At 64.3% G+C, this 57037-nt stretch carries 51 protein-coding genes and 1 pseudogene; 23 read left to right on the top strand and 29 right to left on the bottom strand.

Going from position 1 to position 57037, the window contains the following annotated elements:
- Positions 1–26: 26 nt before the first annotated feature.
- The 3 genes from katE to R3F72_RS05385 form a co-directional block, all read right to left on the bottom strand.
- Positions 27–2177, bottom strand: a complete 2151-nt coding sequence (gene katE / locus R3F72_RS05395) for a catalase HPII (protein ID WP_332779099.1) — start codon at positions 2175–2177, stop codon at positions 27–29.
- Between the two features lie 351 nt (positions 2178–2528).
- Positions 2529–3689, bottom strand: a complete 1161-nt coding sequence (locus R3F72_RS05390) for an App1 family protein (RefSeq protein WP_306298798.1) — start codon at positions 3687–3689, stop codon at positions 2529–2531.
- Positions 3690–3839: 150 nt separating this feature from the next.
- On the bottom strand, positions 3840–4403 hold the full coding sequence (locus tag R3F72_RS05385) for a type 1 glutamine amidotransferase domain-containing protein (RefSeq protein WP_087719143.1): 564 nt from the start codon (positions 4401–4403) through the stop codon (positions 3840–3842).
- 484 nt (positions 4404–4887) lie between these two features.
- On the opposite strand from R3F72_RS05385, the gene rmuC reads away from it, so the two are divergent.
- Entirely contained in the window at positions 4888–6426 is a 1539-nt protein-coding gene (gene rmuC, locus R3F72_RS05380) for a DNA recombination protein RmuC (protein WP_332779098.1), read from the top strand.
- 61 nt (positions 6427–6487) lie between these two features.
- On the opposite strand, the gene R3F72_RS05375 is transcribed toward rmuC, so the two are convergent.
- The 4 genes and pseudogenes from R3F72_RS05375 to R3F72_RS05360 form a co-directional block, all read right to left on the bottom strand.
- Positions 6488–7963, bottom strand: coding sequence for a chemotaxis protein CheW (locus tag R3F72_RS05375; protein WP_332779097.1), 1476 nt, complete (start codon positions 7961–7963; stop codon positions 6488–6490).
- Between the two features lie 95 nt (positions 7964–8058).
- Positions 8059–9261: pseudogene (locus R3F72_RS05370) on the bottom strand (methyl-accepting chemotaxis protein); the annotation flags it as partial.
- Positions 9262–9551: 290 nt separating this feature from the next.
- Positions 9552–10025: a Dps family protein gene (locus tag R3F72_RS05365; RefSeq protein ID WP_087719139.1), complete on the bottom strand. Its 474-nt coding sequence runs from the start codon at positions 10023–10025 to the stop codon at positions 9552–9554.
- 182 nt (positions 10026–10207) lie between these two features.
- On the bottom strand, positions 10208–11344 hold the full coding sequence (locus R3F72_RS05360) for a glycerate kinase (RefSeq protein ID WP_332779095.1): 1137 nt from the start codon (positions 11342–11344) through the stop codon (positions 10208–10210).
- A gap of 292 nt (positions 11345–11636) precedes the next feature.
- Between R3F72_RS05360 and R3F72_RS05355 the strand changes: the two genes are divergently transcribed.
- The 5 genes from R3F72_RS05355 to R3F72_RS05335 all read left to right on the top strand — a co-directional run bounded on the left by R3F72_RS05355 (position 11637) and on the right by R3F72_RS05335 (position 15449).
- Entirely contained in the window at positions 11637–12668 is a 1032-nt protein-coding gene (locus R3F72_RS05355; RefSeq protein ID WP_332779094.1) for a sodium:calcium antiporter, read from the top strand.
- Between the two features lie 66 nt (positions 12669–12734).
- Positions 12735–13319, top strand: coding sequence for a hypothetical protein (locus R3F72_RS05350; protein ID WP_332779093.1), 585 nt, complete (start codon positions 12735–12737; stop codon positions 13317–13319).
- The gene (locus tag R3F72_RS05345) at positions 13316–13762 is read left to right on the top strand and encodes a hypothetical protein (RefSeq protein WP_332779092.1); all 447 of its coding nucleotides are present in this window, start codon (positions 13316–13318) and stop codon (positions 13760–13762) included. Before R3F72_RS05350 ends, R3F72_RS05345 begins: the two co-directional genes overlap by 4 nt.
- A gap of 5 nt (positions 13763–13767) precedes the next feature.
- Positions 13768–14445 carry a DUF1007 family protein gene (locus R3F72_RS05340; protein WP_332779116.1) on the top strand — a complete coding sequence of 226 codons (678 nt, stop codon included), beginning with the start codon at positions 13768–13770 and terminating at the stop codon, positions 14443–14445.
- Positions 14433–15449 carry a nickel/cobalt transporter gene (locus R3F72_RS05335; protein WP_332779091.1) on the top strand — a complete coding sequence of 339 codons (1017 nt, stop codon included), beginning with the start codon at positions 14433–14435 and terminating at the stop codon, positions 15447–15449. Before R3F72_RS05340 ends, R3F72_RS05335 begins: the two co-directional genes overlap by 13 nt.
- A 101-nt stretch (positions 15450–15550) precedes the next feature.
- On the opposite strand, the gene R3F72_RS05330 is transcribed toward R3F72_RS05335, so the two are convergent.
- Positions 15551–15976: an HIT domain-containing protein gene (locus R3F72_RS05330; protein WP_303854107.1), complete on the bottom strand. Its 426-nt coding sequence runs from the start codon at positions 15974–15976 to the stop codon at positions 15551–15553.
- A gap of 186 nt (positions 15977–16162) precedes the next feature.
- Between R3F72_RS05330 and R3F72_RS05325 the strand changes: the two genes are divergently transcribed.
- From R3F72_RS05325 to R3F72_RS05300, 6 genes are all read left to right on the top strand, one after another.
- On the top strand, positions 16163–16291 hold the full coding sequence (locus tag R3F72_RS05325) for an entericidin A/B family lipoprotein (protein ID WP_083387449.1): 129 nt from the start codon (positions 16163–16165) through the stop codon (positions 16289–16291).
- 201 nt (positions 16292–16492) lie between these two features.
- Positions 16493–16624 (top strand): entericidin A/B family lipoprotein, encoded by a 132-nt coding sequence (locus R3F72_RS05320; RefSeq protein WP_071232719.1) that lies wholly within the window; start codon positions 16493–16495, stop codon positions 16622–16624.
- A gap of 192 nt (positions 16625–16816) precedes the next feature.
- Positions 16817–17608, top strand: a complete 792-nt coding sequence (locus tag R3F72_RS05315; protein WP_332779090.1) for a formate dehydrogenase accessory sulfurtransferase FdhD — start codon at positions 16817–16819, stop codon at positions 17606–17608.
- Between the two features lie 407 nt (positions 17609–18015).
- Positions 18016–20397 (top strand): FdhF/YdeP family oxidoreductase, encoded by a 2382-nt coding sequence (locus R3F72_RS05310; protein ID WP_332779089.1) that lies wholly within the window; start codon positions 18016–18018, stop codon positions 20395–20397.
- Positions 20390–20677, top strand: coding sequence for a MarR family transcriptional regulator (locus R3F72_RS05305; RefSeq protein WP_332779088.1), 288 nt, complete (start codon positions 20390–20392; stop codon positions 20675–20677). Before R3F72_RS05310 ends, R3F72_RS05305 begins: the two co-directional genes overlap by 8 nt.
- An 83-nt stretch (positions 20678–20760) precedes the next feature.
- A complete protein-coding gene (locus R3F72_RS05300) occupies positions 20761–21522 on the top strand; it encodes an SDR family NAD(P)-dependent oxidoreductase (RefSeq protein ID WP_332779087.1) in 762 nt (253 codons plus the stop codon).
- Between the two features lie 54 nt (positions 21523–21576).
- Here the strand turns inward: R3F72_RS05300 and R3F72_RS05295 are convergent, their stop codons facing one another.
- From R3F72_RS05295 to osmF, 4 genes are all read right to left on the bottom strand, one after another.
- The gene (locus R3F72_RS05295) at positions 21577–22344 is read right to left on the bottom strand and encodes an ABC transporter permease (RefSeq protein WP_332779086.1); all 768 of its coding nucleotides are present in this window, start codon (positions 22342–22344) and stop codon (positions 21577–21579) included.
- Positions 22341–23408 carry an ABC transporter ATP-binding protein gene (locus R3F72_RS05290; RefSeq protein ID WP_332779085.1) on the bottom strand — a complete coding sequence of 356 codons (1068 nt, stop codon included), beginning with the start codon at positions 23406–23408 and terminating at the stop codon, positions 22341–22343. Before R3F72_RS05290 ends, R3F72_RS05295 begins: the two co-directional genes overlap by 4 nt.
- Before the next feature lie 146 nt (positions 23409–23554).
- On the bottom strand, positions 23555–24757 hold the full coding sequence (locus R3F72_RS05285) for an ABC transporter permease (RefSeq protein WP_303854120.1): 1203 nt from the start codon (positions 24755–24757) through the stop codon (positions 23555–23557).
- A gap of 8 nt (positions 24758–24765) precedes the next feature.
- On the bottom strand, positions 24766–25707 hold the full coding sequence (gene osmF, locus R3F72_RS05280; protein WP_303854122.1) for a glycine betaine ABC transporter substrate-binding protein OsmF: 942 nt from the start codon (positions 25705–25707) through the stop codon (positions 24766–24768).
- A gap of 251 nt (positions 25708–25958) precedes the next feature.
- Here osmF and R3F72_RS05275 point away from each other — a divergent pair, with 251 nt between their 5' ends.
- The gene (locus R3F72_RS05275; RefSeq protein ID WP_087719126.1) at positions 25959–26276 is read left to right on the top strand and encodes an I78 family peptidase inhibitor; all 318 of its coding nucleotides are present in this window, start codon (positions 25959–25961) and stop codon (positions 26274–26276) included.
- Between the two features lie 135 nt (positions 26277–26411).
- Positions 26412–27467, top strand: a complete 1056-nt coding sequence (locus tag R3F72_RS05270; protein WP_332779084.1) for a hypothetical protein — start codon at positions 26412–26414, stop codon at positions 27465–27467.
- Between the two features lie 39 nt (positions 27468–27506).
- Here the strand turns inward: R3F72_RS05270 and R3F72_RS05265 are convergent, their stop codons facing one another.
- The 7 genes from R3F72_RS05265 to R3F72_RS05235 all read right to left on the bottom strand — a co-directional run bounded on the left by R3F72_RS05265 (position 27507) and on the right by R3F72_RS05235 (position 34966).
- On the bottom strand, positions 27507–28574 hold the full coding sequence (locus R3F72_RS05265) for an ion transporter (protein WP_303854128.1): 1068 nt from the start codon (positions 28572–28574) through the stop codon (positions 27507–27509).
- Between the two features lie 113 nt (positions 28575–28687).
- On the bottom strand, positions 28688–29176 hold the full coding sequence (locus R3F72_RS05260; protein ID WP_332779083.1) for an acyl-CoA thioesterase: 489 nt from the start codon (positions 29174–29176) through the stop codon (positions 28688–28690).
- 181 nt (positions 29177–29357) lie between these two features.
- A complete protein-coding gene (locus R3F72_RS05255; RefSeq protein ID WP_332779082.1) occupies positions 29358–30671 on the bottom strand; it encodes a short-chain fatty acid transporter in 1314 nt (437 codons plus the stop codon).
- A 74-nt stretch (positions 30672–30745) separates the two neighbouring features.
- A complete protein-coding gene (locus R3F72_RS05250; protein ID WP_332779115.1) occupies positions 30746–32053 on the bottom strand; it encodes an MATE family efflux transporter in 1308 nt (435 codons plus the stop codon).
- Between the two features lie 186 nt (positions 32054–32239).
- Positions 32240–32488 (bottom strand): YfhL family 4Fe-4S dicluster ferredoxin, encoded by a 249-nt coding sequence (locus R3F72_RS05245; RefSeq protein ID WP_303854132.1) that lies wholly within the window; start codon positions 32486–32488, stop codon positions 32240–32242.
- 10 nt (positions 32489–32498) lie between these two features.
- Positions 32499–32999 (bottom strand): pantetheine-phosphate adenylyltransferase, encoded by a 501-nt coding sequence (gene coaD / locus R3F72_RS05240; protein ID WP_087719118.1) that lies wholly within the window; start codon positions 32997–32999, stop codon positions 32499–32501.
- A gap of 89 nt (positions 33000–33088) precedes the next feature.
- A complete protein-coding gene (locus tag R3F72_RS05235; RefSeq protein ID WP_087719117.1) occupies positions 33089–34966 on the bottom strand; it encodes a beta-ketoacyl synthase in 1878 nt (625 codons plus the stop codon).
- Between the two features lie 483 nt (positions 34967–35449).
- On the opposite strand from R3F72_RS05235, the gene trmB reads away from it, so the two are divergent.
- From trmB to R3F72_RS05210, 5 genes are all read left to right on the top strand, one after another.
- Entirely contained in the window at positions 35450–36226 is a 777-nt protein-coding gene (trmB, locus tag R3F72_RS05230; RefSeq protein ID WP_332779081.1) for a tRNA (guanine(46)-N(7))-methyltransferase TrmB, read from the top strand.
- A gap of 12 nt (positions 36227–36238) precedes the next feature.
- The gene (locus R3F72_RS05225) at positions 36239–36568 is read left to right on the top strand and encodes a DMT family transporter (protein WP_303854135.1); all 330 of its coding nucleotides are present in this window, start codon (positions 36239–36241) and stop codon (positions 36566–36568) included.
- 160 nt (positions 36569–36728) lie between these two features.
- Positions 36729–38177 (top strand): D-alanyl-D-alanine carboxypeptidase/D-alanyl-D-alanine endopeptidase, encoded by a 1449-nt coding sequence (dacB, locus tag R3F72_RS05220; RefSeq protein WP_303854136.1) that lies wholly within the window; start codon positions 36729–36731, stop codon positions 38175–38177.
- Between the two features lie 65 nt (positions 38178–38242).
- Positions 38243–38734, top strand: a complete 492-nt coding sequence (locus R3F72_RS05215) for an META domain-containing protein (RefSeq protein WP_332779080.1) — start codon at positions 38243–38245, stop codon at positions 38732–38734.
- A 99-nt stretch (positions 38735–38833) separates the two neighbouring features.
- Positions 38834–39358, top strand: coding sequence for a GNAT family N-acetyltransferase (locus tag R3F72_RS05210; protein WP_303854139.1), 525 nt, complete (start codon positions 38834–38836; stop codon positions 39356–39358).
- Here R3F72_RS05210 and R3F72_RS05205 read toward each other — a convergent pair whose 3' ends face one another.
- Positions 39359–39805, bottom strand: a complete 447-nt coding sequence (locus R3F72_RS05205) for a hypothetical protein (protein ID WP_303854141.1) — start codon at positions 39803–39805, stop codon at positions 39359–39361.
- 131 nt (positions 39806–39936) lie between these two features.
- Here R3F72_RS05205 and R3F72_RS05200 point away from each other — a divergent pair, with 131 nt between their 5' ends.
- Positions 39937–40677, top strand: a complete 741-nt coding sequence (locus tag R3F72_RS05200) for a TSUP family transporter (RefSeq protein WP_332779079.1) — start codon at positions 39937–39939, stop codon at positions 40675–40677.
- A 16-nt stretch (positions 40678–40693) separates the two neighbouring features.
- Here the strand turns inward: R3F72_RS05200 and R3F72_RS05195 are convergent, their stop codons facing one another.
- Entirely contained in the window at positions 40694–41629 is a 936-nt protein-coding gene (locus tag R3F72_RS05195; protein ID WP_332779078.1) for an AraC family transcriptional regulator, read from the bottom strand.
- Between the two features lie 196 nt (positions 41630–41825).
- Between R3F72_RS05195 and R3F72_RS05190 the strand changes: the two genes are divergently transcribed.
- Complete coding sequence (locus R3F72_RS05190) at positions 41826–42896, top strand: NAD(P)-dependent alcohol dehydrogenase (RefSeq protein WP_332779077.1); 1071 nt, start codon at positions 41826–41828, stop codon at positions 42894–42896.
- A gap of 145 nt (positions 42897–43041) precedes the next feature.
- On the opposite strand, the gene R3F72_RS05185 is transcribed toward R3F72_RS05190, so the two are convergent.
- On the bottom strand, positions 43042–43854 hold the full coding sequence (locus tag R3F72_RS05185) for an acyl-CoA thioesterase domain-containing protein (protein ID WP_332779076.1): 813 nt from the start codon (positions 43852–43854) through the stop codon (positions 43042–43044).
- Between the two features lie 115 nt (positions 43855–43969).
- Here R3F72_RS05185 and tadA point away from each other — a divergent pair, with 115 nt between their 5' ends.
- Positions 43970–44455, top strand: coding sequence for a tRNA adenosine(34) deaminase TadA (tadA, locus tag R3F72_RS05180; protein ID WP_332779114.1), 486 nt, complete (start codon positions 43970–43972; stop codon positions 44453–44455).
- Here the strand turns inward: tadA and R3F72_RS05175 are convergent.
- Together R3F72_RS05175 and mltF are read right to left on the bottom strand one after the other, a co-directional pair.
- Entirely contained in the window at positions 44419–46452 is a 2034-nt protein-coding gene (locus R3F72_RS05175) for a sensor domain-containing diguanylate cyclase (protein WP_332779075.1), read from the bottom strand. The genes tadA and R3F72_RS05175 overlap by 37 nt on opposite strands.
- Before the next feature lie 76 nt (positions 46453–46528).
- Positions 46529–47977 (bottom strand): membrane-bound lytic murein transglycosylase MltF, encoded by a 1449-nt coding sequence (gene mltF / locus R3F72_RS05170; RefSeq protein WP_332779074.1) that lies wholly within the window; start codon positions 47975–47977, stop codon positions 46529–46531.
- Positions 47978–48253: 276 nt separating this feature from the next.
- Between mltF and purL the strand changes: the two genes are divergently transcribed.
- Complete coding sequence (gene purL / locus R3F72_RS05165; RefSeq protein ID WP_332779073.1) at positions 48254–52192, top strand: phosphoribosylformylglycinamidine synthase; 3939 nt, start codon at positions 48254–48256, stop codon at positions 52190–52192.
- 478 nt (positions 52193–52670) lie between these two features.
- Here purL and R3F72_RS05160 read toward each other — a convergent pair whose 3' ends face one another.
- The 5 genes from R3F72_RS05160 to R3F72_RS05140 form a co-directional block, all read right to left on the bottom strand.
- Entirely contained in the window at positions 52671–54194 is a 1524-nt protein-coding gene (locus R3F72_RS05160) for an HAL/PAL/TAL family ammonia-lyase (protein ID WP_332779072.1), read from the bottom strand.
- A 106-nt stretch (positions 54195–54300) separates the two neighbouring features.
- Positions 54301–54615: a putative quinol monooxygenase gene (locus R3F72_RS05155; RefSeq protein WP_087719100.1), complete on the bottom strand. Its 315-nt coding sequence runs from the start codon at positions 54613–54615 to the stop codon at positions 54301–54303.
- A gap of 69 nt (positions 54616–54684) precedes the next feature.
- Entirely contained in the window at positions 54685–55116 is a 432-nt protein-coding gene (locus R3F72_RS05150; protein ID WP_332779071.1) for a hypothetical protein, read from the bottom strand.
- Positions 55117–55219: 103 nt separating this feature from the next.
- Positions 55220–55987, bottom strand: a complete 768-nt coding sequence (locus R3F72_RS05145) for a DeoR/GlpR family DNA-binding transcription regulator (RefSeq protein ID WP_332779070.1) — start codon at positions 55985–55987, stop codon at positions 55220–55222.
- 123 nt (positions 55988–56110) lie between these two features.
- Positions 56111–57016: an NAD(P)-dependent oxidoreductase gene (locus R3F72_RS05140; protein WP_087719097.1), complete on the bottom strand. Its 906-nt coding sequence runs from the start codon at positions 57014–57016 to the stop codon at positions 56111–56113.
- Positions 57017–57037: the final 21 nt, after the last annotated feature.

Genomic DNA, 57037 nt, shown 5'->3' with positions numbered 1-57037 from the left:
CATGACGTACTAGACCCTAAAGAGCGCTAAGCCGGCATATCGTTGGCCCTGGCATCGCGTGACCAGACGCGGTGCTGCCCCATGGCCTGAGTGAAGGGGGTGAATACGTCGTCCACGCTGACGCCGAGGAAGATGCCGTCTTCCTGGGAGGGCACGTTGGCCGCGGACAACAGCTCCTTGCCCTCACCGATGGCCGCAATCGCCTTGAGGTGCTTGTAGGCTTCCTGAACGTAGTAGCGCCCCTGTCCGGATTGCGACAGCGTCCGGACGCTTTCCGCCCCGCCGACGACGATGACCGAATCCAGGGTCACCGAGGGCTGGCCGTTGAGCATGGCATCGGGCGTGACCGTCTGGCCGTTTGCGGCCTTCACCGGCGCCATGCTGGGGGCGATCACCATGCCTTCGGCACCTTCGGCCTCGAGCCTGGTCTTGATCGCCTCCACCTGATCGCTGTCGACACCGTCGGCGACCAGAATCGCTACCTTGCGATACTGGATATTGCCCGGAAGACGCGTCATCAGGCTCAGCGCCGGGGATTCCTGCTGCGAACTCCGGCCCAGTTCATCGGCCGGCGCCGGCTTGCTGGAAGGCGCCTCGATGCCGTGGTTCTCGCCGACCCGGCGTGCCAGCTCCAGATCGATGTTGGGCAGAATCTCCTTGATCACCCGCTCGCGGATCCATGGGCGCTGCACCTTGGATAGCTCGAAGGTGTAGGCAGCGATGATGTGTTCCTTCTCGACATCGGTCTGGCTGTTCCAGAACAGTGTCGCCTGGGAGTAGTGGTCGCCGAACGATGCGCTGCGCGCGCGAACCTTGTTGGCGTCGATTCGCTCGTTGACTGTCTCGAACCCGCCGTTTTCCGCCGCGGGCGGCGTCTCCTTGGGCCAGCCGCCGTCGATCGAATTGGGCTCGTAGGAGGCCTGTCCCTTGTTGATCGTCTGGCGGTGCATGGAGTCGCGCTGGTTATTGTGGAACGGGCATACCGGCTGGTTGATCGGGATCTCGTGGAAGTTGGGCCCGCCCAGGCGCAGCATCTGCGTATCGAGATAGGAGAACAGCCGGCCCTGCAGCAGCGGGTCGTTGGTGAAGTCGATCCCCGGCACGATATGGGCCGGGTTGAAGGCCACCTGCTCGGTCTCGGCGAAGTAGTTGTCCGGGTTGCGGTTGAGCACCATCTTGCCGATAGGGGTGACCGGCACCTGCTCCTCGGGAATGAGCTTGGTCGGGTCGAGAATATCGAAGTCGAACTTGTGCTCGTCCTCTTCCTCCACGACCTGAATCCCGAACTCGAATTCCAGAAAGTTGCCGTTCTCGATATCGTCCCACATGTTGCGACGATTGAAGTCCGGATCCCGGCCCCACAGCTTCTGCGCTTCGTCCCAGATCAGCGAACAGGTGCCGGCCAGCGGCTTCCAGTGGAACTTGACGAAGCGCGACTTGCCCAGCCTGTCGACCAGTCGGAAGGTATGCACGCCGAAGCCTTCCATGTTGCGGTAATGACGCGGGAAGGCGCGGTCGGACATGGTCCACAACACCATATGTGAGCTTTCCGGCATCAGCGAGACGAAATCCCAGAAGGTGTCGTGGGCCGACTGCCCCTGAGGAATCTCGTTATGCGGTTCGGGCTTCACCGCGTGCACGAAGTCGGGAAACTTGATCGCGTCCTGGATGAAGAAGACCGGCATGTCGTTGCCGACCAGATCCCAGTTGCCTTCGTCGGTGTAGAACTTGGTGGCGAAGCCGCGCACGTCACGAACGGTATCGTTGGAACCGCGGGCCCCCTGGACGGTGGAAAAGCGCACGAATACCGGCGTTTTCTTGTCGGGATCCTGAAACAGCCCGGCCTTGGAGTACCGGGCGGCTTCCGCGTAAGGCTGGAAATAGCCGTGCGCCGCCGCGCCGCGGGCGTGGACGATACGCTCGGGAATGCGCTCGTTGTCGAAATGGTTGAGCTTCTCGCGGAAGACGAAATCTTCCATCAGCGTCGGGCCACGCTCGCCCGCCTTCAGCGAATTGTGGTTGTCGGCGATCCGGGTGCCGTGATTGGTGCGCAGATCGTGCCCCTCGGCATCGCTGCGGTACTTTTCCAGATTCTCCGACTTGCTCTGCTCTGTGGTCTTGACGTCCGTGTCGTTGGGGCCGCCACGGTTGGAGGACGTGTGAGGGTTGTTGGACATCCGTATCTCCTGGTTCGAATAGACGGCAGAGAGTTCCGAGATATCGTCATCCGTGATCGACAGCCAACCGGAGCACCTGCCGTTGGTGTGAAACTCCTCTTACAACTAGAAGCCGCCTCCGAGGATGGCAAGCAGGGATTCGGCTGCCGTTAACCTGTATCAATCGCTGCCGCGAATCAGGCTCTGGAGATTCGATGCCTTTGCCCGGCGATAACCGATGGCAAGAACGAAGGCAAAGGATGACGGGAAAAGCGTGGTGGAAGAGAAGGCGCGCAAGGCAGGGGCAGCTGGAAAGGGCAGTTGAACTAGGGTTGACGAGGGAAGGCGGGCGGCAGGCGCCGCCGACCGAGACTACTGTTGGTGCTGGTGCGTATCCTTGCGTACCGCCTCGCAGCCTTCCTCCGAAATGTACCCCTTCGAGAGCGCATGCTCCGCCATGCTCACGCTGTCATGGGCGAGAATCAGTTCGCAACCGGCGTGGCGGACCTCGTTGGCCAGCGCCTCGATGGCCGCGTCGCGCGCCGGATCGTTGTCCACCTTGCGGATATAGATGGCGCGCACGCGTTCCGGGTGTTCCTTGACGATCTCGGTGTAGACCTCCGGGTCCCGCTGGCCGCTGTCGCCGATGAGGATGAACGGCAACGTGTCGTAGAGCGACAGCATGTTGCGGATCACGTCGGACTTGTGGTCCTCGGCCTTGCGTGGCCACGGGCGCTTCAACGTCATGCCCCATTCGCGCAGGAACAGGATCGGCCCTACCGGAATACGGTTCATGTTGAAGAACATCTCGAGAACTTCGTAGATGCTCCACGGACCGCGTGACACATAGAGCATGGGGCGGTGACGATTGCCCTCGGCGCCACCGTAGAGCGCCCGATACAGCGCGGCGACACCGGGAAAGGCCGTGCGTCGATCCGCTTTCTCCATGAACAGGCGATACAGCATCTTCAGCTTGTTGGCGACGCCGGTGTACATCACCGTGTCGTCGATATCGCTGATCACGATCAGGTCGGTGCTCGCCGGCGGAATGTAGATTTCGGTCTCGGTGCTGATGGCGTCGTCCTCGGAGAGCACCTGCAACTTGACCGAGTGCCAGATCGCCTCGGCAGGAAGCGTGTGGGTAATGTCGATATGGGCATGGAAATAGCCGTCGCGGTCGGTGGTGACGGTGGCCTGGGTCGCGCCAATCCGGATGTCGACGCGGGCGTCGCGGACGCCGTGCCTTACCAGGCGACGCGCGACATCGACCAGATCGCGGGCAATGCCGCCTTTTTCCCAGCTTCTCAGTCGTCCGGGCTGGCGAAAGACGCGGCCCATGATGAAGGCTTCCGAGTGGGAGCCGTAACCGCGATACGGATGCACGACGACCCCGCCTTGGCCCTTGTCGCCGCGCATCGGGCGGATGAAGAGACGAACCAGTTTCTTGGCGAAATGAACCAGTTTCGTCACGAAGAGCCGAGGCAGGGAGCCCGAGGTGGCGGTATCGGCGGAAGTATCGCGAAATTGAGGCACGATGACGGAGGATCCTAGGTTTGATTAACGGTGAGTATGGGAACTCGCGCGCTATCCTGCAAAGTCTGGTCGCGCTTCGGCCGGCATGACGACAGCCAAAAAAAAGCGCCCACCGATCGGTGGGCGCTCGTTTGGCGTCGCGAAGGGCGATCAGGCATGCTGCTCGCTGTGACGCCCTTCGGCCAGCTCTTCGATCAGCTTGCCGTTGAAGTCGTCGAGATCCTTCGGCGTGCGGCTGGTGACAAAGCCGCTGTCGACCACCACTGATTCGTCGACCCAGTTGGCGCCGGCATTCTTGAGATCCTGCGCAATGGACGGCACGGACGTCAGTTTGCGGCCATCGACGACGCCTGCATTGATCAGAATCCACGGCGCATGACAGATCGCGGCAACCGGCTTGCCGGCTTCGAAGAAGCTCCTGACGAAGCCAAGCGCTTTTTCGTTCGTGCGCAGTTCATCCGGGTTGAACACGCCGCCTGGCAGGACCAGCGCATGGTAGTCGGCGGGGTTGGCGTCCGCCAGACTCTTGTCCGCTTCGTAGGTTTCGCCCCAGTCCGTTTCGGCCCAGGCACGGATGCCCTTGCCGTCCGGGGTGATGACATGTGTCTCGACGCCTTGGCCTTGTAGTGCGGCACGCGGAGAGGAGAGTTCGGCTTCCTCGAAACCGTCGGCGGCGAGAATTGCGACACGTTTACCATTGAGTTGCTGAGCCATCGTGACCTCCTAGTCTTGATAAATCGGCTTGATGTTTCGGTAGATGACAAGCCCATGGGCCGTCCCGGTCCATGTCTCGGCTTGTCCTTAGGGTCTGTTGCCGTTTCAGCGCGATCCGCGTTGCTGCGCCAAATGGTGCCAAGCCAGGCGCGGGATGCAGAGAAGGGTGGTTCCCTTTTCCAATCCCGCAACGCCGCATGGCGCCATTTGCCGCGCAACCCGAAGGGCCGGGCCAGTTTTTGCACGGTGCTGCGTTATTCGTCGTTCATTTGGAACAACCAAATCACGCTCCTCACGCCTTGCCCCGCACAAAAACTGGCTCCGGCGCGGCCGTGCATGAAACGGCAACAGACCCTTGAAGTTTGGGATAGTCTGGGCAGAGTTCAAGGAAAACCGGGTGCTTTCGATGTCATCGCTTGCGCTGAGGCAATAACTCACGGATGGTGGCGCCGCGATGGAGCCGAGGTCAGAGGAAGGCAAAGCGATGAGTGTAGCGGGTGGGTGGCTGTCGGGCGGTGGGCTTGTCTTGCTGCTCGGGTTCGTGGCGTTGTTCGTGACGTTAGGGCTCGGCGTCGGCCTGGTGTGGCAGCAGCGGCGCTACGCACGCGAGCGGGACATGCTTCGATCCCGATTGCAGGCCAGCGAGACCCAGTGCCTGCGACTGGAGCAGGAGCTGGCCCAGAGCGACGGACAGCAGGACGACCTGCGCGAGCGCCAGGCCGAGCTGCAGCAGCAGTTGGCCGCCCGCGAACATCAGCTCGAGGCGCTCAACGAGCGCTTGGCCACGCTGCGAGAGCAGTATGGTCGACTGGAAACCCGGCACGAGCAGCAGCAGAACCAGCACGCGGAACAGCTCCAGTTGCTGGAGCAGGCGAAGACCCGGCTCGGGCACGAGTTCGAATCGCTTGCCGGGCGCATTTTCGACGAGCGCCAGCGCGCCTACAGCGCCCAGAGTCGGGACAGTCTCGAAGCGTTGCTGAAGCCGTTTCGCGAGCAGGTCAGCGGCTTCCGCCAGCGTCTCGAGGAGATCCACGGCCAGGAAGTGCGCGAGCGGACCACGCTCAAGGTGCAGATCGACCAGCTGGCCACGCTCAATCGTCAGATCACCGAAGAGGCCGCCAATCTCACCCGCGCGCTCAAGGGTGACAAGAAGATGCAGGGCAACTGGGGCGAGATGATGCTCGAGTCGGTGCTGGAGCGCTCTGGCTTGCGGCGGGATATCGAATACCGCCGTGAAGTGTCCATCGATGGCGATCTGGGGCGTCAGCGCCCGGATGCGGTCATCTACCTGCCGGACGACAAGCACCTGATCGTCGATGCCAAGGTCTCGCTCAACGCCTATGTGCGCTACGTCAACGCCGAAGACGAGGTCGAGCGAGAGCAGGCGTTGCGGGCGCATGCGCAGGCGGTGAGAAGCCATATCGAGGCGCTCTCCGGGCGTGACTATCCGCAGCTGCCCGGGCTGCGTTCGCCCGATTTCGTGTTCCTGTTCATGCCGGTGGAGCCGGCCTTCGCCGTCGCCTTTCAGCATGACGAGACACTGTTCCAGGACGCCTTTTCACGCGACATCGTAGTGGTCACGCCGACCACGCTGCTGGCCAGCCTGCGCACGGTATCGAGCCTGTGGAATCTGGAGCGGCAGAACGAGAACGCCAGGCACATCGCCGAGCGCGCCGGCAAGCTGCTCGACAAGTTTCAGGGTTTCGTCTCGAGTCTGGAGGACGTGGGTCGGCATCTGGGGCGGGCCCAGGGCAGTTACGATCAGGCGATGGGTCGGCTTTCGACCGGGCAGGGGAGCCTGGTCGGCCAGGCGCTGGCGCTCAACCGGCTGGGCGTGCGCATGAAACGCGACCTGCCTTCGCACCTGACCCGCGATGCCGAGGAGGACGAGCCTGCCGAATCCAGGGCCGTCGGGTCGCCCGGCAGCATCGGAACGTCCAAGGTCAGCGATGAGGATCGGCGCGCTGAGCCCGATGGCGACGATCCCCCCGACTTCCGCGAATCGGACGACACCAGAGGCTGACCGGGATGTCGATGGGATTCGGCAACGCATCCGCGGCGTTCCGTTCGTCTCAGCATTCGCCTCAGACGGTCGAGCCAGCCTCGCTGAGCCGTTTGGCCAGGGTCTGCAGACATAAAAGCGCCATCACCTGACGCTTGTCGCCTTCGCCGACCGAGATCAGCCGTTTGGCCGCCTTGACGGGGGAGGGCTCGGGCGACGCGCCGTCGATGGCATCGCCGCGCCAGCGAATGGTAAAGCTCTCCCTGGGCGCTTCGACGTACTCGATTCTGCGGAGGTAGTCGACGAGGAACCCGACGAGACCGTCACCCGTCTCGACGACCAGGACGTGATTCGCGGGATGGGAGGAGTCGATTCCCAGCAGCGCGCGCAGATCCACCAGCGAGACGCTGCGATCCTGTCGACGCCAGGCGCCGAGAAAGGGGCCGGCCGGATGCGAACTCTTCTGATAGTCCGTCGGTGCCGAGTCGACGGCTTCGAGCTGGTCGAGCGTCGTGACGTAATCGCCGCCGCAGCGGAAATGGACGAAGGCGAATCGCTGCCACTCGCGCTGTTCCCGCGCTTGCCTGGCCTCCGTATCGAGCCGGGTATGGAGACGCGCCAGCGCGTTGACGTTGAGGTTGCCGAACAGCTCGTGGTGATCGATCGCCAGGGCGTCCTTGCCCTCGTCCGCGGCGGGCACCAGTGCGCTGACGGCGGGGGCGTAGCCCGCACTCGGGGAGACCGGTAGAGGCGCCGGCTGGTCGCTGCCCGTCAGCGTCGCGACGCGATCGACGGCGAGGGCGACACGACCGTGATCGCTATCGAGAACGGCGAGATGAGATGGTGGTGTCTGGCGGGCCGGCTGGCCGATCAGCGCTCGGGGATCGAACAGCGGCAGGGTGGCGCCACGCAGGGTGACATTGCCGAGATAGGCCGGCAGATCGATCATGGGGGAGTCGATGGGGCCGCAGGTGGCGACTTCCCGTACCGCGCCCACATCCAGCGCCAGTCGCGTGTCGTCACAATCGACGACGAGCCAGCGCCGGTCGCTGTGGGTGTTCTCCTTCACGGTGGCGGCATTCGTCCTCTGCCGGTCGGCTTCGACGTGTACCGAGACCATGCCCTCGAGGGCGAACAGCGCTTCGAGGTCGAGCACGTAGATGGCGCTGTCGAAGTCGGGATGCTCGAGCAACTGCGGCGTCAGGGCGTCGGCATCGCCCGCCGCGTTCTTTAGCGTATGGAGCTGCTCGGGATCGACGCTCACCAGGTCCCTGATGTGCGAAATCCGCATCCCGAAGCGGCCGCCGCGATATTCGATGATCGCCATGAGCTCGCCGGCTTCCCGCGGGCCCGTGCTCGGGTCCAGTTCGAGCAGCCTGCCCAGGTCGATCGCCGGCACCGGCGAGCCCCGCCACAGCAACGTACCCAGCGACCAGCGTGGCGCCAGCGGGCGGGGAGAAAGAGGCGTCTCGAGACGTACCACCTCGATCAGGTGCGCGGCATCCAGCGCGATGTCACTGTCGTTGAGGCGCAGTATTCCCAGTACGCGTTGGGTCATGATGTCTTGTCGTTACCCGCTCCGCGCTGGGTGGCTTGGGCCAGGTCGCGGATCAGTTCGTCGACATGTTTGGCGGTTTCCAGCTGTTCGCCTGCCGAGCTGGCGATCTTCTCGACCGAGGCGGTGGTCTGCCCGACGCCGTCGACGATGCGTCCGAAGGAGTCGGCGGCGCGCTGGGAGACGGTATTGCCACTCTCGATACGCTTGAGAGATTCCCCCAGCAGGCGGTTGATCTGGCGGGTGGCATCGGCGGATTTCTCGGCCAGCTTGCGCACTTCGTCGGCCACCACGGAGAACCCGAGGCCGTGTTCGCCGGCACGAACCGCTTCGATCGCCGCGTTGAAGGCCAGCAGATTGGTCTGCGAGGCGATTTCGCCGATGACCTGGACGATGTCGTTGATGTCTTCCGAGGATTTCTGGATAGCGGTCATCGCGGTGCGGGAGTCGTCCAGCGAGCGGGTGCCGTGTTCGGCTTCCTGCTGTGTGGCGCGCGCCAGTTCTCGCGTCAGCTGCGTGTTCTCGGCGATCGAGGCGATGGAGGCGTTGAGCTGTTGCAGCGAAACGCTCATTGCCTCGGTCAATGTCTGGATATGCTCTTCCAGCTCGACCTGATCGGTAATGTCGGTGGCGAACTTGACCACCTTGTAAGGGGCGCCATCGGCATTGAAGATCGGATTGTAGGTAGCCTGGATCCAGACGCGGCGGCCATGGTTGCCGAACCGCATGAAACGCCCGCTGAAGAATTCGCCGCGCCCCAGTGACTGCCAGAAGTCGCGGTATTCGCGACTGGTGACATAATCTGGTTCGCAGAACATGCGGTGATGATGGCCGATGATGTCGTCGGCCTGGTAGCCCATGGTATCGAGGAAGTTGCGATTGGCGGACAGGATATTGCCCTTGAGATCGAACTCGATCACTGCCAGGGCGCGATCCATGGCGTTGACCTTGCCTTCGTACTCGGCCGCCAGATGCTTCTCCGCGGAGATGTCCGTCGCCATCTTGATGACCCGATACGGCTTGCCGTCCGCATCGTGAACCGGATTGTAGGTGGCCTGGAGCCAGACCTCCTTGCCGCTCTGGGTCAGGCGGCGGTATTCGCCTGCCATCAGCTCACCCTGGGCGAGCTGCTGCCAGAACGTGCGGTACTCCGGCGTGGATATCTCGGCGGGGTCGCAGAAGATGCGGTGGTGCTGTCCGACGATCTCGTCGAGCGTATAACCCATCAGATCGAGGAAGTTGGCGTTGGCGCTGACGACCCTTCCCTGCAGATCGAACTCGATGATGGCCTGGGAGCGGTTAATGGCTTTCCACAGCGCATCCAGTTGTTGGCTCTGTGTGTCGAGGGTGACGGAGGGATAATCAAAATCGACCGACATGCTGGATGACTCCAAGACGTGCGAAATCACGCGCGAGCCTGCGGGCAGACAATAAAGGCCCATGCGCTGGTGGGTTAATGCCGCGTTACAATGGTGTACTAAAGTTTACTTAAATGTCGAGGGGTACAAGAATTAGAGACAGAAAAGCCGCCCGCAGGCGGCTTTTCTGTCGGCAGGCTTCGCCCTGTTTTCCAATAGGTTACGCTGAATACTCAGCCCAGATAGGCGTTGAGCATCCACACGGTCTTTTCCTGCTCGCGAATGTAATCGCTGGCCAGAGAGGCGGTGCCTTCATCGTCGGCATCGCTGGCCTGGGAGAGCAGCTCGCGCTGGAGCTCGATCAGAACCTGAAAGCCTTTCACCAGGCCCTGAACGCACTGCTTGCCGTCGGAAACCTGCTTGTCTTCCTGAATCTGGGAAATCTTGGCGTAGTCACTGTAGGCGTGCAGCGGCTGGTAACCCAGCGTCAGGATGCGCTCGGCCACTTCGTCGACCTTGGTCAGCAGGTCGGTGTAGATCTCTTCGAATTTGGCATGGAGCTCGAAGAACTGCTCACCCTTGACGTTCCAGTGATAGCCGCGAGTGTTCATGTAGAACACCTGATAGTTGGCCAGCAGGGCGTTGAGCTTTTCCGCAAGCTGGGACGCACTGGAAGCGTGTAGACCAATGGCATTGGTATCGGACATGAGATCTCTCCTTGAAGGTGCTGATAGTCAGTCTAGTCGGGCGCTGCATCGAGGCCCACTCAAGCGTCGGTATAGGACGGATAGTGTCGTTCTATCATGTTGTGACGTGCTGCGCTGTCTTGAAGATATCAGGGCAGCACGAGAGGAAAGCAAGGGTTTGGGGCGAGCGAAATGTCGCACCCCTAGCGAGGAGCGACCTGCCAGAGCCGGGCCAGTGTCCGCGCGCGGTCGCTCAGCAGTTCGCCGCAGCGTGATAGCGCCTCGTCCAAAGTGATCGGGCCGTCCGCCAGGGCGAACGCCGCCGTAATGCCGTGATCGAAGGCGGCCTGCCACTGGTCTCCCAGGCGCCCGACCAGCGCGACGGTGGGAACGCCGAAGCGTTCGGCACGGCGAGCGATGCCGATCGGTGTCTTGCCCGATAGGCTCTGGCCGTCTAGCTGGCCTTCGCCGGTGATCACCCAGTCGGCATCGGCGAGCAGCGTATCGAATTTCACCTGCTCCATGACCAGCTCGATGCCGGGACGCAGCGTGGCGCCGAGGAAGGCGCGCGCGGCGAAGCCCATGCCGCCGGCGGCACCGGCACCGGGCAGTTCGCGGAAATCCTCCCCCAGGGCGTGCGCCGCATGATCGGCGAAGTGGGAAAGCGCGCTGTCGAGCCGTTCGACGTCGGCGCTGGTAGCGCCTTTCTGCGGGCCGAAGATGGCACTGGCGCCCCGTGGGCCGAGCAGCGGATTGTCGACGTCGACGGCGGTCCTCACCTCCAGCGAGGCCAGGCGAGAATCGAGCCCGTCGAGGTCGAGCGTCGCCAGGTCGGCCAGCGCGGCGCCGCCCGGCGGAAGGGGCCGGCCTTCGCTGTCGAGCAGGCGGGCGCCGAGGGCCACCAGCATGCCGGCGCCGGCATCGTTGGTGGCACTGCCGCCCAGCGTCAGTACCAGCGAGCGGGCGCCGGCATCCAGCGCCGCCTCGATCAGTTGGCCGACACCGAAGGTGGTGCTGTGGAGCGCGGTGCGCTCCTCGCGTTCGAGCTGCTGCAGGCCGCTGGCTTCGGCCAGTTCGACGAACGCGGTGAGGGTGGCCTGGTGCCAGCCCCAGGCTGCCGTGGCCTCGCGCCCCAGCGCGTCCTGCACGTTCGCCGTGCGCCGCTCGGCACCGGTGGCCGCCAGCAGCGCATCCAGCGTGCCTTCACCGCCATCGCCCATCGGGCATTCATGCAAGGTGGCATCGGGCAGCTCCCGCTTCAGGCCGGCGGCAATGGCGGCGGCGGCGTCGCGGGCGGAGAGCGCATCCTTGAAGCTGTCGGGGGCGATGACGATGTTCATGGAATCCTCTATGACCATGGCAAATAAATAACATTCTTCGCCTATGACAGCGAGAAAGTCGTCCTTAAACGAGGATAGCCGAATCAAAGAATGAAACGCTCGGGTGAATCTCACAAAAAACTGCGCGACAGCAGTAGATCGGCATGAGGAGGTACCCATAAAGCGCAAGGACGTATTCGTCACAGCTGAGTCATCGCTAGCCGGTTGAGGCGTGAACGACTAGCGTTGGATGGGGCGGCTGCTGTTGGTCGTCAGTTGCCTTTTCATACCGTGCCCCGCTAAAGGAATAGCCGTGCCCCTCGACTTCCTCACCCTGTCTTTACCGCTGGCGATAGGGATCTTCATCGCCTGTGCATTGATCATCGGCACCGCCGGCACCTATCTGGCGGGCGTAGCCGACCGCCTGGCCGACCGCACCGGCCTTGGCGAAGCGATTGCCGGCGCGATCCTGCTGGGCGCGACGACGTCGCTGCCCGGTATCGTCGTGTCGGTCTCCTCTGCCTGGCAGGGCCAGCCGGAACTGGCGATGAGCAATGGGCTGGGCGGTATCGCGGTGCAGACGGCGTTTCTGGCCCTGGCCGACCTGACCTATCGCCGCGCCAATCTCGAACACGCCGCGCCCTCGATCGGCAACCTGATGCAGAGCGGCTTGCTGGTCTGTCTGCTGGCCCTGCTGTTAGTCGGCGTTTATACCCCTCCGGTGGCCTTCTTCGGTGTGCATCCAGTTACACCTTTGCTGTTCGCCGGTTATCTCTACGGACTGGCCAAGGTTCGTAGTGCCCAGCAACATCCGATGTGGTCACCGACGCAGACGAAGGAGACCTTTGCCGATGAGCCGCCAGCGTCTTCCTCGCAGGAGTCGCTATCCGGCTTGTGGCTGCGTTTCGTGCTGCTGGCGGCCGTGCTGGCCGTGACCGGTCTGGTGCTCGAGCGTGCGGCGACCGTGATTGGCGACGAGACGGGGCTTTCGGCCACAGCGGTCGGGGCGTTGCTGACCGCTGTGGTGACTTCGCTGCCCGAACTGGTGACCTCGATCGCGGCGGTGCGGCGTGGCGCGTTGACTCTGGCGGTTAGCGGCATCATCGGTGGCAATGCCTTCGATACGCTGTTTGTCGCGGCGTCGGATATCGCTTACCGCGACGGCTCGATCTACCACGTCGTTTCTAATCAAGTACTGCTATGGATCGCGATTACCATCGTGATGACCGGTGTGATGATGCTGGGCCTGATTCGCCGTGAGGAACAGAACTGGGGCGGGATCGGCTTCGAGAGCGCGATCATATTGATGCTTTATGCCCTGGGAGGTGTGCTGGTGATGATCTGAGCGTGGTAACGCCCATGGCTAACTGGCATGCTGAACACTGTTCGCAATCCCTGCGAGGTGGCTGTCATGAACGATCGATTTTGTCGCGCTGGGCGCTGGTCGAGTCTCTGCATCGGACTCGCCATGCTGACCGGTTGCCAGGCGCTATCGGCGCCGGAGCCAACGTCATCGATGGGTGGCAATGCGCTGCCGAGCGCCTGTCGCTGGCCTGCCACGGGGGATTCGCTCGAGCGCCTGCGGGCGACACGCGACGCCCTCGAAAGCCAGGGCTATGCCATTCTCGATACCGATGCCACGCTGGGTCTGGTCAGCGCCGAGCGCAAGACCGCACAGCCGGGCCTCGGCGCCGTGAACAGTCCGTTCGGCCGTACCGGCTTCTGGGGCGGTTTCGGCTTGGGAGGGAGGAATGGCTACTCGCTGGGTGTGTTCCAGAACTTCGGCGGAGGCTACAACACCGACCCGGTCCAGATCGAGCGCGTTTCGGTGGTGACACCGGAGCAGACGACCCTGGTCGACCGTGATTCGGTGATGGTCGATTACAACGGCTATCTGATCGATGCACGCAGCTACAACCAGCCCTCGTTCTGCCAGCAGTTGCGACAGGAGATCGATACCCGCCTGAACAGGACCGCTGGGGAGGCAACGCCATGAATCATCGCAAGATGCCCGCGCTTAGGCGGCGTACGGCATCCCATTCCCGACCTTGGCGAGTCGCCTGTCTGGGGCTGCTGATCGGCATGCTTTCGCTGGCTGGCTGTGCCGTCGCGCCGCAACCGCAGCCACGGAGTATCGCCGTCGAGGCGACGGCAGAAGCCACGCTCAAGGCAACGCTCGCGATGCTGGCCGAGCGCGGGTTCGTGATCCGTCACGCCGATGGCGACCTGGGCCAGATCGATGCCGTGCTGGCGTCTCGCTCCGGTTACGAGATCCACGCCCAGGTCTCCAGTGGCGGCGAACGTCCGCCGGGGCTGGTCATCCAGAACGGCGATACCTTCCTCACCCTGAGCGGCCGGCGCGGCGGCCAGCCACTGGATGCGCTGGAGCTCGATCCGCTGTTCATCGACGTTCAGAATCGGTTGGGATTGCTGCCTTGAAGAGAGTGTCGTCTCGTTGCCGCTATGGTTGGCTGGGCCTGGGGATCGCCCTGTGTCTGGGAGAGCCTTCGGCGGTGCTGGCCCACCCGCACGGCTGGGTCGACATGAGCGTCGAAGGGATCTTCGATGACGAGGGAAACCTGACCGCGCTGCGTCAGCGCTGGCGCATGGACCCGTTCTACAGTCAGGTGGTGATGGAAGAGATGGCGACCGCCGACGACGGCACCAGCATGGCCGAGCGTCTCGATGCGCTGGGCGTCGAGATCCGCGACAACCTCGCCACCCAGCACAACCTGACCACTATCATCCTCGACGGCGAACCCCTGGTGCAGGGAGACGTCAGCGACACCAATACCGACTATCGCGACGAGCGGTTGATCTACGACTTCGTGCTGCCGCTGGCGACGCCGCAACCGTTGGGCGGTCGTACCTTGCGCTATCGGATCTTCGATCCGACCTACTACATCGAGATGGTCCACGAGGCCAACGAGGATGGCTCCCGGCCGCTGCCCGGTGCCCTGACGCTGGAAAACGCCCCCGAGGGATGCGCCTCGGTCGTCGTCAAGGCAACGCCGGATCCGCAGAAAGTGATGGAAGCGGCGATGCTGGACAAGAGCGAGACCGGCGAGCCGAATCTCGGCCGCTTCTTTGCCGAGACCGGAGAGATCACGTGCTCCGGTTGAATGCGTTGCTGAAAGTGCTGATTCCGCTGGCACTGCTGGCCGCCATCGGCGTGGCGGGGTATTCGCTGGGCTGGTGGCAGCAGGCTGCGGTACGCATCGTGTACTGGCAGGGCGAGTTCTACCACGCCCTGGTCGAGGCGGTCACCGCGCTCAAGCGTGCGCCGAGCGCGGCGACCTGGGGCTTGTTGCTCGGCGTGAGCTTTGGCTACGGCGTCTTCCATGCGGCGGGGCCGGGCCATGGCAAGGTGGTGCTGAGCACGTATCTGGCTTCGCAGGGCGGTGCCTGGCGCCGTGCGCTGGGCCTTTCCGCGCTGGCGGCCTTGCTTCAGGGCGTAATGGCGATCGCCATCATCGGCGTGCTGGTCTTCGGTCTGGGCTGGCTGACCCGGCAGGCCATGGGCAGCATCGAGCAGGCCGAGCTGGTCAGCTTCGCCGTCGTCTCGCTGCTGGGTTTGTGGCTCTGCGTGCGCTCGCTGCGTCGTCTATGGCGTTCCCGTCACGTTGGTTCGCGCGCGCGGGAGGGCATTCATGGGCAGCACCATACGTATGGAGCGCACTGCGGCTGCGGACACGAGCATCATGTCGATCCACGCAAGGCGAGCGACTGGCGCGTGGCGCTGCTGACGGTGCTCTCGATCGGCATTCGCCCCTGTAGCGGCGCCGTCCTGCTGCTGGGCGCGGCCGCGCTGCTGGATCAGTTCGGCAAGGGCGTGGTGGCGGTATTGGCGATGTCGGCGGGAACGGCGCTGACCGTCTCGGTGCTGGCGCTGCTCAGCGTCGTGGCGCGGGATTGGGTCAAGCGTCATCTCAAGCCGGCGGCTGGTGGCGGTCAGTGGCAGGCCTGGATCGGCCTGGCGGGCGGGGCGCTGATACTCGTGCTGGGGCTATCGCTGACGCTGGCGCAGTGGCAGCGAGGGCCGGCCGCCGCGCCGCCCATGCTGGGCGCACCTACGGCACAGCAGTCCGAACCTGCCCCGGGGCCATTCGGATCGGGGCGCGGCTGATTCTGGATCGTCTCGAGCCGAAGCGTGAAACTCATGGTCGGTTCGTCGGTTCGTCGGTTCGTCGGTTCGTCGGTTCGTCGGTTCGTCGGTTCGCCAAGTCGTCAGCTGGAGAGACCGGCTTCGCTCGCCAGTCGAACGATTTCGTCGCGGCGCCGTTCGAGCGCGTCGTCGGCATAGGTCTCGGCCTCTCCCTGACCCCAGACCGGGCCCGGCCAGGCGGCATCGCCCTGAAAACGTACGATCACATGCAGATGGAGCTGCGGCACCAGATTGCCCAGCGTGGCAACGTTCAGCTTGTCGCCGCGATAGTGGTGCATCATCGCCTGGCCCAGTCGAGTGGCTTCCTGCCACAGACGCGCCTGATCGTCGGGGGACAGATCGTAGATCTCGACGACACCGTCGCGCTGCGGGACCAGAATGACCCAGGGGTAGCGCGCATCCCGGCTCAGGCGGACCTGGCACAACCTCAGGTCGATGACGTGGACACTATCCTGCTGCAGGCGTGCGTCGAGCGTGAAAAGGGACATGGCGGCTCCGGCTGGAAGGCGACGAAGAACAAGATCGAAAGAGAGGACTCGAGGCGCCACTTTACGTCGCTGCCATGAAGGCGTCGAGTTGCGCGGCGACCGCGGGAACGGTGGTAAGATTTCGGCGTTGCCGCCGTGATAGAAGTAAGCGCTATCGAAAGGCGGCCCTGTGACGAGGATAGGACGATGAAAGCTGGATGGGGATGGCTGGCCATTGGCTGCCTGTTACTGACACTGAGTGCCTGCAATACGATGCATGGGCTGGGCCAGGATATCGAACGCGGCGGCGAGAAGATCCAGAACGCTTCCCGCTAGACCCGTTGCCGTCTCGGCGCGCCCCGCGTTGCCGTGCATGAAACGGCGATAGGCCGGCAGTTTGGATGCGAAATCCGACAGTTAGACAAGTCGTGTTGCGCGTTTTTCACGACTTTCTGCTACCTTGATGACAGGCCGATAACAAAACGGCCCGGATGAGCCAAGAATTCATCCGTCTAAAACGTTAAGGAGGACGACACCATGAAACGCCTGATTGCTTTCTCTCTGTTCGCACTGTTCAGCGCCGGTATCCTGGCGGGATGCAACACCGTCGATGGCGCTGGCAAGGACGTCGAAGCCGGTGGCGAAGCCGTGCAGGACGCTGCCAGCTGAGTTCGAACGCCCGGTCCCGAGGATCGGGCGTTTTGCCGTTCCGCCTTGCCGGAATATCTCGCCTGATGAATATTTGGCCTGACCTCGTCCAATTCATTCCCCGCCTCGCGCACCGCCCCGTGACCCCATGATTCCGTGATAAAGTGGAGCCGTGCTTCCTCCCTGACACTCGTCGATGGAACGGAGTCATGCATGACATCGTCTTCCCGCACCCAAACGCCTCTGCCTGATCCCGATTCCTTGGCGATCTTCGATGACGCCAGCGCCTGCTTCCTCGATACGCTTCCCGGGCCGCAGGAGTCGCCCGTCTCCATCGTGTTCAACGACACCGCCTACGCTACCGTGCTGGCGACGCCGGACCAGCTCGAAGCGCTGGCGGTCGGGTTCGCGTTCAGCGAGGGCGTGATCGATCGCTACGCCGATGTCGGCGCTATCGAGATCGAGACCAGCCGCCACGGCTTCCGGGTTCGCTTGCGGGTTGCCGACCGGATCGCCCGGCGCGCCGGCAGCCAGGCGAGGGCGACGCTGTCGACCAGCGGCTGCGGCGCCTGCGGCGTGCAGGAGGAATCGCAGCTGCTCTTTGGCTTGACCCGGCTGCCCGGCACGGCGTTGCCGGAAGTCGATACCCTCGCATCGGGTCTCGAATCCCTGCGCACCGAATCCGCTCCCGGCATGCACCTGGCCCTGGGGCTTTCCGAGGCGGGCACGGTCGCCACGGTCGGCCGCGATATCGGTCGGCATAACGCCCTGGACAAGGTGATCGGCGCCAGCCTGATCGCCGGCACCCTGCTGGCGCTGGTGATGACCTCCAGCCGCTGCAGCCTGGAGCTGGTCCAGAAAAGCGTCAGGGCGAAGATCCCTGCCTTGGCGACGCTCTCCTATCCCTCCCGTCTCGCGGTCGAAGTCGCGCGCAGCTGCAACCTGACGCTGATCAACTGCCATCGTGGCAAACGGCTCGAACTGTTGAGTCGTGGCGACGGCTGAGCCACGGGTTCGGCGGAATCGATGACGGTCGATGAACATCGATGAGCATGCGAACGGTTCTGCTGCGTGCTATGCTGTGCCCCCCTGACACGACGTTGCCCTCATCGTCTTCTCGACACTCGATAGCTTCCGAAGCACGAGTGTCGTCGGCGCTCCGCTGGAGGTCGCCCTATCGCCTGTCGGCCGGCATCGTCGATCCGGTCAGCGTCGAAAGCCAGCATCGTTCGAGACGAGATCAGCAAGCATTGCCGCCAGCCGAAGACGCGCTCGGCCAACTCCGAACACGCCTGCTCCTGACGTTTTCCTGATCGAACTCGTTACCATCGACGACCGGATCCATTTGCGCTCGCGCCCCGAGCCTGCAAGCATTCGTGATCGTCGTCCGATCGTTTCCCGGGAGGAGAAACATGTCCCAGCCCCGCCAAGAATCCAGCCAGAACGCGTCCGGCGCCGATGTCATCCAGCCGGATGCGAAGATCTTCGACTATCACAACCCGGCGGGCGGCTGGGGCGCGCTGAAGTCGGTCGGCAAGCATCTGTTGCACAGCCGCTCACCGGCGCTCAATGCGCGTTCGCTGTTCAAGCTCAACCAGCCGGACGGCTTCGACTGCCCGGGATGCGCCTGGGGCGATCCGGAGCACGGCTCCTCGTTCGAGTTCTGCGAAAACGGCGTCAAGGCGGTGACCTGGGAAGCGACGGCCAAGCGTGTGACTCGCGAGTTCTTCGCCAGACACAGCGTCAGCGAACTGAAGACCTGGGACGACTATCGGCTCGAGGATCAGGGGCGGCTGGTGGAGCCGATGCGCTACAACGCCGAGACCGACCACTACGAGCCGATCGCCTGGGACGACGCGCTCGAGCTGATCGCCACCGAGCTCAAGGCGCTGCCCACGCCGGACGACGCCATCTTCTACACCTCCGGCAAGGCGGGCAACGAGTCCGCCTACGTGTTCCAGCTGCTGGCACGCCTCTACGGCACCAACAACCTGCCGGACTGCTCCAACATGTGCCACGAAGCCAGTGGCGTGGCGCTCAATGCGGCGCTGGGCACCGGCAAGGGCAGCGCGCGGCTCGAGGACTTCGAAAAGGCCGAGGCGATCTTCGTATTCGGCCAGAACCCGGGCACCAACCATCCGCGCATGCTCGGCGTCCTGCGCGAGGCCGCCGAACGGGGCGCGACCATCGTTACCTTCAACACCTTGAAGGAGCGGGGGCTCGAGAAGTTCGCCGATCCGCAGAAGCCGTTCGAGATGCTGCACAACGGCAGCCATCGCATCAGCAGCCACTACTTCCGGCCCAAGCTGGGTGGCGACATGGCCGTGGTGCGCGGCATGGCCAAGGCGCTGTTCGCTCGCCATGCCGCCGGGGAGGACGTGCTCGATCACGACTTCCTGGCAGCCCATACCGCTCATTTCGAGGCCTATCGTGCCTGCGTCGAAGCGACCGAATGGACCGCGCTGGAGGCCCAGTCCGGCCTGACCCGCGAAGAGATGGCGCAGGCCGCCGAGCTCTACGCGCGCTCCAACGCCACCATCGCCTGCTGGGCGATGGGCATCACCCAGCATGTCCATTCCGTGCCGACGGTACGCGAGATCGTCAACCTGCTGATGCTGCGCGGCAACCTGGGCAAGCCGGGCGCCGGTACTTCGCCGGTTCGCGGGCATTCCAACGTCCAGGGCGACCGCACCATGGGCATCTACGAGCAACCCTCGGAGGCATTGCTTGACGCGCTGGAGGCGAAGTACGGCCGACCGATGCCGCGGGAGCACGGGGTCGATTCCGTGGCGGCGGTCGAGGCGATGCGCGACCGACCCGGCAAGGTGTTCATCGGTCTGGCCGGCAACTTCACCCGCGCGATTTCCGACAGTGTCGTCACCGAGAAGGCGATGGCCAACTGCCGGCTGACCGCGTTCATCAGCACCAAGCTCAACCGCAGCCACCTGGTCACCGGCGAGCAGGCGCTGATTCTGCCCTGCATCGGCCGCAGCGAGATCGACCGCAGCATGGATCGCAACGGAGTGGCGGGCAAGCCGCAGCTGATCACGGTGGAAGACTCGATGAGCATGGTTCACGGCTCCGCCGGTATCAACAAACCGGCGGACAAGGCGCTGCGTTCCGAGATCGCTATCCTCACCGGGATCGCGGAGCGCTTGTTTGACGAGAAAAGTCCCGCTCAGGAGAGCGCGGGTAGCGAGGCCGTCGACTGGGCGGCGATGCGTGAGGATTACGATGTCATCCGCGAGCATATCGCCGCGGTCATCCCCGGTTTCGAGGACTTCAACTCCCGCGTTCGCGCGCCGCGCGGGTTCTGGCTCGCCAATCCGGTGGCCCGACTCGAATTCGGCACCGCGACCGGCAAGGCCGAGTTTTCCGATGACGCGTTGCCGACGGTGGTGATGCACCAGCGTCTCGCCTCGCGCGAGGGTTGGCTCACGCTGCAGACGATGCGCTCCCACGATCAGTACAACACCACCGTCTACGGCTACGACGACCGCTATCGCGGCATCGAGGGCGGCCGCCGGGTGATCTTCCTCAACCGGGAAGACATCGCGCGTCTGGGCTTCGAGGCAGGGCAGTGGGTCGACCTGATCGGTGAATCGGACGATGGCGTGACCCGCCGCGTCGATGGCTTCAAGATCGTCGCCTATGACACGCCGCAGGGCTGCGCCGCTGCCTACTATCCGGAGACCAATCCGCTGATCCCGCTCGATCACAAGGGCGATTTCAGCCACACGCCGGCCTCCAAGTCGATCGCCGTCAAGCTCGAGGCGAGCACGCGGCTTGCCTGAGCTCCCTGATCCGGTCGACCTGCAGCGCCAGTGGCAGGCGTTGCAGGTCGAACATCCCCAGCTCGATCCGCTGGCGGCACTGGTGCTGGTGGCGCTTCGTCGATCCGATGCGTCGCGTGAAAGCGGTGTCTCCTCGGCACTGCTGTCGCGCCGTCTGGGCATCGAGCACGCCCTGATCCGACGTGCTGCGGCCGAGCTCGAAAGCGGCGGCTGGATTTTGACTCGGCCGGCTGGCGGGGCCAGCCCCGCGCTGCGGTTGATTTTATTGCCCGTTTGCTGACTCAATGCCGGTATCGACGATTGCCGATCATCGTAGAACACGATCACCAGAGAACACGATCGTCGGAGAAGAGGGAGCGTTACATGCCAGACAATCATCTGCAGGGACGGGTCGCGGTCGTGACCGGCGGCGGGGTGGGTATCGGCTACGCCATCGCCAAAGCACTGGCGGCCGCCGGGGCGCGCGTGGTGGTGACCTATCGCTCTCACGAGCCCGATGCACAAGCGCTGGCAGCGCTGACGTCCAGCAGCGGTGAAAGGGCGTTGGCCCGGTCGCTGGACGTCACCGATGAATCTGCCGTCGAGGCCTTCGCGGCGTGGCTGCGCGAAGAGGTCGGCGGTATCGATATTCTGGTCAACAACGCCGGTGGTCTGATTCAGCGCTCCACCATCGAGGAGATGCCGTTCTCGCTGTGGCGCCAGGTGCAGGCGCTCAACGTGGATTCGGTCTTTCTGGTCACCCACCATCTGCTGCCGCTGTTTCGCGAAGGGGGACGTATCGTCACGGTGTCGTCGCTGGCGGGACGCAACGGCGGTCATCCCGGCGCCACCGCCTACGCCACCGCCAAGGCAGCGCTGTTCGGCTTCACCCGCGGGCTGGCCAAGGAAGTGGCGAATCGGGGGATCACGGTCAATGCGCTGGCGCCGGGTTTCATCGAGGCGACGCCGTTCCATGCGACCTTCACTACCGACGAATCCAAGCGGGCCACCATCGAGACGATCCCCGCCGGACGCGCCGGGCTGCCCGAGGATGTCGCCTCGGCGGCAGTCTGGCTGGCGAGCGACGGCGCCGCGTTCGTCTCCGGCACCATCGTCGACGTCAACGGCGCCCAGTACTTTGGCTAAGGGCTTTGGTTAAGGGCTTTGGTTAAGGGCTTTGGTTAAGGGCTTTGGATAAGCTCAACTGCCGAACGAGTACCGCCGCTCCAGTCGCTCGAACAGCAGATCGGTGACGATCGCCAGCAGGCCGACCAGCAGCGCGCCTTGGATCACGTAGGCCAGGTTGTTGCCGACCAGGCCGGCGATCAGCGGCGTGCCGAGGCTCTTGGCGCCGACGGTGGAGCCGATGGTGGCGGTGCCGATGTTGACGATCACCGAAATGCGAATGCCGGCGATGATCACCGGCATCGCCAAGGGCAGCTCCACGCGGCGCAGAATCTGCCAGCGGTTCATGCCGTTGCCGCGGGCGGCTTCGAGCGTGGTCTGGGGCACCGTGCCGAGACCGGCGATGGTGTTCTGGATCACCGGCAGCAGGCCGTAGAGCGAGAGCGCGATGATGGTCGGAGCGAAGCCGAAGCCGGCCAGCGGCACGGCAATGGCGAGGACCGCGGCGGGCGGGAAGGTCTGGCCGATCGCGGCCAGTGACGACACCATCGGCTCGAACTCGCGCCCGACCGGGCGGGTCACGAACAGGCCCGCGGCGACGCCGATCGTCACCGAGATCAGCGACGACATCAGCACCAGCCCGATGTGCGCAAGCATCAGGTTGAGGAAGCTGTCCCGGGCGTAGAGCGGGTTGCCTAGGTCCGGGAACAGCGCCCGGAACAGCGGCTCCAGCTGGCCCATGCCCAGCGTCAGGCCGATCAGCAACACGATCAGTACGCCCAGGACCCCGTTCCCGGCGGAGGCAGCGCGTAGCCGCCGTGCCCCGTGGATCGCGCCGTTCATGAAACCCGGCCCTCCGCTTCCGTCTGAATCCCCATGACGCCCTGCATGCCGATCTCGCCGATCAGCTTGCCCGCGTCGTCGACCACCGGCAGTACCATCACGCGATACCACACCATGCGGGAAAGCGCTTCCTTCATGCTCATCTCGGGCGTGGCGGTCCACTCGGCCTTGACCGGCGTGACGCCATGGTCGTCGTCCAGCCGCGCGCCTTCGAGGGCAACCGGCCGGCCGGCGTCATCGAGCTGCCAGCAGTGATCGAGACCGGGAAGGGTGGCGTGGTGTTCGAGACTCGGTGCCCGTTGATATTGATGCACCCAGCGCCTCGAGAGCAGCTTGAGGCCGAGATCCGCCTGGCCGATGAATTCGCGCACGAAGTCGTCCGCAGGCTTCACCATCATCTCGATCGGCCGGTCGTACTGTACCAGCCGGCCGCCGTTGAGCAGCGCGATGCGGGTCGCGAGCTGCAATGCCTCGTCCATGTCGTGCGTGACGAAGACGATGGTCTTGCCGGTCTGCTGGTGGACGCGCTTGAGCTCCGCCTGGAGCACCTCGCGGGTGAGCGGGTCGACCGCGCCGAAGGGCTCGTCCATCAGCAGCACTTCCGGGTCGGCGGCCAGCGCCCGGGCCACGCCGACACGCTGTGCCTGCCCGCCGGAGAGCTGGTGCGGATACTTGTGGCGAAATTCGGCGGGATTGAGATGGAACATCGCCATCAGCTCGTCGACCCGATCGTCGATACGCGACTTAGGCCATTTCAGCAGCTGCGGCACGGTGGCGATGTTCTGGGCCACGCTCCAGTGCGGGAAGAGCCCGGTCGACTGAATCGCGTAGCCGATTCGCCGTCTGAGCTGTTCGGCCGGCAGATCGGTGACGTCGTCGCCATTGAGAATGATGCGGCCGCCGCTCAGGGGGACCAGGCGATTGATCATCTTCAGCGTGGTCGACTTGCCACAGCCGGAAGGCCCGATCAGCACGCCGAACTCGCCAGTCTCCAACGTCAGCGAGACGTCATCGACGACGTTGGTGCCGGCGTAGGTCTTGGTCAATCCTTGCAATTCAATCATCAGTCATCAATCTTCCTTCAGGAATCGCTGAATAAATCGGCGAGCAGGATGAAGCGCAAGGCGCACGGAGCGCAGGACCCGGAGCATATGGGTATATGTGAGGACTCCGAGCACCGCGCAACGCAGCGATTCGCCTGCGCAGCCATTTAGGCAGTGTTTTCCTGGCGGGTGCCGGGCGGCCGGCTCAGACCGACCAGAATCTGCAGCACGAAGTCGGCGATCACCGCCAGGACGATGGTCGGGATGGCGCCCAGCAGCACCAGGTCGATGGCGTACTGACCCAGCCCCTGGAAGATGAAGGCGCCGAAGCCGCCGGCGCCGATCAGCGCGGCGACCACCACCAGGCCGATCGCCTGGACGGTGACGATGCGCAGCCCCGAGAGGATCACGGGCAGTGCCAGCGGAATCTCTACCTGCCACAGTATCTGGCGTGGCGTCATGCCCATGCCGCGAGCCGCTTCCAGCGCACCGCTGGAGACGCCGGCAAGGCCGGAGTAGGTATTGCGCACGATCGGCAGCAGCGAGTAGAGCACCAGCGCGATGATCGCCGGCGCCACGCCGATGCCGCTGACGCCGAGATCGCCCAGCCACGGTACGGCGCGGCCGAGCGCCGAGAGCGGCGCGATGAGCAGCCCGAACACGGCAATCGATGGCAGCGTCTGGAAGACGTTGAGCACGCTGAACAGGCCGTTGCGCAGGCGGGCGCGACGATTCGCCAGCAGCCCCAGCGGCAGGCCGACCAGCAGGGCGGGCAGCAGGGCGCCGCCCACCAGCAGCAGGTGGCGAATGAGCTGGTCGACGAAGTTTTCCTCCTGATTGGCGAACTCGCGCATGATCGACAGCGGTGCGAGCAGCTCGCCGGAGAAGCAGACGCCGATCACGGCCAGGGCCAGCGCGCCGTACAGCGCACGCTGGGCCAGGCCGAGACGCAGCCGCTGCAGGGCGTCGATGGCGATCAGGGCAGAGACGAGAAGCAGGATCCAGAAGGTGGCGCCCTGGGAAACGCGAGCCGCCGGCGAGGCGTCGACCAGCGCGCGATGGGCGTAATCCCCGAGGCCGTAAAAATCGAGCGCCAGCAGCGGCAGCGTGGCGGCCAGCGCGAGCCATGGCGAGGCGCGTGGCCCCACTGGCTTCGCCAGCGCCGCGATCAGCAGGGCCATTCCGATCAGCGCAAGGGCCGCGAGCTGCCAGCTTGCCAGCGCCTGCCAGAGCATCACCGACTGCCCCGAGGCCAACCGGTTGGGCGAGAGACCGGCGAAGGGCAGCAGCCCGACGCTGGCGGCCGCGGCGACGAGCAGCGTCATCAGCACCCGGTTGCCGACCCATCGTTGGCTTGCGGGTGATGCCATGACCGAGTTCAGTCCAGCAGACCTTGTTCGGTGAGATAGTCGTGGGCGACCTGATCCGCCGGCAGGCCGTCGACCTGGATCTTGCCGTTCAGCGTCTGCAGCGTTTCACGGTTGAGCGATTCGAACACCGGCTTCAGCAACTCCTCGATCTGCGGGTAGGACTCGAGCACCGACTGGCGCACTACCGGGGCCGGTTCGTAGACCATCTGCACGCCCTGGGGATCGTCCATCACCTTGAGGCCGGCGGCGGCGATGGCGCCATCCGTGCCGTAAACCATGGCCGCATTGGTGCCGCTGGTGCCCTCGGCCGCGGCGCGGATGGTCGCGGCAGTGTTGCCGCCGGAGAGCACCAGCAACTGGTCTTCGCTGAGCGTGAAGTCATAGGCACGCTGGAAGCTCGGCAGCGCCGCATCGCTCTCGACGAATTCCGCCGAGGCGGCCAGCTTGATCTCGCCGCCGTCGCTGACCCACTGGCCGAAGTCGGCCATGGAGGAAAGGTCGTTTACATCGGCCAGATCCTGGCGCACGGCGATCGCCCAGGTGTTGTTGGCGGGTGCTGGGGTCAGCCACGCCAGCTGGTGCGTTTCGCTGTCGGCGGCCTTGATCTTCTCGTAGCCTGCCTGTTCGTCCTTCCACGCCGGGTCGTCGGTAGTATCGGTGAAGAACGCGCCGTTGCCGGTGTATTCGGGATAGAGATCGATATCGCCGGCCACCAGCGCCTGGCGCACGATGTTGGTCGGGCCGAGCTGCAGGCGGCTCTCCACCGGCAGGTCGGCGTTTTCCAGCACGTCGACGATCATGTTGCCGAGCAGCGAGCCTTCGGTATCGATCTTGGAGGCGACGCGAATCGGCTGCTGGTCGTCCTGCGCCATGGCCTGGCTCATGCCAAGGCTGACGGTCATCGCCGCGGCGGCAACGGAAGTGAGTAGACGGGGGAGCGAGTGGAGCATGGCGGCGTTCCTTTGCGATCGATGAGCGCAAGGCTCGTTTGTCGAGCTTGCAGACTCGATTGTTGTGGGCGTCCGTCCGGGACGGCTGTTGTCGAGGGCCGGATGACGAACCTCGCCTGGGTAGAGGATGAGTCTAGCGGTACTGCGCCCGGCCGACCAGCCGATGCCGAGCCTGGCGCTAGCTGCTAGGATGGATTCATCCGAGGTTCATTCGATCAGGAATGGGTCATCAAGACGATGAGGAGTAGGACATGAAGTTTCCTGGAGCGGCATTGATCGTGAGCGGCTTTCTACTGGCGGGTTGCAGCACCGCGCCCAAGCCCGACGAGGCGCCCCGGCCGCCGGACGTGAAGCCGGTTCCCGAAGATGCCTGCGGCGCCCAGACCGTCGGCAGCCTGGTCGGGGAGACCCTGACGGATGAGCTGCAGGCGCGTATCGCGGATCGTTCGCGTGCCGCCGAGATCCGGATCATGGAGCCTGGCAAGGCTTACACGATGGATCATCGTTCGGAACGGCTCAACATCAAGGTCGACGACCAGCGCATGATCACGGATATCACCTGCGGCTGACTGCAGGCAAGCGCATGCTTCGAGGGCCGGCCGATGACCGGCCCTCGCCGTTTCAGGAATCTGCCAGCCAGTGGCGCTCCGGCAGATCGGGCAGCCTCTCGAAGACGTTGCCGCAGCATTCAGCGAGGAGATCCCATGCTACGTACCGAGCTCATCACCGAAGGCACGCTGACCTGTTTTCCCGCCGGGCTGGCGCATGAAAGCGGCTCGCTGGTCAACGTCGAAGTCTCGGCCGTGGTCTTCGACGGCGAACGTTTGATTCTGGCCAGCGACAAGCCGATTCCCGGCGACGACCGGTCGGCCGTGTTTGCCTTCGATCTGGTCGACGGCCTGCCGGATCCGGACAGCCTGCAGTACCTGACTGCGGATGCCATCCGGCACGCGGTCAAGTACGAGGACTTCGCCCTTACCGTCGATGGCCGCTACATCCTGGCGACGACCGGCTTCGACCGTATCGATGACGAAAGTCACGCGCTCAATGCCTACAATCATCTGCTGGTCTGGCCGGTGGGTCAGCCGGAGCGCGTCCAGGTCGTGGATCCGGACCCGCGCGACGGCGTCGGAGGCTCGCTGGAGCTTCGGCGCAAGCTCGACGAGGCGATCGGCCTGCCGTACTACAAGATCGAAGGGCTGGCCGCTGTCCCGGCGCTCGCCGACCTTGGCGAAAAGTCCGACGGTCTGCTGCTGTTCGGCGTGCGCGAACAAGGCCAGGCCTACGACGACTTCGAGTACGTGGCGCGGGTGGTGGGCGTTCACTACCGCATGACGGCCGACGGCAATCTCGAGTTCGTCGACAAGCTCTGCGAGCGCTATCGCTTCGAGCCTTCGGAGTACGCTGGCGTTCGTCATGTCTGCGGGCTCTCGAGTCTCGAGTACGACCCCTACAACGATCGCCTCTACCTAATGGCGAGTTTCGAGATCGAGGACGAGGCGGGCGAGCAGACCGGCGGCTATCTGTGGTCAATGCCGCTGGCCGACCTGACCCGCGGCGCCAGCCCGTCGATCGTCGAGGACGCCCATGGCGATGTGCTGGAGTTTGAGCACAAGGCGGAGGGGCTGGCGGTACTCGATACCGAGCGGCTGTTCGTGGCCTACGACAACGACCGCGACATGACCCTGGGGCGGATAGACGAACGCGACGAACGGGAAGCGTGCGAGGCGCCCTATACCGTGCTGCGGATCATCGAGTGAAGACGAAGGCTCCTATGGTCTGACGCCTGCTCGACTAGGTCAGGCGCCGGGCTCGCGGCTCGGACGAGCGTCGTGCTGCGTCTGAGGTTCGCTGAGCTCGCTTTTCCAGCGCTTCACGGCGACCTGTTCCTTGAGCAGTTCCAGCATGTCGATCAGCACCTGCTGCGTGACCTTGTCGGCCCTGTCATCGACCTGGAGCCAGGCATCGACACCGCTGCCGACCAGGTCGGTCATCAGCGAGTGGAAGTGGGGCGAACGCAGGCCGTCGATGGCCTCGTGGACTACGCGACTGGCGATGTCGCTCAGGCTGCGCTCGATACCCTCGGCGACGGCGTCGCCCATGGGAAGGCTGCGCAGGCGACGTAGCTCGTCGTTCTCCGCCATCGTCCTGCTCACCAGCGCGGCGACGTAGCGGTGAACCTGCCGATGATTCTCCGCATATCCCTTGTTGATCGTTCGCTCCAGGCGCGCGGCGATCTCGTCGACCAGCGCGGCCTTGCGCGGCTGGATCACCTCGGTCGAGATGCGCTGGGTCAAGCGCTCGCTGTCGCGGATTTCGTCCTGTATGTCACCGAGCAGGTTGATGGCGACGCGATCGGAGATCTCTTCCATCAGCACGCCGTAGTAGGTGCGGTAGAAGCGATAGAGGCGCCAGCGGGTGATGTCGATCACGCCCAGGCGCTGCAGACGTATCAACAGCGAGATGACACGCAGCACGCGCAGCAGCCGGAAGCCGGCCAGCGGAATGCAGCCGAGCACGTCATACCAGTGCACGAAGGGATAGAAGAACCACCGGGCATAGCGCCGCTGGGCGATGGCGATCGCCCAGCCCAGCAGCACGTCGAGCATGAAGATGGCGACGAAACAGAGATCGATCTCGAAGAAATTGGCCCGGATGGTCGAGGCATAGGCGTCGTGCAGGCCCGGCGCCACAGCAGCGAAAGCGGCATTGAGCGGCGGAATCAGGAACAGACTGTCGAACAGCAGCAGCGCCAGGTTGATCGTTACCAGGATGACGATGGCGAAATCCCAGATCAGCAGCATCCGCTCGCTGAGCAGGCTAAGCCGCCGTGTGGCGCGGGGTTGGCGGAAGCGGGTCTCAGGCATCGAACGTCCTTGTTCGCAGGGACTGTGGTCGTGGTGCGTTGATGGTGCGATTGAAGCGCCATTCAGGCGTCGTCAGATGTCGTCAGACGTCGCCAGGCAAGGACGGCGCCGGTCTAGCCGTCGAGCCGATCGGTCGGGTACGCCTTGAGGTGTTCGGCCATGGCGTTACGCTCCTCTTCCGCTTCCTGCTTGCGCAGTTTCTTGCGTAACGCGGCCTTCTCGAAGCGTAGCTTCTGCAGCGGTGTCTTCAATTCCAGTGCCGGCACGGGAACCGGCTTGCCACTGCTGTCGACGGCGACCATGGTCAGGTAGCAGCTGTTGGTGTGCCGGATCACCCGCTCCTGGATCGACTCCGCCAGTACCTTGATACCGACTTCCATCGACGAGCGGCCGACATGATTGATCATCGCCAGAAAGGTGACTAGCTCGCCGACGTGGATCGGCTGCTTGAACAGCACCTGATCGACGGAAAGCGTCACCACGTAGCTGCCGGCATAGCGGCTGGCACAAGCGTAGGCGACTTCATCGAGTTTCTTGAGAATCGCCCCGCCATGCACCTTGCCACTGAAGTTGGCCATGTCGGGGGGCATGAGTACGGTCATCGACAGCTCGTGCTGACGAGGCAGGTCATCGGGCGTCACGGTATCCTCGGAATCCAGTGCAGATAAATCCAGTACAGGAATGATTGTGCGCCAGATGTAACACGTTTCACCGCGACTGCCCATCAATCGGCTCGATAGTTGAACCTCCGACCAGATCCATGCAGACCGCTTTCGGCGGAACCTAGAACAGGGTCAGCCCGAGCCCGATCACCACTCCTGTGACCACCAGCTGAATCAGGCAGAATCCCATGATGTCCTTGGCGTTGAGCCCGGCGATAGCAAGCACCGGCAGCGCCCAGAACGGCTGCAGCAGATTGGTCCATGCATCGCCCCAGGCGACGCCCATCGCCACGCGCGAGACATCGGCACCCAGCGCTTCGGCGGCAGGCAGCATGACCGGCGCTTGCACCGCCCACTGGCCGCCGCCGGAAGGAACGAACAGGTTGACGATGCCGGCGCTGATGAACGACCAGAACGGCAGCGTGTCGGCATTGGCAATGGCGGCGAACAGTTCGGAAAGCGACTGTGCCAGGCCGGACTGCATCATGATCCCCATGATGCCGGCATAGAACGGGAACTGGATCACGATGCCGGCGCCGCCCTTGATCGCCTCGTTGAGACTCGCGAGCAGGCTGCGCGGCGTGCGATGAAGGACGATGGCGAGCGACAGGAACAGGAAGTTGACGCTGTTGAGGTTGAGTCCGCCGCCGGCGAAGAAGAAGTAGTGAACCAGATAGAGCAGGCCCGGAATGCCCACCAGCATCGATAGCAGAGTGCTGTTTTCCAGCCGGTCCGCCGGGCGCTCGATGGCGTTGCGGTCGGGGCTTTCCGGCTCCGCGAGCTGCTCGCGGCTGACGAAGACGCTCTCGTCCTCCGACGGCATCATCCAGCGATTGATCAGCGGCATGATCACGAACAGCGCGACGACGATGATCAGGTTGTAGCCGGCGAAGATCGTCTGCGAGGTGGGAATGATGCCGATCTGGTCTTCGCTGAAATGGCCCGGTGTGGCGATGGTGAGCGGGATCGAGCCGGCCAGGCCGCCATGCCAGACGACGAAGCCGGAGTAGGCGCTGGCGATCAGCAGGCGGTAGTCGACCCGGATCTGACGCGCCAGCGCCTTGGCGAACAGCGCGCCGATCACCAGGCCGAAGCCCCAGTTGATCCAGCTCGCGGCGAGGGAAACCAGCGTCACGAGGATGATTGCGCTGGCAGGCGTGCGGGCGGTAGCAGCGAGCCTGTCCAGCAGGCGCTTGATCGGAGGCGAATTGGCGAGCATGAAGCCGGTGACCAATACCAGCAGCATCTGCATCGAGAACGACAGCAGCCCCCAGAAACCGTCGCCCCAGTACTGCATCACCGCCAGCGGCGAGCGCTGCTCGAACAGCATCGCCGCCAGCGCGGCGACGATCGTCAGCAGCAGTACGAAAATGTAGGGGTCGGGCAGGTAGCGCTCGACCAGCTTGACCGCCGGGCGTGAGAGACGCTGCAACATGACATGGCCACTCGTTGGAGACAAGGTAGCGCGAGCCTAACGCATCCTTCGATTCTCCATCAGTCAACCTTGGTCTAGCGTCTTGATTCCGGAGCGATTTCGGCGCTTTGGCACCAGCGAGTCCGGCGGTAGCGGAGGTAGCAGGCACCCAGAGAGGCCGAGCGCACCAGGGTGAAGAACAGAAACGCGAACCACAGGCCGTGATTGCCGTAGCCTTGTGTCAGCCACCACGCCGGCAGGTAGACGGCGATCGCCAGCCAGATGGTATCGCGCATGGCGCGTGTCTCGGTGGCTCCGATGAAGACGCCGTCGAGCAGGTAGCTCCACACCGCCAGTGCCGGCATGGCGATCATCCAGGGCAGATAGTCGGCGGCCGTGGCGCGCACTGCCGGCAGGTCGGTCAGCAGCGATATCAGGCCGTCGCCGGCAATCGCGAACAGCAGCATCGACGCGCCCGCCACCAGCAGCGACAGCCTGCCGGCGGCCCGCACGGCGTCGCCGAAGTCGTTCCAGTCCCGCCGGCCCACGGAGCGCCCGATCAGCGCTTCGGCCGCGTTGGCGAAACCGTCCAGCGCGAACGAGGTGAGCATGATGAACTGCAGCAGCACGGCGTTGGCGGCGAGCACGGTATCGCCGAAATTGGCGGCCTGGGCGGTGAAGAACGCCTGGGCGAACAGCAGCCCCAGCGTGCGCACGAACAGGTGCTGGTTGACGCGGATCAACGCCGAGTAGTGCTGCCAAACCCATAACGCCTGGCGCGACAGCGACCCGCCCAGTTGACGGCAATGGACGGCAACCCGCCACAGGCCGAAGGCCAGCGCGCTGTAGTCGGCAATCAGCGAGGCCCAGGCCACGCCGTCGCTGGCCAGCCCGAAGCCGACCACGAACAGCAGGTCCAGGAGGATGTTCACGCCATTGGTGAGCAGCAGAATCGCCAGGGTGATTCGGGTTTTCTGCTGGCCGATGAACCAGCCCAGGATGGCGTAGTTGGCGAGTACCGCTGGCGCGGAAAAGATCCGGATATGGGCATAGCTGGCGGCCAGCGACATCGCCGCTTCGCTGCCGTCGAGCAGCCACAGGCCGAAATCGATCAGCGGTTTCGACAGCACGATCAAGGCCAGTCCGATCACGGCCGCCATCACCAGCGACTGGGCCAGCAGCAGCCTTACGCCGCTGTCGTCCTCGCGCCCGACGGCCTGGGAGGTCAGGCCAGTGGTGCCCATGCGCAGAAAGCCGAAGCCCCAGTAGAGAAAACTGAACAGCGTCGCGCCCAGCGTCACCGCGGCGAGATAGCGTGAATCCGGCAGATGGCCGACGACGGCGGTGTCCACCAGGCCCAGCAGCGGTACGGTGATGTTGGAGAGGATGATCGGCCAGGCCAGCTTCCAGACGTGACGGGTCGTGTAGCGGCGGGAGGGGTCGTGACCCGGCTTGCTCGGGGAAGTGTCGGTGCGGCCCACTGGGTGTCTTGTCTCCGTTGGTCGTGTTCGGGCCTTGGCCTTCAGCGGCACAAACGAAAGCGCCGCCGGAAGCGGCGGCGATTCGGTGACGTGGCATGCGCGCGGCTGTCAGGCCGCGGTGATGATCCGGTACTTCTCCATCAGTTCATCCTTGGTTTCTTCACGCTCGGGGTCGAGCGGAATGCAGTCCACCGGACAGACCTGCTGGCACTGGGGCTCGTCGAAGTGACCGACACACTCGGTGCAGCGGCCCGGATCGATGACGTAGATCTCCTCGCCGGGCGAGATCGCATCGTTGGGGCATTCCGGCTCGCAGACATCGCAGTTGATGCATTCATCGGTAATCATCAGGGCCATATCTATGTCCTCATGACGGGTTGTCGCCGTCTGCCGCGAATCGCCGCCGCAGGGCTTCGGCCACGCACGGCGATACATGTTGGGAAACGTCCCCGCCGAGGCGCGCGATCTCGCGCACGATCGTCGAGGAGATATAGGAGTTCTCGATCTCGGGCGTCAGGAACAGTGTCTCGACGTCCGGCGCCTGGGCGCGGTTCATGTTGGCCAGCTGCATCTCGTACTCGAAGTCCGACACCGCCCGCAGCCCCCGCAGGATGATGCGTGCCTGCTGCTGTGCCAGCAGTTCGGTGAGCAGACCGTTGAAGCCGATCACCTCGACGTTGGGCCATTCGGCGACCACCTCTCGAGCCAGCGCCTCGCGCTCCTCGAGCGAGAGTGTCGGCTGCTTGCGCGGGCTCTCCGCGACCGCGATCACGACCTTGTCGAAGATTCGCGCAGCCCGGTGGATCAGATCGCGATGACCGTTGGTGATCGGATCGAACGTGCCGGGATAGACGACGGTGTTCTGCATTCAGGAGACTCCGCGGTGACCGGGAACGGGGCCGGCGGACGGTGCGGTGCTCGCACGTGCTGCCGTACCCGGACCCGAGACGTTCAAACTCAATCCAGTGTACCGAAAGGATTGTCGACCTTCAGTGACACCGGATTGGCGTAACCGGGGATGCGGATCGAGTCGCGACCGACTTCCAGCTCCGGCCCTTCCAGCACGCCTTCACCGAAGCGATAGATGACATCGAATCGCCCGGCATCGGCAGCGGCTTCGTACTGCGCGGCGGCGGCGAGGGTCTGCTCGCGACGATGCCGCCAGTCGTCGACCGCGCGCTGGCCGTGGCGCTGGGCCAGCAGGCGTTCGGTTACCTGTGGCGACAGCAAAAGGCCGGTGGCGTTGTTGCCGCCGAAGCCCTTGGCGTTGATGAAGCTGCAGTCGGTCTCGAACTCGATCGGCGCCTGGAAGAAGCGCAGCCGCTCGGCGTGGACATCGTCGGCGACCGCGTCGAGCGTCGGAATGCCCGGCACCCAGCCGTGGGCGAAGGTGCCCAGTGCGCTGGCGATCTGATCCCCGGCGGCGCTGCCCTGGGAGTGGCCGATGAACGCCTTGATCGCGGCGACCGGCCAGTTCTCGATGCCGTTGGCACGCGCCACCTGATCGAAGATATGCGACTCGGTGGTACGGTTCTTCGGCGTGCTGGTGCCGTGGGCATGCAGATAGCTGCGCTGGCGCACGCTCCGTTCGCCGAGGATCGAGGTGGCCAGCGAGACGGATTTGCCCAGGGTGAGATAGTTGCCGATGCCGGGGGCCGAGATCGAGCGTTTCCAGCCATCCGCGTTGACGTTCACTTCGGGCACGGAACCCAGAATCTGCGCGCCGGTCTCGAGTACCAGCGAGTCGTCCATCAGCAGCACGAACTGCGACGCTTCGGCGATGGTGAAGCCGCAGTTGCGGGCGAACGGACGGCAGGCGCGCTGGTAGTCCTCGTCGGTCAGCAGCTCGAGGGCGTCGAGCGCCATCAGGCTCTGGTCGTCGGCCAGCGCACTCATGGCGCGGAACCCTTCGATGATCTCCGGCGTCACCGGCGCATCGCTAGTGCCGACCATAACGATTCGGCGGCGCCCGTGACGGATATCGTCGATGCCCAGGCGCAGGTTGTAGAGGAACGTGGCGCAGGCGCCTTGAATCGCGCCCGTTCCCCCGACGCTCCCCAGCACGTAGGCGTTGAGAAAGTCCGCCGACATCTGGCCGTAGCCCAGCGGCATCTGCTTGGAGGTGGTGCGGCTGCCGGTGACGAAGCTCTTGAGCATGCCGCCCCAGCCGGCGTCGTCCAGCTGGCCGATCGAGTTGCCGGCATAGACGGCGATGGCATCCGGATCCACCCGGTCGCGCAGCGACTCCCAGTCGAGCCCGCTCTGGCCGAGGCAGTCGCTGACACCGAAGATCGCCATCGACAGCCCGCGCGGATGATGCACGCTGCGATAGAAGCTGTCGGGCGCGAAGCCTTCCGGCAGGCGGCCGGCCGCGCGTACCAGCGCCTGGCGCCGTTCGGGCAGCAGGGCATCGAGCGTACCGGCGGGAACGCTGACCTCGACCGTCTGTTTGTCGAGTTCGCGCACTTCCCAGCCCGCGGGCAGCGGTTGCGGCAACTGGCGTCGCGACGCGGTGAAGCGCAAGGGGCTGTCGAGCGTCATTCGCACTTCACGATTGCCGGGAATGCCGGCCTCCCCGAAGGCGTCATCCTCGATGCGACGGATCAGCGTGTGCTTGAGGATGTGCTCGCGATAGCGGCTGACGACTGCCTGTTCGCTCAGGATATCGCCGTCGGCGCTTTGCCACTGGCCGTCCTCCCGGGAGGTGACCAGTTGCATCAGGGTTGCCAGTGCGACAAGCGTACGAGTCTGTTCGGCCGTTGGCAGAACGTCGAGAATCGTGCGGCGGTAGGCCTGGTGCCCGGAAGTTCTACCCGCGGCGTTGACGCCGCCCATACCGACGATTACCGGTAAATGTGACAAGCCACGTCCCTCGTGAACATTGGGGGCAATCGGTGAACGATGACATGGGGATGACGAAACTGCGATGAAAGGACATCCCCGGCAAAGGCTTGCGCTGTCGACCTCGAGTCGGCGAAGGGTAGCCCCGAGCCGGTGGAGGAGAGCCCTGAGTCGGTGAAAAATGGCCCCGGAACGAGCAGGGGACAGTCATCGCGCATGCCATCGAAGGCCGTATTGCCAGGATTGGCTGAATGTGGGCTGGGATGATACACCTGCGCGCGCGCGCCGTCATGCCGCGCGGGTGGCTTGCCCACGAACGCGTCGCGGGAGCCGGCGCCTCGGCGGCAGGAATGCCGACGCCGCGGCTGCTAGAATGCGCGCTCTGTCGTCAGCCGTGAACGGTGCTCTCCTTTCAACGAGCCTCATCCTTTAACGAGAACATCCTTTAACGGGCCTCATCCTTTAACGGTAATTGCCATGCAAGCGTCTTCGCGCGCCATCACTTCCAGTCAGCAGGGGCCGCACCAGGATCTGGTGCGCCGCGTTCAGCGTGCCCGGGACAGCGCCTGGCAACGTCCGCCCGCCGAGCACACGCGGATCGCCTTCGAGGGGGCGGCACAATGGCTGGCGGACCAGAATCGCCCGCTGATTCTCGACGCCGGTTGCGGCGTGGGCCTCTCCACGCGCCGGCTGGCGGAGCGCCATCCCGACCACGCCGTGATGGGGGTGGATCGCAGCGAGCAGCGGCTGTCACGAGACCATGGCACCCTGCCGGACAACGCGCTCCTGGTGCGCGCCGATCTGGTCGATTTCTGGCGCCTGGCGATGGCTGCCGAGTGGCGGCCGGCGCGGCACTTCCTGCTCTATCCCAATCCTTATCCCAAGAGCACGCAACTCAAGAAGCGCTGGCAGGGGCATCCGGTCTTTCCGGCGATACTCGCCCTCGGGGGCGTGCTCGAGTTGCGCTCCAACTGGGCAATCTACGTTCAGGAGTTCGCGCTGGGCGTGAAGACGCTCCGTGGCCTCGACGGCGAGATCGACGCCTTCACGCCGGAAGGCGCGTTGATGACGCCGTTCGAACAGACTTTCCTGACGCCGTTCGAACAAAAATATGTCGAGAGCGGCCAGACGCTATGGCGCTACCGTGTCGATCTGTCGACGACGGGGTTCGACGCAACTGCCTCGGCTGAATCGGACTCAACCGAATCGACTTTCACCGAGTCGCCCTCAACCGAGTCTCCCTCAACCGAATAGGAATCAAGCCCGATGAGCTATCTGCTGCTAGCGCTGGCGATCGTCGCCGAAGTCGTGGCGACCAGTTCGCTGAAAGCTTCCGCCGGCTTTTCACGGCTGCTGCCGAGCGTGATCGTGGTGGTCGGCTACGGCTTCTCGTTCTATGCGCTGTCGCTGGTGCTCAAGTCTTTGCCGGTCGGTATTACCTACGCGATCTGGGCGGGACTCGGCATCGTGCTGGTGACGGTGATCGGCATCGTGTTCTATGGCGAAAAACCGGACCTGCCCGCTTATCTGGGCATGGGGCTGATCATTGCCGGCGTCGCCATCATCCAGATGTTCTCGCGTCTATCGTCGCACTGAGATTCTCGTCACTCTGGCGTCTTTCCTGCCGCTGGCGCTTTCGTCACGATCACGTCTTCTGCCACAGGAACACGACACCGGGCATCGCATTCACAGTGAGTTAATTGGTACGCTCTGGATGAGATTGGCCCTCATTTTTCTTTGGAGCGAGCATCCCATTATGCGGCGATGGCTAGGTCGAAGTTCTCTGTTTCTCGGTGCGTTATCCCTTTCTGTCTTCACCATCGCCGCGCAGGCGGCCGGGTTCGAGCATGTCGCCCGGCTGGCCGACAAAGGTTTCGCGATCAGCGCGCAGGCACGTCTGCTCGATAGCGGCGAGGTTCTCGGCGCCATCAATCCGGCGCAGTCGTTGTCACCGGCTTCGGTCACCAAGCTGTATACCGCGGCCGCTTCGCTGGATCGCTGGGGGCCGCAGCATCGCTTTACCACGCGTTTCGTCTCCACCGGCACGCTCGATGGTAACGGCGTGCTGCACGGCGATCTGGTGCTGGAGGGCGGCGGGGACCCGGCGCTGACCTCCGAAGAACTCTGGCGGTTGATCCAGAAACTGCGGGAGCTTGGCGTCTCCAGCATCGATGGCCAACTGGTGGTCAGCCAGTGGCGCTTTGGCCCGGTCACCTGCATTACCACCGACCGCTGCGAGACGCAGACGGAAGGCACCAACGCCTACGCGGCGCTGCTCTCTTCCGCCGCGATCAACTACGGCAGCTGGTGCGCCACGGTGATGCCGGGGATCGTCGGGCAGCCGGCGCGGGTCACCAACTGCGATACGGTGGCACCGACCATTCGCATCGAGAATGACGTCACTACCGTTGCTGCTGGCGGTTCGGCCAAGCTCTACGCCAGGCGGATCACCGACAGCCAGGGCGATACGCTGCGGGTCAGCGGGCAGATACCGGCCGGCAGCTATCCGCGCCCGGTCTACAAGGCCAGCTCCGATCCTGCCGACCAGACCGGCCAGACGCTGCTGTCGCTGCTGCGCCAGTCCGGTATTACGGTCAGCGGCGGCTATGCCGTCAGCCGCCAGGCGCCGCCGTCCACCGCGCAGGCTCTGGCTGCCGTCGAGGGCAAGCCGCTGCAGGAGTTGTTGCTGCGCACGCTCAACTACTCGAACAACTTCATGGCCGATACGCTGGCGCTGGACCTGACTTCCGGCACGCAGCAGAACCTGACGGACGCCGGCCGCGAGCTGGAACGGTTCGCCACCAGCCTGCCGGGGCACAGCGCGGTGACCCTGCGTAGCGGCAGCGGCCTGACGCCGGAAAATCGGGTCTCCGCGCAGAGCGTCAATGCGCTGCTCGGGGCGATGTACGGACGCGCGTCGCTGTTCCCTACCTTCGTGGCCGGCATGCAGGTACCCACCAACGGACCGATGCACTTCATCCGCCGCGGTAGCCAGACCTTCCAGGACCATGTGATGGTCAAGACGGGAACGCTCAACGAGCCGGTGACGGTACGCGCCATTGCCGGCTATTTCCGTACCGAGAGCGGACGCTGGGGCAGCTTCACGGTGCTGGTCAACGGTACCGCGTCGACGCCTTATCTTTCCTGGCGGGAAACGCTGCCGATGGTCTCTGACGACCTGACCGCGATGATCGAACGCCACTAACCCGCAACCCGACGCGGCGGCCGGCCCGTTTCCGGTCGCCCTGTCATGATCGGGACGCGCTTTCCGTGCGTTCTTTTGAAGAGGACATCATCGTGCTATCACGCCTTAAACCCTTGCTCGCCGTCTCGGTGACTGTCGCTGTCGCCATGATCGTATCGGGCTGTGCCACGAGCAGTAATACCGTCGACGACACGCAGACTGCCAACGAAGCCCTGGTCGGCACCTACTGGAAGCTGATGACGCTGGATGGCCAACCGGTGGCCGTGGCGGACAACCAGCGTGAGGCGCATCTGATTCTCGGGGAGGACGGGCGCGTTTCCGGTTCGACCGGCTGCAACCGGTTGATGGGCAGCTACCGGCTTGAGGGCGATACGCTGACCTTCTCCCGGCTCGCTTCGACCCGGATGGCGTGCCCGGGGGACATGGCGATGCTCGAACAGGCGTGGTTGGCGGCGCTTGCCGAGACGGCGCACTATTCGATCGCGGACCAGTCACTGGAGCTGCAGAACGCTGACGATCGAGCGCTGGCCGAGTTCAAGGCCAACGCGCTGTATTAGACTGCGCGCCTAGACTATGCGCCAGGCTCTCGGCCTGACGATTTCTGACCTGATGATTTCCGAGCTGACGACACCTGACCTGATCATGAGTACCGAACCTTGACCCTGATCGACTGCGAGTTCGGCCCGCACGGTGAAGCCGTGCTGGCGATTTTCAACGACGCCATTCTCAACACCACGGCACTCTACGAATACCAGCCACGCACCAAGGCGTTCGTCGAGAACTGGTTCCAGGCCAAGCACGATGGCAATTTCCCGGTGATCGGCATGCTCGACGACGAGAGTGGGCGGCTGATGGGCTTTGCCAGCTATGGCCCGTTTCGCCCCCATGCCGCCTACCGCTACAGCGTCGAGCACTCGGTCTACGTGGATCGCGACTTTCGTCAGCGCGGCGTGGCCCGGCAATTGATGACGGCGCTGATCGAGCGCGCCGAGGCGCAGCAGTATCACTCCCTGATCGGCGGTATCGACGCTTCCAACGCGCCGAGTATCGCGCTGCATGAACAGCTGGGCTTCGTCCACGCGGGGACCGTGCGCCAGGCGGCCTACAAGTTCGATCGCTGGCTCGACCTGGCGTTCTATCAACGGGTGTTGGCGACGCCGACCAACCCTGGCGTGGATTGATCAGGGCGTCTCGCCGCGCTGACTCGGTTGCGCTCTGACGGCGCTGCCGGTCTCGCCGTTGTCGTTGATGACGTCTGTCGGTGTGCTGGGCAGGGCATCGGAGCCGATTGCCAGCCTGTCGGCGTCGGCCATGTAGACTTCCTGGCTGCTGCGCAGGAACAGACAGAGTTCGCGGCCGGCCTCTCCGTTCATATCGTTCTGTGGCCCGTCTTTCTGTGAATAGTGGCCCTGGATCAGCAATGCCGTCATGCCCGCTTCATCATCGAACAGTACGGGGTCGCCGGCTGGCGCGGCATCTGGAAATCGACTGGCGTTCTGGCACCGTTCGACGACGGCGCGGTCGTGTTCTGCCCATGCCGCAGCGCTGGAGGCGTCGGCGGCGCTGGCCAGCGTGAACAGGGCTGCAGCAAGGGCGATGGGGGGCGAGTTCGGGATCAACCAGCGCATGATAGGGCGTGCCTCGTTCCGGTGAGTCGAAGTGCCGGTGAGCGTGGCGAGCCTGTCGTATTCGCCATCGCATGATCGGCATGAATCTTTTCATGGGCCGTCTTGGCCCGTCGTTGGAGTGTAGACCTCGCATGGCGATACCCGTTGCGTTGCTGTTCCTGGCCGTCGTGTTCTCGACCTCGGTGCTGTCCGGCGTGTTCGGCATGGCTGGCGGATTGATTCTGCTGGGCTTTTTGCTGGCCTGGCTGCCGGCGGCAACGGCGATCGCGGTACATGGGGTGATCCAGCTCTCCGCCAACGCATCGCGGGCCTGGCTGTCGCGCCGATTCATCGCCTGGCGCATCGTCGGCATGATCGCCTGCGGTGTGCTGATCTCGGCGGCCTTGCTGATGCTGGTGCGCTATTCGCCCAGCGAGACGGTAGTGCTGATCGTGCTGGGGCTGATGCCGGTGATGGTGTGGATTCCCAAGCGCTGGTTCCACTTCGATGTCTCGCGGCCCGGACACGCGGTCATGTGTGGCATCGTTTCCGGCGGCCTGACCATCGCCGTCGGGGTTTCCGGCCCGACCATCGACATCGGATTCATCCGCACCCAGCTCGACCGGCGCACCGTGGTGGCCACCAAGGCGACCATCCAGGTCATCGCCCACAGCCTCAAGATTCTCTTCTACTGGCAGGCGGCTATGGCGATGGACAGCGGCGAATGGGGCTGGGTGGCGCTGGCGATCCCCTTCGCGTTTCTGGGAACGCGCACCGGCAACCTGATCCTGTCGCGGCTGACGGACGCCGGCTTTCGCTACTGGACGCGCTGGATCGTCACCGTGGTGGGCGCTTATTACCTGATTCGTGGCTTGATGGGGCTTCTGGCCTAGCCAGGCTCCCACCCGTTCAGCCCTGCGATGGGCTGACGCCGAAATAGCGCTTGTACTCGCGACTGAACTGCGACGTGCTGCGATAGCCGACATCGGCGGCGGCGCGCGCGACGTTGACGCGCTGCTGGGCCAGCAGCACCCGGGCCCGGAGTAGCCGCAGGCGCTTGAGATACTGCACCGGCGAGAGTTGGGTCACGCGCTTGAAGTGGTGGTGAAAGTGCGAGGCGCTCATGTTGGCGCGCTCGGCAAGCGCCTCCACCGTCAACGGCAGGGCGAAATGGCGATGCAGATAGCTCAGCGATTCGGCGATGCGGGCATAGTGTCCATGTTGCTGCACCAGCTGGCGCAGCGACTGGCCCTGCGGACCGTTGAGCGCGGCAAACAGGACTTCCCGTACTCGGCCTGCGCCCAGCGCGCGGCTGGCGTGTTCATCCTGCAGGCATGACGCCAGACGTTGCACCGCTTCCGCCATCGGTGCATCGAGGGCGACGGCAGCCATGGGCTCGGGAGAGCCGCGGTCGAGAGGGGGCGGCGCGGGCAGATGGTGCACCAGCTCGCTCAGCATCAACGGATCCACGCCGATGGAGAGGCCCAGTAACGGAGCGTCGGAGCGGGCGATCGTCTCGCATTCGAACGGCAACGGCATCGCCTGTACCAGATAGTTGCCGGGGCCATAGTGAATCACCCGTTCCCCCAGGTAGCCGACCTTGTCTCCCTGCGCGATGATGAACAGCCCCGGCTCGTAGATCAGCGGCGTCCGCGAGTGGCTGCATTCCGAGGCGATCAGTTTGACGCCGTCGATGGCCGTGTCGGAGAAGCCGTCGGTGCTGGCCAGCGGCGCCAGCGTTCGGGCCAGCTGGGACGCCCAGGCGTCACGGGCGTTCGAGGGGCCGAAAGCGGGATCCCGGGATGCACGATCCTGAAGAGAGGAGGCGGGAAAGCAATCGAGCATGGCGACCTCGCGCTGGTGAAGGTGAACAAGGTCAGCGTATTGTGCATGAGCAGAGCTCGATAGGGGTAATGGCCTTGCGAGATCCGGAGGATCGAGCAGATGTTGCGCAGGAAACGGCATGGCTGCCGAGGACGTTGTGGACCACACTGTGCCCACGATCCCGTCCATTCACCCATCGTTATGGGGAGTCAGAAACATGGCACAAGCTACTGCCACACCTGCCAAGGGTTATGCCGCGCATTCCGCCACCACGCCGTTGGCGCCCTGGAACTTCGAGCGGCGTGCGCCGCGTCCGGACGATGTCTCGATCGAGATCCTCTACTGCGGCGTCTGCCACAGCGATCTCCACTTCGCCCAAGACGACTGGGGCATGGCCTCCTATCCGGTCGTGCCGGGCCACGAGATCGTGGGCCGCGTTACCGCCGTGGGTGACGAAGTCAGCCAGTACCAGGTCGGCGATCTGGTCGGCGTCGGCTGCATGGTCGACTCGTGCCGCGAGTGCAAGGCGTGCAACGCCGGCCTCGAGAACTACTGCGCCGAAGGGTTCGTGATGACCTACGGCAGCCCCGACAAGCACGACGGCACGCTGACGCAGGGCGGCTATTCCGACAAGGTCGTGGTCAGCGAGCGCTTCGTGGTGCGCATGCCCGACGGCATCGATCTTAAATCCGCCGCGCCGATCCTGTGCGCCGGCATCACCACCTATTCGCCGCTGAAGCACTACGGCGTCAAGCCGGGCGACAAGGTGGGTGTCATCGGCATGGGCGGCCTGGGTCACATGGGGGTCAAGCTCGCCAAGGCGCTGGGTGCCGAAGTCACGCTGTTCACGCGCTCCGAGTCGAAGAAAGCCGAAGCGAAGAAGCAGGGCGCCGACCATGTCGTGATCTCCACCAGTGAAGACGAGATGGGCGCGATCACCGAGACCTTCGACTTCATGCTCGACACGGTGCCGGTGCAGCACGACATCAACCCGTATCTCAACGCCTTGAAGCCGGATGGCACTCACATTCTGGTCGGTCTGCTCGAGCCGATCGATCCGGCGATTTCCGGTGCCAATCTGGTGTTCCGTCGCCGCGTGCTGGCCGGCTCGCTGATCGGCGGCATGCCGGAAACCCAGGAAGTGCTCGACTTCTGCGCCGAGAAAGGCATTACCTGCGACGTCGAGATGATCAACATCGATCAGATCAACGAAGCCTGGGAGCGGATGCAGAAGGGCGACGTGAAGTATCGCTTCGTCATCGACATGGCGTCGATCAAGGACGTCTGATAGCGAGAGCTACGACTAGCGCCAGCTTCGGGGCGCTGTGGACAGTAGCTACGAGCTACGAAAACCGCCAGTGACAATGTCACTGGCGGTTTTCGTTACAGGAGCAACACACCGATTTCGCGGCTCGCGGCTCGCGGCTCGCGGCTCAGGACTGAACCCTGACCAACCCCTCCTGCGCCGTCGACGCCACCAGGCGGCCTTCGCGATCGAAGAAGCTGCCGCGGGCGAAACCGCGGGCGCCGCCTGCCCAGGGGCTTTCCATCACGTATAGCAGCCACTCGTCGATCTTCGGGTCCTGATGGATCCACAAGGCGTGATCCAGGCTGGCGATACGCAGCCGCGGGTCGCCGAATTCCACGTCATGCGCCAGCAGCGAGGTCAGCAGCAGGTTGAAGTCCGAACTGTAGGCGAGCAGGTAGCGGTGCAGGGCCGGGTCCGACGGCATCGTGCTGCCGCCCATGCGGAACCAGATCATCCGCGAGGGCGGGCAGTCGTGGCATTCTTCCACCGTGATGAACTCGACGGGATGGCCGCGAAAGCGCTGGTGGACCGCCTTGCCCTCCGCCAGCAACGCTTCCGGCGACGGCACCGATGGCGCCTCGGGCTGGTGATGCAGGCCGTGTTCACGCCCCTGGAAGGAAGCGCTGCAGAAGAATATCGGCTTGCCTTTCTGAATCGCCGTGACCCGCCGCGTGGTGAAACTGCCGCCATCGCGAACGCGATCGACGGAATAGACGACTGGCAACTGGGCATCGCCGGGGCGCAGGAAATAGCCGTGCAGCGAATGCAAAAAGCGGTCTTCGGGGACCGTGCGGGTAGCGGCGGCAGCGGCCTGTCCCAGCGCTTGCCCGCCGAACAGCTGGGGCAGGCCCAGGTCCTGGCTCTGGCCGCGGAACAGGTTCTCTTCCAGCGCTTCCAGGCCAAGAAGCTGGATAAGGTCGTTCAGCGCTTGTGTCATTCGGGTATCCTTGATGGCGCGTCGATTAAGGCTTTTCGAACCAGATTCGTCACGAGTATATCCTGCTCGCCGACGACTCGCCGCGACGCCGGATGGGCAATACGGGACGGTCATGATACGTAGCGACGAATTCTACATGCACCGTGCGCTGGAGCAGGCGCAACGGGCGTTTGACAGTGGCGAGGTGCCGGTTGGTGCCGTGGTGGTCGATGCGGCGGGTGCGGTGATCGGCGCCGGCTACAACTGCCCGGTCGAGGGGAAGGACCCGACCGCTCATGCCGAAGTGCAGGCGCTGCGTAGCGCGGCGCTGGCATTGGAAAACTATCGGCTGGACGAGTGCTCACTCTACGTCACCCTTGAACCCTGCCTGATGTGCGCGGGCGCGATCATCCATGCCCGCATTCGCCGGGTCGTCTACGCCACCGCCGAACCCAAGGGCGGCATGGTCGAATCCCGTGCCAATCTCTTCGCGCAGCCCTGGTTCAATCACCGCGTCGAGATCGACGGGGGCGTGCTTGCCGCCCCGGCGAAGCGGCTGCTCCAGCAGTTCTTTCGGGAGCGTCGTCAGCGTGATCCGTTGCCGGGATCGTCTTCGAGCTGAGCCTGAAGGGGCGCTTCTGCCTGACCCTGTGGCGTCGACTCGGCCTGCTCGGTGAGAACGACACGATTGCGACCTTCCTGCTTCGCACGGTACAGCGAATCGTCGGCGGCCTGGAGGATCCGGTTGCGCTGTAACGGAAGCGTATTTGTGACGCTGACCCCGATGCTCAGCGTTACCGGCTCGTCGTCGGGCAGGACGAGGCCGCTGTCGATAGCCGCCAGGCGTAGTACCTCGGCGATCTCCGCGGCCGTCTTACGGTCGCAGTGGGGCAGACAGGCGACGAACTCCTCGCCACCGTAGCGAGCGAACATGCCGCCGGCATGCTCAACCGGCAGGCGGCAGTATTGGGCGATTACCTTGAGATAGCGGTCGCCTTCCAGATGGCCGAAGTGGTCGTTGACGCTCTTGAAGTGATCGAGATCGCAGATCAGCACCGCCAGTGGCAGCGGATCCGGGTAGGCGTCCATCCAGCGCAGCAGTTCGCGCCGGTTGGGCAACTGGGTCAACTCGTCGTGACTGGCGATCCATTCCACCTCCTGCTGAAGTCGCTTGCGCTCCTTGATCTCTGCTCGTAACGAGGCGTTGGCCTGGTTGGCCAGACGGTGTTGATGCGCCAGACGCCGATAGATGTAGAGCACCATATGCAGCAGATAGGCGAGCAGGATGCCGAAGATCAGGGTGATTTCCGGTAGCCTGCTCCGCATCGCCTGTAACCAGTGCAGGGAGGGCCTCACGCTGAGCGTGAGCCGGTCGGTGCCCAGGGCGACGGTCTGCTGGTATTGCCATTCGGCAAGAGCGCCCAGCGGACCGTAGTGAAAGTAGAGTTGGTTATTACCACTGAGCGTCACTGCGCGATCCTGGTTGGGCGTCTGCTCGAGCAGCGAACTGAGCAGGGTGTCGACGCTGACCACCATTCCCACCGCACCGCGCAGCGTTCCATCGACGACATCGCGCACCGGCAGGTAGCTGATGACTCCGCGCCCCCCCTGAAGGAAGTCGACGATACCGGTCTGGCCTTCGATGCCGTAGATCAGGGGCCGATCCAGAGCCTCCCTGGGCTGGGAGCTCGCCGAGTAGAGATTGGTGCCAAGCACGGACCGGTTGCCGCGTAGCGGATAGACGCGGATGACGGTGCCGTCGGGATCGATGAAGGCGATATTGCGGAAGTAGCCGAAATCGTCGTGATAGGGCTTGGCCTGCTGCTCCCACTCCGAGCGCGTGGGCACGTGTCCCAGCATGTTCCAGAAACTGGTGAAGCGTCGCATGGCCTCGAGATGTGATGCCGTTTCCGACGCCATCAAGGTCGCGATGTCGTTACCTTCGCCGGCAGTGGTCTCGTGGAGACGCAGATTGTCGGTCTGGCGCTGCTCCTGCCAGCTGATCATCGCCAGTAGCGCGATCGAGCCGCCAACCAGGAGCGGTGGCAGAATTCGCCGCCAGTAGCATCGTAGCGTCGGGAAAATCGCCAGGCATTGCGCGGCCCAGAATAGCCCCAGCGCGGCCAGCATCGGCAGCGGGATCCCGTTCAAGCTGGAGGCATATTCCGGCGGCGGTGTCAGCGAGCGATAGCCCAGCCAGGCGCCGCCCATGGCCACCAGCAGCAGAATGATCGGAGAGCCCAGTCCCAGCCGCGACAGCAGCAGCACGTTGAGGATCAATCCGAATGTCATGCACAGCGCGAGGATGGGCGGGCGGCTGTGGAAGAGCTCCCAGTGGCCCGGCAGGAGATCGAGCCAGCGTTGCCAGAGATCGACGCTGACCCAGTCCTCCGCGATCAGGAAGCTGGCGATGATCGCCAGGGTCAGGATGCCGGTAGGAATCAGCAGCCAGCGGCTGGTCCGGATCCAATGGCGATAGGCAACGAACTGACCCAGCCACAGCAAGCCAAGCAGCAGCAGAAGAATCCATCGTTGATCTGGCTCGCCACCTGGCCAGAGACCCAGCAGTAAAGCTGGAAGCGCCAGGTACAACGACAGACGGGACAACACCATCGACATAGACGTTAGAGTTCTCCACCACGGCTGCCGATGACAGCTCAACGATAATCCCATGGCAGCAGACTAGAACAACCGATCACAACAGAGGAGCGACGGTTTCCAGAGGCGTCGTTTCCCCCTCGAGTGCGCGTTCCCCTAGCAGGTTGAACTGCTGCTGGCTGCGATTGACGTACTTCAATATTTCGTAATAACGGCGAATGTTACGCACGTAAATTACCGGTTCCCCGCCACGAGCATAACCGTGGTGTACCCGAGAATACCATTCGCGATCCTGCAGCAGCGGCAGCGCTTCGCGAACGTCGGCCCAGCGGTTGGGATCGCCACCGCGCAGACGGGCGATATCCTGGGCATCGAACAGGTGTCCGAGCCCGACGTTGTAGGCGGCCAGGGCCATCCAGGTACGGTCCGGCTCGGGGATGTCTTCGCCGAGGCGCTGCTTGACCTGAAGCAGGTATCGCGCGCCACCGTCGACGCTCTGGCGAGGATCGAGTCGATCGTCGATGCCGATCTCCTTGGCGGTGGGGCGTGTCAGCATCATCAGACCGCGAACGCCGGTCGGTGACTCGGCGTCGGCTTCCCAGTGCGACTCCTGGAACCCCAGCGCCGCCAGCAGGCGCCAATCGAAACCGGTCTCGCGCGCGGCCTCCTTGAAGTAGGGGAGAAAACTCGGCAGGCGGGTGCCGATGTGATGGATGAAAAGCCGTGCGGCGACGTACTCGAGGTAATCGTCATGGCCGAAGTACCGTCCGATGAGCTCGTCCAGCCCGCCATTGCGCCGCTGTGTCTGGAGAAAGTCGTTGGCGGCGCTGAGAAGGTCGATCGGCTGATCTGCCGAAAAGGCCCAGGCCAGGCTCATGGGTTTGCCCAGCGCAAAGCCGCGCTCGACGTTGGGGAAGAACAGGCGATTGAGCTTGAACTGGTGGGTATAGACGACGGCGGCATCGAGGTCGTCGCGCTCGACCATTTCCATCAGGTCGGCAATGGTCAATCCGTCCGCTTCGCGCCAGCCGAGCCCCGGCAGATTCTGCTGCTGCGTGTGCAGCGCCTCGGCGTTGCCGGAGTTGGCAATGACGCCGATACGCAGCCCCACGAGATCGTCCAGCGTGCGCACCGGCGGCAGGCCGCGGCGATAGACCACCAGCGGCTGCAACGTCAGGATCGGCTTGCTGTAGCGAATGCCCGGTCGGCTCAGATCCAGAGACAGGGCGGCGGCGCCCATGTCCGCCTTGCCGCTGCGCACGTCGTCGAGGACATCGTCGATACGGATATTGCTGTCGACCGCCAGACTGACGCCCAGCGATTGCGCGAAACGCCGCACCAGTTCGTATTCGAATCCGGTCGGCCCATGTCCACCGTTATAGAAGGTGATGGGGCCGTTGCGAGTCGCGACCTGCAGGAAATCGCGCTTGCGAATCGGATCGAGCCCGTCACTGTAGCGCAGCGCAAACTGAGCGGGGCAGAGAAGCGTCGCCAGCGTCAGCAGCACTGTCAGCGCGAGTCGCAGACGTGTCAGGAGCTTGGACATGCAATGGGATCGGTGACAGCGTGACGGCACACCATAGCCGGCCGCCGTCTCTCTGTCATCCATTCGCTATCGCGCCACGCACCCCGAAACGCGGGCATCACGCGTCGATCGTGGTGGTATCTTCCTGACCGGATTCACGGCTCGCGACCGAGACCCGCGTGTTGACTTAGCGAGCGCCGCCGCTTTCCAGTATCATGTCGCCCTGATCCCGGCATCGCTGCCCCGTCTCGCTGAAGACCAACGCGATCCTCGACCGTCCTGGAGGCTTTCCACGCCATGCTCGAATTGCAAGGCGCTCCCGCGCTATCTGCATTCCGTCACGCCAAACTGCTCGCCGATCTTCGCGCTGTCGTTCCCGAAGTCGAGTCTCTCAACGCGCACTACGTCCACTTCGTCGATCATCATGACGAGCTCGGTGAGCAGGCTCGCCAAGTGCTGGATCGGCTGCTGGACTATGGAATCCAGCACTCCGAAAGCCGTGACGCCGACCAGAATACGCCCGCCGACGGCCATCTGTTTCTGGTCGTCCCCCGCATCGGCACGATCTCTCCCTGGTCCTCCAAGGCCACGGATATCGCCCACAACTGCGGGCTGGATCAGGTCGCGCGCATCGAGCGGGGTATCGCCTACCGTGTGACGTTGAAGAGCGCGCCCAGCGCAGAGGCCTACGAGGCCATGGTCGCGCGCCTGCATGACCGCATGGTCGAGACCGTGCTGTTCGACTCGAGCGACGCGGCCAAGCTGTTCTCGCACCACCAGCCGACGCCGCTGGCGACGGTGGACGTGCTTGACGGTGGCCGGCCGGCGCTGGCCAGCGCCAACGCCGAGCTGGGACTGGCACTCGCCGACGACGAGATCGACTATCTGGTCGAGGCCTTCCGGGCGCTGGGGCGCAACCCGACCGACGTCGAGCTGATGATGTTTGCCCAGGCCAACTCCGAACACTGCCGCCACAAGATCTTCAACGCCGATTGGGTGATCGACGGCGAATCCCAGACCCACTCGCTGTTCAAGATGATCAAGAACACCTTCGAGCAGTCCAGCGACAAGGTGCTCTCGGCCTACAGCGACAACGCGGCGATCATCGAAGGGCCGACGGCCGGGCGGTTCTTCCCCGCGCCGGACAGCCAGGTCTATGGCGCAACCCGGGAACCGATCCACATCCTGATGAAGGTGGAAACCCACAACCATCCGACTGCGATCGCTCCGCATCCGGGCGCGGCCACCGGCGCTGGCGGCGAGATTCGCGACGAAGGTGCGACGGGGCGCGGTGGCAAGCCCAAGGCGGGACTCACCGGCTTCACCGTTTCCAACCTGCGCATCCCCGAGTTCGTCCAGCCGTGGGAAGCCTTCGACTACGGCAAGCCGGAGCGGATCCAGTCGGCGCTCGACATCATGCTCGAAGGGCCGATCGGCGGCGCGGCATTCAATAACGAATTCGGCCGGCCCAACCTCAACGGCTTCTTCCGCACCTTCGAACTCGACGCGGTCGGTGCCGGCGGCATCGAGCGCCGGGGTTACCACAAGCCGGTGATGCTGGCCGGCGGCTACGGCAACGTCCGTGACGGCCACGTGCTCAAGGGCGAGATTCCGGTCGGCGCCAAGCTGATCGTGATGGGCGGCCCGGCGATGTTGATCGGCCTGGGCGGCGGCGCCGCGTCGTCGATGGCCTCCGGTACCTCCAGCGAAGATCTCGATTTCGCCTCGGTGCAGCGCGATAACCCGGAAATCGAACGCCGGGCCCAGGAAGTGATCGACCGCTGCTGGGCCCTTGGTGACGATAACCCCATCGCCTTCATCCATGACGTGGGTGCCGGCGGCCTCTCCAATGCCTTGCCGGAGCTGGTCAAGGACGGCGGGCGCGGCGGCCTGTTCGATCTGCGCGCGGTGCCCAACGTCGAACCGGGCATGAGCCCGCTGGAAATCTGGTGCAACGAAGCGCAGGAGCGTTACGTGCTGGCGGTCACGCCGGAACAGCTCGACACCTTCGATGCGCTGTGTGCCCGCGAACGCTGCCCCTACGCCGTGGTCGGCGAAGCGACCGAAGCGCACCATCTCGCCGTGCGCGACGGCCATTTCGAGGCCGATCCCGTCGATCTGCCGATGAGCGTGCTGTTCGGCAAGCCGCCCAAGATGCAGCGCAGTTTCGAGCGCCACACGCTCAACCTGCCGGGTCTGGGGCTCGACAACCTCGACCTGCGCGAAGCGCTGGACCGCGTGCTGCGGCTGCCCACGGTGGCGTCCAAGAGCTTTTTGATCACCATCGGCGACCGTTCGATTACCGGCATGGTCGCTCGCGACCAGATGGTCGGCCCCTGGCAGGTGCCGGTGGCGGACTGCGCGGTGACCACCTCGAGCTACGACACTCACGTCGGCGAGGCGATGGCGATGGGCGAGCGCCCGCCGGTCGCGCTGATCGATCCGGCGGCCAGCGCGCGCCTGGCCGTGGCCGAGGCGATCACCAACCTGGCGGCGGCACCGATCGAAAAGCTCTCCGACATCAAACTCTCCGCCAACTGGATGAGCGCTGCCGATCATGTCGGCGAGAACCAGGCGCTGTTCGATGCCGTTCACGCCGTCGGCATGGAACTCTGTCCGGCGCTGGGCATTGCCGTGCCGGTGGGCAAGGATTCGATGTCCATGCGCACCGCGTGGCAGACGGAAGAGGGCGAGAAGAGCATCACCGCGCCGCTGACGCTGAACATCACCGGCTTCGCCCCGGTCACCGATGCCCTGCGCACGCTGACGCCGCAGCTGCGTCTCGACCAGGACGAGAGCGATCTGATCCTGATCGATCTCGGTCGCGGCCAGAACCGTCTCGGTGGCTCGGCGCTGGCTCAGGTCTATGGTCAGGTCGGCAACGTATGCCCGGACCTGGACGAAGCCGAGGATCTGGCGGCGTTTTTCAGCGTCATTCAGGGACTCAACGCCGACGGCAAGCTGCTCGCCTATCACGACCGCAGTGACGGCGGCCTGATCGTGACGCTGCTGGAGATGGCCTTCGCCGGCCGTGGCGGGCTCGAGATTAAGCTCGACTGGCTGACCGACGACGCCGTCGGCGCGGTCGATGCGCTGTTCGCCGAGGAGCTGGGCGCGGTCATTCAGGTCAACCGTCAGGACACCGAGTTCGTGCTGGCGCAGTTCGCCGCCGCCGGGCTCGAAACCTGTGGCGTCATCGCCCGGCCGCGTTACGACGATCAGGTCCGCGTGACGCTGTTCGAAGAGCCGCTGCTGGAAACCACCCGCGCCATGACCCAGCGTACCTGGTCCGAGACCAGCTACCGGATGCAGGCGCTGCGCGACAACCCCGAGGCCGCCAAGAGCGAGTTCGACGGCCTGCTCAACCTGCGCGATCCGGGGCTGTCGGCCAGTCCGACCTTCGATGTCGACGACGACATCGCTGCGCCTCTGATTCAGAAAAGCAGAGTCCAGACCGGTGTGCGCCCGCGCGTGGCTATCCTGCGCGAGCAGGGCGTCAATGGCCATATGGAAATGGCGGCGGCCTTCGACCATGCCGGCTTCGAGGCGGTTGACGTGCACATGAGCGACATCCTCGCCGGTCGTGTCACCCTCGACGACATGAAAGGCTTGGTCGGCTGCGGCGGCTTCTCCTACGGCGACGTGCTCGGCGCCGGTGGCGGCTGGGCCAAGTCGGCGCTCTTCAACGGTCGCGCTCGCGATCAGTTCGCGGCCTTCTTCGAACGTGAAGACACCTTCGGCCTCGGCGTCTGCAACGGCTGCCAGATGTTCTCTCAGCTCAAGGAACTGATCCCCGGCGCCGAGCGCTGGCCGCGTTTCGTGCGCAACGGCTCCGAACAGTTCGAGGCCCGCGTGTCGATGGTCCAGGTCGAGGAGAGCCCGTCGATTCTGCTCGCCGGCATGGCCGGCTCGACCTTGCCGATCGCCGTCGCCCATGGCGAAGGTCAGGCGCTGTTCGAAGACAGCGGCCACCTGCGCAGCATGCAGACCAGCGGCCAGATCGCGATGCGCTACATCGACAACGAAGGCCAGGTCACCACGCGTTATCCGGCCAACCCCAACGGCTCGCCCGCCGGCATTACCGGCCTGACCACGCCGAATGGTCGCGTCACCATCATGATGCCGCACCCGGAGCGCGTTGCCCGCGCGGTGACCAACTCCTGGCGTCCGCCGGAGTGGACGCAGGACGGCGCATGGATGCGGATGTTCCGCAATGCCCGCGTCTGGGTTGGTTGATGTAGGGGATTGACGCCAGCGCCACGTCGTGGTGTGACGACGAAAACCGGTTTGCCGTGGGTTCTATACCTTGAGCAAGCCGGTTTTTTTATGGGCGCCTGGCTGGGCGGTTGGCTCTATCTTGGCGAGGTTACGACTGATGGCGCTTTTACTGCCCTTATGCACGTTATTACGAGGGGCAAGCCCCTCGCGCTCCCCTTTTTGACGCCACAGAACGATGAAGTCCCGAACGTCTGAGCACCAAACTCGGGTCGGCGCCTAGGGACATCCGACCGCCATGGATGGCGGAAGTGCAGAAAATGCAGGAGCAATTTTCTGCCCTGTCCCAACGCGCCTCGCGCGACATCCATGTCGCGCGCCCCGGTTTGGATGCTCATCGTTCGGCATCGTCCTGAATAGGCGTCATTGGGGTGGAGACCTTCACCATCACCGATTCGCCCAGCCTCATCGCTATCATCAAGAAATGATGCTGAAACGCTTATCCATAAAGCGCCCAGTGCCGCGCCCGTATCTGCTCGAGACAGAGCCTGAGCTCGCCATCCAGCGCGCGATCTTCGACTACCGGGGCAAAATCCTCGCGCAGGACGTCGACCATCTCGGAAAGCGGGGCGGGCAGAGGATCGCCGCGCAGGTGAACGCCCTGCAGCCCGGCGAGCAGCGCGGCGGCGGTGACCTGTTCGGTGAGTTCGAGCACGCGCAGGGCGTCGCGGGCGGCGATGGTGCCCATGCTCACCTTGTCCTGGTTGTGGCACTCGGTGGAACGGGAGAAAACGCTGGCGGGCATGGTGCCCTTGAGCGCTTCGGCAGCCCAGGCGGAGGCGCCGATCTGGACCGCCTTGAAACCGTGATTGATCATCGTGCGTTCGGCCGGCGCACCGGAGAGGTTGCTCGGCAGGCCATGGTTGTAGCGGGTGTCGACCAGCAGCGCCAACTGGCGGTCGAGCAGGTCGGCGACGTTGGCGGTCAGCGTCTTCAGGCTATCCATGGCGAAGGCGATATGCCCGCCGTAGAAGTGACCGCCGTGCATGACGTCACCGGCCTCCGGGTCGATCAGGGGGTTGTCGTTGGCGCTGTTGAGCTCGGTCTCGATGAAGCCGCGCAGCCAGCCGAGGCTGTCCGCCAGCACGCCCAGCACGTGCGGGGCGCAACGCAGCGAATAGCGATCCTGCAGGCGCTGTCGTGGCGGCAGATTCTCCAGTTCCAGATCGGCTCTCAGCCAGGCGGCGACCCGGGATTGGCCAGGGTGCGGCTTGGCCGCGAACAGCCGTGCCTCGAAATGATTGGGGTTGCCGCGCAGGGCGGCTACGTTGAGTGCGGTGATGCGGGTGGCGAGCTTCAGCAGATATTCGGCGCGGCCGAAGACCTGGCACGCCAGCGCGGTCATGACTGCAGTGCCGTTCATCAATGCCAGCGCTTCCTTGGGACGTAACGTCAGCGGTTCCCAGCCCAGCTCGGCATGCGCTTCGGCCGCCGTTCGCACTTCGCCGCGCCAGAGCACTTCGCGTTCGCCGCACAGCATGGCCGCCACGTAGGAGAGCGGCGTCAGGTCGCCGCTGGCGCCGACCGAGCCCTCTTCGGGAATGCGCGGCAGCAGATCTTCCTGCAGACAGGCGTGAAGACGCTCGAGCAACGTGAAGCGCACGCCGGAAACACCCTGGCACAGCGACTGCAGGCGAGCGACGAGTACTGCGCGTGCCGCCTCGGGTTCGAGAAACCGACCCAGCCCACAGCCATGGAACGTATACAGCTGGCGCGGCAGCGCCTCGACCTGGGAGAGCGGAATGGCGGTGACCCATGAATCGCCGTAACCGGTGGTGATGCCGTAGATCTGCCCCTCGCGGTCGAGCAGGCCATCGACGACCGCCGCGCCTCGATCGATCCTGGCGCGCCACTGCGGATCGGCATCGAGTGCCGACTCGGCGCGACGCTCGGCCAGAGCAATGACGGATTCGAGGGATAGCGGCGTGGGGCCGAAGACGACGGGGGAGACAGCGACTGACATGAAAACGGCATCCGGGGAAGAAGATCGCCGAGTCTAGCCCGGTGATCCGGTCGTGAACCAGCGGATGCCGTTGGACAAAGGTCGAATGCGGTGGGCTATCTCGACCTCAGGTTGGTCGGATTGCCGTGTAAAAGAAGCGAACCGAAGGCTCGCCATCGAGCAGCGGGGCGGTACCTTCCTTGAAGGGCGGGTAGTGCGGCATCTGCATGTGATGTTCGAAGGCGGCCCGATCGCGATAGACCTCGTGCAGAACGACGATGTCTTCGCTGCCTTCCGGTGTCAACACGTCGAACGCCAGGCAGCCTTCCTCGTTGCTCAAGGACTCGCTGGCATCGTTGTGGGCCAGTGCGAGGAAGGCCGGCACCTGGCCCGGCTTGATCCGGAATTCGGCAATGACCACGAAGTGGGTGGATTCGGCCATGGTGATCTCCTTATCGAAATTGAGCGGGGTAATGGCAAGCGCGCCGTCGCCGACACGCCGGCCGAAGCATCAGTGTACGCGCGGCGCCTCGCCCATGCCGAGACGTTCCTGGAATTCGGCCACGGCGCTCTTGAGGAGTTCCAGCAATCCGGGAATCAGCGCGACGCCCTGGTCGGGCCCTTCGACGAATTGTTCGACGCTGACGTGCACGGCCTCGTTGTGCACCACCAGTTTGGCCGCCTTCAATGTATTCATCACGTCGTTGGCGGTTTCCAGCAGTAGCGTGCGATTGGTGGCGGCGGCAGCCTGCCACACGCCGGGCAGCATCAACTGGAAAAACGCCGGCTCGTCGGTGGCGACGACCAGCACGAACTCGAGATTGTCCTGGCGAATGCGCGCCGCCTGGGCGTCCATGGCCTCGATGTCGATCTCCATGGCGCGCAGCTGTTCGATATAGCGCGCAAGTGGAGTATTGGGTGCGTGAGAGTTGTCATCCTGCATGAAGGCGCTCCGGACAGAATCGGTAAGTGGGCGCAATGGCGCCAATGACCCTCATTGTAATGCAGGACGGAGCGGAAGACGGGTTCGATGGCCTGAGTCCGATTCAGTCCTGTGTCGAGGAAGGATTGAGAATCGTCGCGCCGAGTCTCTCGAACGGTTCGATTTGCTCATCGGTAGCGTCGGTGATCAGCGTCCAGCGTGGCGGAAAGGCGGTCCAGTGCTGCTGGCTCGCGCGACCCAGCTTGGTGGCATCCGCCATGACGTAGACTTCGGCGGCGCGGGCGATCATCGCCTCCTTCAGCCACGCCTGTTCCGGGCTCGCTTCGCATAGTCCGAGTTCAGTCACGCCATCGGCGCTGAGAAAGAGCCGGTCGACGGTCAGGCGCGAGAGCGACGCGTGGGCCAGCGGGCCGTAGGCGGTCATGCTGGAGGTGCGCAGATCACCGCCCAGCACGGTGGTGTGCCCCTCCGGCAACTGCGTGAGCCAGGGCAGCGCCGCCATGTTGTTGGTGATCACGTGAAGGCCGTGCTTTTCATTGAGCCGGGCGGCCAGTGCCGACGTCGTGGTGCCGCCATCGAGGAGCAGCGTATCGCCATCCTCGATGCAGGCCAGTGCGCAAGCCGCAAGGCGTGCCTTGACGTCGCCCTGGCGCATGCGGCGTTGCTCCAGCGTCAACTCCGGCTCGCGCTGGCCGATGGTCGTGGCCGCGCCACCGTAGGTGCGAACCAGCAGCCCTTGCTGGGAGAGCGCGCCGAGATCGCGACGAGCGGTCGCCTCGGAAATGCCGAAGTGGCGGCACAACGCCTCGATACTGGTAATGCCGGCGTGGACGGCTTCCAGCATGTCGTGGCGGCGTTTGGCGACTTTCATGTAATCCTCCACAATCGAACGAACCCGCCTGGGCGGGTTCGAGCTTCGTCTCTTGGCTATCCTCGGCGCCTATTGTGCCATTGTATGGGGCTCACGGCCGCCGATCGCTGATCCATCGATGGATCAATCGCCCAGAGACAGCTGATGACGCGCCGCGACGATATCGGAGAGCTCGGGAACGTACTTCTCGCCGTCACCCTGGGATTCGGCGCTGGCGTAGAGGTCGCGCACGGCCCTGGCGACACCGGCTTCGACGTTCATTGCCTCGGCCAGCGAGGCCAGGTAACGCGTGTCCTTATGGGCATTCGCCAGGGTGAAGCGATGCGCGTCACGGTCGCGTTCCAGCACGTACTGGAAGAAGGTCCGATAGAAGCCGCTATCCATGCGCGAGCCGCGAATGACGCTATCGAACGTCTGCGGCGTGATGCCGGCCTTGGCACCGATGGTCAGCGCTTCGGCGAAGATCGCGCCGTAACCCATGGCCAGGAAGTTGTTGAGCAGCTTCATGGTATGGCCGGCGCCCGCCGGGCCCACATGCATGATCCTGGCAGCCCAGGTTTCGATGACCGGGCGCACTCGCTCGAGCGTGGCCTCGTCGGAGCCGATCATTGCCTGGAGTTCGCCGCTCTCGGCCTGGGCCGGTATGCCGCCGAGCGGGGCGTCGATCAACGTGATGTGATCCTGTGCCAGTGACTCGGCGAGCTTGCGCGTCAGCGTCGGTTCGGACGTCGAGCAGTCGACGATGACGAGGTTGTCGCGTCTTGCCTGCCTGGCGCCGGCGCGGATGCCGTGCTCGCCATCGATCAGCGATTCGACCTGAGGCGCGCCGGTCACGCAGAGAAAGACGATATCGCATTCGGCGCCCAGAGTGGCCGCGTTGGCCGCTTCCTCGGCACCCTTGGCAACCAGGTCGTCGATGGGTTGGCGATTACGATGCGCCAGTACCTTGAGCGGATAACCCGCCTTGAGTATGTTGCCGGCCATGCCGGCGCCCATGAGTCCGAGTCCTGCGAAACCGATGACCGGCATATGTCTCTCCTGGTATCGATG

The organism is Salinicola sp. 4072 (assembly GCF_036663415.1).
GTDB lineage: Bacteria > Pseudomonadota > Gammaproteobacteria > Pseudomonadales > Halomonadaceae > Salinicola > Salinicola salarius_A.
Note: the sequence above shows the minus strand (reverse complement) of the source record. Positions and strands in the feature narration are given on the sequence as shown.

What these genes read in the sequence shown, in the direction of transcription:
- R3F72_RS05285 (WP_303854120.1), bottom strand. Translation starts at nt 24,757, where the DNA reads ATGGCATCACCCGCAAGCCAACGATGGGTCGGCAACCGGGTGCTGATG.
- R3F72_RS05300 (WP_332779087.1), top strand. Translation starts at nt 20,761, where the DNA reads ATGCCAGACAATCATCTGCAGGGACGGGTCGCGGTCGTGACCGGCGGC.
- dacB (WP_303854136.1), top strand. Translation starts at nt 36,729, where the DNA reads ATGCGGCGATGGCTAGGTCGAAGTTCTCTGTTTCTCGGTGCGTTATCC.
- mltF (WP_332779074.1), bottom strand. Translation starts at nt 47,977, where the DNA reads ATGTCCAAGCTCCTGACACGTCTGCGACTCGCGCTGACAGTGCTGCTG.
- R3F72_RS05235 (WP_087719117.1), bottom strand. Translation starts at nt 34,966, where the DNA reads ATGGGCGGCGTCAACGCCGCGGGTAGAACTTCCGGGCACCAGGCCTAC.
- R3F72_RS05385 (WP_087719143.1), bottom strand. Translation starts at nt 4,403, where the DNA reads ATGGCTCAGCAACTCAATGGTAAACGTGTCGCAATTCTCGCCGCCGAC.
- R3F72_RS05175 (WP_332779075.1), bottom strand. Translation starts at nt 46,452, where the DNA reads ATGTCGATGGTGTTGTCCCGTCTGTCGTTGTACCTGGCGCTTCCAGCT.
- R3F72_RS05205 (WP_303854141.1), bottom strand. Translation starts at nt 39,805, where the DNA reads ATGCGCTGGTTGATCCCGAACTCGCCCCCCATCGCCCTTGCTGCAGCC.
- trmB (WP_332779081.1), top strand. Translation starts at nt 35,450, where the DNA reads ATGCAAGCGTCTTCGCGCGCCATCACTTCCAGTCAGCAGGGGCCGCAC.
- R3F72_RS05365 (WP_087719139.1), bottom strand. Translation starts at nt 10,025, where the DNA reads ATGTCCGATACCAATGCCATTGGTCTACACGCTTCCAGTGCGTCCCAG.
- R3F72_RS05290 (WP_332779085.1), bottom strand. Translation starts at nt 23,408, where the DNA reads ATGATTGAATTGCAAGGATTGACCAAGACCTACGCCGGCACCAACGTC.
- R3F72_RS05245 (WP_303854132.1), bottom strand. Translation starts at nt 32,488, where the DNA reads ATGGCCCTGATGATTACCGATGAATGCATCAACTGCGATGTCTGCGAG.
- R3F72_RS05315 (WP_332779090.1), top strand. Translation starts at nt 16,817, where the DNA reads ATGACATCGTCTTCCCGCACCCAAACGCCTCTGCCTGATCCCGATTCC.
- R3F72_RS05265 (WP_303854128.1), bottom strand. Translation starts at nt 28,574, where the DNA reads ATGCCTGAGACCCGCTTCCGCCAACCCCGCGCCACACGGCGGCTTAGC.
- rmuC (WP_332779098.1), top strand. Translation starts at nt 4,888, where the DNA reads ATGAGTGTAGCGGGTGGGTGGCTGTCGGGCGGTGGGCTTGTCTTGCTG.
- R3F72_RS05150 (WP_332779071.1), bottom strand. Translation starts at nt 55,116, where the DNA reads ATGCAGGATGACAACTCTCACGCACCCAATACTCCACTTGCGCGCTAT.
- R3F72_RS05260 (WP_332779083.1), bottom strand. Translation starts at nt 29,176, where the DNA reads ATGACCGTACTCATGCCCCCCGACATGGCCAACTTCAGTGGCAAGGTG.
- R3F72_RS05140 (WP_087719097.1), bottom strand. Translation starts at nt 57,016, where the DNA reads ATGCCGGTCATCGGTTTCGCAGGACTCGGACTCATGGGCGCCGGCATG.
- R3F72_RS05160 (WP_332779072.1), bottom strand. Translation starts at nt 54,194, where the DNA reads ATGTCAGTCGCTGTCTCCCCCGTCGTCTTCGGCCCCACGCCGCTATCC.
- R3F72_RS05155 (WP_087719100.1), bottom strand. Translation starts at nt 54,615, where the DNA reads ATGGCCGAATCCACCCACTTCGTGGTCATTGCCGAATTCCGGATCAAG.
- R3F72_RS05225 (WP_303854135.1), top strand. Translation starts at nt 36,239, where the DNA reads ATGAGCTATCTGCTGCTAGCGCTGGCGATCGTCGCCGAAGTCGTGGCG.
- katE (WP_332779099.1), bottom strand. Translation starts at nt 2,177, where the DNA reads ATGTCCAACAACCCTCACACGTCCTCCAACCGTGGCGGCCCCAACGAC.
- R3F72_RS05310 (WP_332779089.1), top strand. Translation starts at nt 18,016, where the DNA reads ATGTCCCAGCCCCGCCAAGAATCCAGCCAGAACGCGTCCGGCGCCGAT.
- coaD (WP_087719118.1), bottom strand. Translation starts at nt 32,999, where the DNA reads ATGCAGAACACCGTCGTCTATCCCGGCACGTTCGATCCGATCACCAAC.
- R3F72_RS05295 (WP_332779086.1), bottom strand. Translation starts at nt 22,344, where the DNA reads ATGAACGGCGCGATCCACGGGGCACGGCGGCTACGCGCTGCCTCCGCC.
- R3F72_RS05145 (WP_332779070.1), bottom strand. Translation starts at nt 55,987, where the DNA reads ATGAAAGTCGCCAAACGCCGCCACGACATGCTGGAAGCCGTCCACGCC.
- R3F72_RS05275 (WP_087719126.1), top strand. Translation starts at nt 25,959, where the DNA reads ATGAAGTTTCCTGGAGCGGCATTGATCGTGAGCGGCTTTCTACTGGCG.
- R3F72_RS05255 (WP_332779082.1), bottom strand. Translation starts at nt 30,671, where the DNA reads ATGTTGCAGCGTCTCTCACGCCCGGCGGTCAAGCTGGTCGAGCGCTAC.
- R3F72_RS05350 (WP_332779093.1), top strand. Translation starts at nt 12,735, where the DNA reads ATGAACGATCGATTTTGTCGCGCTGGGCGCTGGTCGAGTCTCTGCATC.
- R3F72_RS05270 (WP_332779084.1), top strand. Translation starts at nt 26,412, where the DNA reads ATGCTACGTACCGAGCTCATCACCGAAGGCACGCTGACCTGTTTTCCC.
- R3F72_RS05345 (WP_332779092.1), top strand. Translation starts at nt 13,316, where the DNA reads ATGAATCATCGCAAGATGCCCGCGCTTAGGCGGCGTACGGCATCCCAT.
- R3F72_RS05185 (WP_332779076.1), bottom strand. Translation starts at nt 43,854, where the DNA reads ATGACACAAGCGCTGAACGACCTTATCCAGCTTCTTGGCCTGGAAGCG.
- R3F72_RS05360 (WP_332779095.1), bottom strand. Translation starts at nt 11,344, where the DNA reads ATGAACATCGTCATCGCCCCCGACAGCTTCAAGGATGCGCTCTCCGCC.
- R3F72_RS05375 (WP_332779097.1), bottom strand. Translation starts at nt 7,963, where the DNA reads ATGACCCAACGCGTACTGGGAATACTGCGCCTCAACGACAGTGACATC.
- R3F72_RS05190 (WP_332779077.1), top strand. Translation starts at nt 41,826, where the DNA reads ATGGCACAAGCTACTGCCACACCTGCCAAGGGTTATGCCGCGCATTCC.
- R3F72_RS05320 (WP_071232719.1), top strand. Translation starts at nt 16,493, where the DNA reads ATGAAACGCCTGATTGCTTTCTCTCTGTTCGCACTGTTCAGCGCCGGT.
- osmF (WP_303854122.1), bottom strand. Translation starts at nt 25,707, where the DNA reads ATGCTCCACTCGCTCCCCCGTCTACTCACTTCCGTTGCCGCCGCGGCG.
- R3F72_RS05325 (WP_083387449.1), top strand. Translation starts at nt 16,163, where the DNA reads ATGAAAGCTGGATGGGGATGGCTGGCCATTGGCTGCCTGTTACTGACA.
- R3F72_RS05195 (WP_332779078.1), bottom strand. Translation starts at nt 41,629, where the DNA reads ATGCTCGATTGCTTTCCCGCCTCCTCTCTTCAGGATCGTGCATCCCGG.
- R3F72_RS05330 (WP_303854107.1), bottom strand. Translation starts at nt 15,976, where the DNA reads ATGTCCCTTTTCACGCTCGACGCACGCCTGCAGCAGGATAGTGTCCAC.
- R3F72_RS05200 (WP_332779079.1), top strand. Translation starts at nt 39,937, where the DNA reads ATGGCGATACCCGTTGCGTTGCTGTTCCTGGCCGTCGTGTTCTCGACC.
- purL (WP_332779073.1), top strand. Translation starts at nt 48,254, where the DNA reads ATGCTCGAATTGCAAGGCGCTCCCGCGCTATCTGCATTCCGTCACGCC.